The organism is Bradyrhizobium arachidis (assembly GCF_015291705.1).
Classification (GTDB): Bacteria; Pseudomonadota; Alphaproteobacteria; order Rhizobiales; family Xanthobacteraceae; genus Bradyrhizobium; species Bradyrhizobium arachidis.
In genome coordinates this window covers 9736607-9793136 of sequence record NZ_CP030050.1, presented here as the reverse complement: position 1 = coordinate 9793136, position 56530 = coordinate 9736607, and the positions used below count along the sequence as shown (strand labels likewise).

General features: G+C 65.1%; 53 protein-coding genes (2 of these 53 cut by a window edge). 30 read left to right on the top strand and 23 right to left on the bottom strand.

Annotated elements, in window-relative coordinates; all coding sequences use genetic code 11:
• On the bottom strand, positions 1-60 hold the beginning of the coding sequence (locus WN72_RS46155; protein WP_027563293.1) for an ABC transporter substrate-binding protein. It extends 1167 nt beyond the left edge of the window; 60 of the gene's 1227 nt are visible here — the first part of the coding sequence; its start codon is at positions 58-60; its stop codon lies off the left edge, out of view.
• Between the two features lie 150 nt (positions 61-210).
• Complete coding sequence (locus WN72_RS46150; RefSeq protein ID WP_181411744.1) at positions 211-567, bottom strand: DUF1304 domain-containing protein; 357 nt, start codon at positions 565-567, stop codon at positions 211-213.
• 98 nt (positions 568-665) lie between these two features.
• On the opposite strand from WN72_RS46150, the gene WN72_RS46145 reads away from it, so the two are divergent.
• The gene (locus WN72_RS46145; RefSeq protein ID WP_092211905.1) at positions 666-1196 is read left to right on the top strand and encodes a methylated-DNA--[protein]-cysteine S-methyltransferase; all 531 of its coding nucleotides are present in this window, start codon (positions 666-668) and stop codon (positions 1194-1196) included.
• Between the two features lie 82 nt (positions 1197-1278).
• Here the strand turns inward: WN72_RS46145 and WN72_RS46140 are convergent, their stop codons facing one another.
• On the bottom strand, positions 1279-1647 hold the full coding sequence (locus WN72_RS46140; protein ID WP_027563290.1) for a nuclear transport factor 2 family protein: 369 nt from the start codon (positions 1645-1647) through the stop codon (positions 1279-1281).
• A 165-nt stretch (positions 1648-1812) separates the two neighbouring features.
• On the opposite strand from WN72_RS46140, the gene WN72_RS46135 reads away from it, so the two are divergent.
• Positions 1813-2715 (top strand): LysR family transcriptional regulator, encoded by a 903-nt coding sequence (locus tag WN72_RS46135; protein WP_430640351.1) that lies wholly within the window; start codon positions 1813-1815, stop codon positions 2713-2715.
• Between the two features lie 48 nt (positions 2716-2763).
• Here the strand turns inward: WN72_RS46135 and WN72_RS46130 are convergent, their stop codons facing one another.
• Positions 2764-5553 carry a [protein-PII] uridylyltransferase gene (locus WN72_RS46130; RefSeq protein WP_092211909.1) on the bottom strand — a complete coding sequence of 930 codons (2790 nt, stop codon included), beginning with the start codon at positions 5551-5553 and terminating at the stop codon, positions 2764-2766.
• Between the two features lie 204 nt (positions 5554-5757).
• Between WN72_RS46130 and WN72_RS46125 the strand changes: the two genes are divergently transcribed.
• The 7 genes from WN72_RS46125 to WN72_RS46095 all read left to right on the top strand — a co-directional run bounded on the left by WN72_RS46125 (position 5758) and on the right by WN72_RS46095 (position 12213).
• Positions 5758-6729, top strand: a complete 972-nt coding sequence (locus WN72_RS46125; RefSeq protein WP_167380571.1) for an aliphatic sulfonate ABC transporter substrate-binding protein — start codon at positions 5758-5760, stop codon at positions 6727-6729.
• A gap of 228 nt (positions 6730-6957) precedes the next feature.
• Entirely contained in the window at positions 6958-7803 is an 846-nt protein-coding gene (locus WN72_RS46120) for an ABC transporter permease (RefSeq protein ID WP_027563286.1), read from the top strand.
• A 4-nt stretch (positions 7804-7807) separates the two neighbouring features.
• Complete coding sequence (locus WN72_RS46115; RefSeq protein WP_092211913.1) at positions 7808-8593, top strand: ABC transporter ATP-binding protein; 786 nt, start codon at positions 7808-7810, stop codon at positions 8591-8593.
• 54 nt (positions 8594-8647) lie between these two features.
• On the top strand, positions 8648-9157 hold the full coding sequence (locus WN72_RS46110; RefSeq protein WP_092211915.1) for an OsmC family protein: 510 nt from the start codon (positions 8648-8650) through the stop codon (positions 9155-9157).
• A gap of 185 nt (positions 9158-9342) precedes the next feature.
• Positions 9343-10152, top strand: a complete 810-nt coding sequence (locus WN72_RS46105) for a hypothetical protein (RefSeq protein ID WP_092211917.1) — start codon at positions 9343-9345, stop codon at positions 10150-10152.
• A 14-nt stretch (positions 10153-10166) separates the two neighbouring features.
• Positions 10167-10370, top strand: coding sequence for a hypothetical protein (locus WN72_RS46100; RefSeq protein WP_141263456.1), 204 nt, complete (start codon positions 10167-10169; stop codon positions 10368-10370).
• A gap of 166 nt (positions 10371-10536) precedes the next feature.
• Positions 10537-12213 (top strand): methyl-accepting chemotaxis protein, encoded by a 1677-nt coding sequence (locus WN72_RS46095; protein ID WP_027563282.1) that lies wholly within the window; start codon positions 10537-10539, stop codon positions 12211-12213.
• Between the two features lie 102 nt (positions 12214-12315).
• On the opposite strand, the gene mutS is transcribed toward WN72_RS46095, so the two are convergent.
• Positions 12316-15054 carry a DNA mismatch repair protein MutS gene (gene mutS / locus WN72_RS46090; RefSeq protein ID WP_092211919.1) on the bottom strand — a complete coding sequence of 913 codons (2739 nt, stop codon included), beginning with the start codon at positions 15052-15054 and terminating at the stop codon, positions 12316-12318.
• Between the two features lie 215 nt (positions 15055-15269).
• Here mutS and pcaF point away from each other — a divergent pair, with 215 nt between their 5' ends.
• The 6 genes from pcaF to WN72_RS46060 all read left to right on the top strand — a co-directional run bounded on the left by pcaF (position 15270) and on the right by WN72_RS46060 (position 22006).
• Complete coding sequence (pcaF, locus tag WN72_RS46085; protein WP_027563280.1) at positions 15270-16478, top strand: 3-oxoadipyl-CoA thiolase; 1209 nt, start codon at positions 15270-15272, stop codon at positions 16476-16478.
• A 154-nt stretch (positions 16479-16632) separates the two neighbouring features.
• Complete coding sequence (locus WN72_RS46080) at positions 16633-17526, top strand: dioxygenase family protein (RefSeq protein ID WP_092211921.1); 894 nt, start codon at positions 16633-16635, stop codon at positions 17524-17526.
• A 127-nt stretch (positions 17527-17653) separates the two neighbouring features.
• Positions 17654-18355: a protocatechuate 3,4-dioxygenase subunit beta gene (gene pcaH, locus WN72_RS46075; protein WP_092211923.1), complete on the top strand. Its 702-nt coding sequence runs from the start codon at positions 17654-17656 to the stop codon at positions 18353-18355.
• A 1-nt stretch (position 18356) separates the two neighbouring features.
• Positions 18357-18959: a protocatechuate 3,4-dioxygenase subunit alpha gene (pcaG, locus tag WN72_RS46070; protein WP_092211925.1), complete on the top strand. Its 603-nt coding sequence runs from the start codon at positions 18357-18359 to the stop codon at positions 18957-18959.
• Positions 18960-19188: 229 nt separating this feature from the next.
• Complete coding sequence (locus tag WN72_RS46065) at positions 19189-20877, top strand: methyl-accepting chemotaxis protein (RefSeq protein WP_092211928.1); 1689 nt, start codon at positions 19189-19191, stop codon at positions 20875-20877.
• Between the two features lie 40 nt (positions 20878-20917).
• Positions 20918-22006 (top strand): phosphotransferase, encoded by a 1089-nt coding sequence (locus WN72_RS46060; protein ID WP_092211930.1) that lies wholly within the window; start codon positions 20918-20920, stop codon positions 22004-22006.
• Positions 22007-22196: 190 nt separating this feature from the next.
• Here the strand turns inward: WN72_RS46060 and WN72_RS46055 are convergent, their stop codons facing one another.
• The 3 genes from WN72_RS46055 to WN72_RS46045 are packed head-to-tail and all read right to left on the bottom strand — an operon-like array spanning position 22197 to position 25408.
• On the bottom strand, positions 22197-23753 hold the full coding sequence (locus WN72_RS46055) for an MDR family MFS transporter (protein ID WP_027563274.1): 1557 nt from the start codon (positions 23751-23753) through the stop codon (positions 22197-22199).
• A gap of 4 nt (positions 23754-23757) precedes the next feature.
• Positions 23758-24933: an HlyD family secretion protein gene (locus WN72_RS46050; protein WP_027563273.1), complete on the bottom strand. Its 1176-nt coding sequence runs from the start codon at positions 24931-24933 to the stop codon at positions 23758-23760.
• Positions 24926-25408, bottom strand: a complete 483-nt coding sequence (locus tag WN72_RS46045) for a MarR family winged helix-turn-helix transcriptional regulator (protein WP_092211932.1) — start codon at positions 25406-25408, stop codon at positions 24926-24928. The genes WN72_RS46050 and WN72_RS46045 overlap by 8 nt, the downstream gene beginning before the upstream one ends.
• A 157-nt stretch (positions 25409-25565) precedes the next feature.
• On the opposite strand from WN72_RS46045, the gene WN72_RS46040 reads away from it, so the two are divergent.
• The 4 genes from WN72_RS46040 to WN72_RS46025 all read left to right on the top strand — a co-directional run bounded on the left by WN72_RS46040 (position 25566) and on the right by WN72_RS46025 (position 29484).
• Complete coding sequence (locus tag WN72_RS46040; protein WP_027563271.1) at positions 25566-26060, top strand: Fur family transcriptional regulator; 495 nt, start codon at positions 25566-25568, stop codon at positions 26058-26060.
• A 34-nt stretch (positions 26061-26094) separates the two neighbouring features.
• Positions 26095-27048 (top strand): DMT family transporter, encoded by a 954-nt coding sequence (locus WN72_RS46035; protein ID WP_027563270.1) that lies wholly within the window; start codon positions 26095-26097, stop codon positions 27046-27048.
• 12 nt (positions 27049-27060) lie between these two features.
• Complete coding sequence (gene ispG / locus WN72_RS46030) at positions 27061-28344, top strand: flavodoxin-dependent (E)-4-hydroxy-3-methylbut-2-enyl-diphosphate synthase (protein WP_027563269.1); 1284 nt, start codon at positions 27061-27063, stop codon at positions 28342-28344.
• A gap of 243 nt (positions 28345-28587) precedes the next feature.
• Positions 28588-29484 (top strand): TauD/TfdA dioxygenase family protein, encoded by an 897-nt coding sequence (locus WN72_RS46025; protein WP_027563268.1) that lies wholly within the window; start codon positions 28588-28590, stop codon positions 29482-29484.
• Positions 29485-29570: 86 nt separating this feature from the next.
• Here WN72_RS46025 and WN72_RS46020 read toward each other — a convergent pair whose 3' ends face one another.
• On the bottom strand, positions 29571-30410 hold the full coding sequence (locus WN72_RS46020; RefSeq protein ID WP_027563267.1) for an outer membrane protein: 840 nt from the start codon (positions 30408-30410) through the stop codon (positions 29571-29573).
• A 310-nt stretch (positions 30411-30720) separates the two neighbouring features.
• On the opposite strand from WN72_RS46020, the gene WN72_RS46015 reads away from it, so the two are divergent.
• Entirely contained in the window at positions 30721-31536 is an 816-nt protein-coding gene (locus WN72_RS46015) for an N-acetylmuramoyl-L-alanine amidase (protein ID WP_092211935.1), read from the top strand.
• Positions 31537-31561: 25 nt separating this feature from the next.
• On the opposite strand, the gene WN72_RS46010 is transcribed toward WN72_RS46015, so the two are convergent.
• The 3 genes from WN72_RS46010 to WN72_RS46000 form a co-directional block, all read right to left on the bottom strand.
• The gene (locus WN72_RS46010) at positions 31562-33172 is read right to left on the bottom strand and encodes a Na+/H+ antiporter (RefSeq protein ID WP_092211937.1); all 1611 of its coding nucleotides are present in this window, start codon (positions 33170-33172) and stop codon (positions 31562-31564) included.
• A 39-nt stretch (positions 33173-33211) separates the two neighbouring features.
• Positions 33212-34081, bottom strand: a complete 870-nt coding sequence (gene bla, locus WN72_RS46005; protein ID WP_092211939.1) for a class A beta-lactamase — start codon at positions 34079-34081, stop codon at positions 33212-33214.
• 220 nt (positions 34082-34301) lie between these two features.
• Positions 34302-34676 (bottom strand): nuclear transport factor 2 family protein, encoded by a 375-nt coding sequence (locus WN72_RS46000; RefSeq protein ID WP_027563263.1) that lies wholly within the window; start codon positions 34674-34676, stop codon positions 34302-34304.
• 94 nt (positions 34677-34770) lie between these two features.
• On the opposite strand from WN72_RS46000, the gene WN72_RS45995 reads away from it, so the two are divergent.
• Positions 34771-35199 carry a GFA family protein gene (locus WN72_RS45995; RefSeq protein WP_167380572.1) on the top strand — a complete coding sequence of 143 codons (429 nt, stop codon included), beginning with the start codon at positions 34771-34773 and terminating at the stop codon, positions 35197-35199.
• A 182-nt stretch (positions 35200-35381) separates the two neighbouring features.
• Positions 35382-37196 carry a caspase family protein gene (locus WN72_RS45990; protein ID WP_092211943.1) on the top strand — a complete coding sequence of 605 codons (1815 nt, stop codon included), beginning with the start codon at positions 35382-35384 and terminating at the stop codon, positions 37194-37196.
• A 40-nt stretch (positions 37197-37236) separates the two neighbouring features.
• Here WN72_RS45990 and WN72_RS45985 read toward each other — a convergent pair whose 3' ends face one another.
• Both WN72_RS45985 and WN72_RS45980 read right to left on the bottom strand, forming a co-directional pair.
• A complete protein-coding gene (locus tag WN72_RS45985) occupies positions 37237-37926 on the bottom strand; it encodes a DUF1345 domain-containing protein (RefSeq protein ID WP_027563260.1) in 690 nt (229 codons plus the stop codon).
• Between the two features lie 189 nt (positions 37927-38115).
• The gene (locus WN72_RS45980) at positions 38116-39039 is read right to left on the bottom strand and encodes a polyprenyl synthetase family protein (protein WP_027563259.1); all 924 of its coding nucleotides are present in this window, start codon (positions 39037-39039) and stop codon (positions 38116-38118) included.
• Positions 39040-39199: 160 nt separating this feature from the next.
• Here WN72_RS45980 and mtgA point away from each other — a divergent pair, with 160 nt between their 5' ends.
• From mtgA to WN72_RS45965, 3 genes are all read left to right on the top strand, one after another.
• Positions 39200-39874: a monofunctional biosynthetic peptidoglycan transglycosylase gene (mtgA, locus tag WN72_RS45975; RefSeq protein ID WP_027563258.1), complete on the top strand. Its 675-nt coding sequence runs from the start codon at positions 39200-39202 to the stop codon at positions 39872-39874.
• Between the two features lie 169 nt (positions 39875-40043).
• Entirely contained in the window at positions 40044-40226 is a 183-nt protein-coding gene (rpmF, locus tag WN72_RS45970; protein WP_007598106.1) for a 50S ribosomal protein L32, read from the top strand.
• A 144-nt stretch (positions 40227-40370) separates the two neighbouring features.
• Positions 40371-41030 (top strand): hypothetical protein, encoded by a 660-nt coding sequence (locus WN72_RS45965; protein ID WP_167380573.1) that lies wholly within the window; start codon positions 40371-40373, stop codon positions 41028-41030.
• 207 nt (positions 41031-41237) lie between these two features.
• On the opposite strand, the gene WN72_RS45960 is transcribed toward WN72_RS45965, so the two are convergent.
• Complete coding sequence (locus WN72_RS45960) at positions 41238-41498, bottom strand: hypothetical protein (RefSeq protein ID WP_167380574.1); 261 nt, start codon at positions 41496-41498, stop codon at positions 41238-41240.
• Between the two features lie 221 nt (positions 41499-41719).
• Here WN72_RS45960 and WN72_RS45955 point away from each other — a divergent pair, with 221 nt between their 5' ends.
• Positions 41720-43423 carry a bifunctional diguanylate cyclase/phosphodiesterase gene (locus WN72_RS45955; protein WP_092212395.1) on the top strand — a complete coding sequence of 568 codons (1704 nt, stop codon included), beginning with the start codon at positions 41720-41722 and terminating at the stop codon, positions 43421-43423.
• Between the two features lie 147 nt (positions 43424-43570).
• On the opposite strand, the gene WN72_RS45950 is transcribed toward WN72_RS45955, so the two are convergent.
• Positions 43571-43939: an antibiotic biosynthesis monooxygenase family protein gene (locus WN72_RS45950; protein WP_092211949.1), complete on the bottom strand. Its 369-nt coding sequence runs from the start codon at positions 43937-43939 to the stop codon at positions 43571-43573.
• A gap of 97 nt (positions 43940-44036) precedes the next feature.
• On the opposite strand from WN72_RS45950, the gene WN72_RS45945 reads away from it, so the two are divergent.
• A complete protein-coding gene (locus WN72_RS45945; protein WP_092211951.1) occupies positions 44037-44501 on the top strand; it encodes a MarR family winged helix-turn-helix transcriptional regulator in 465 nt (154 codons plus the stop codon).
• 116 nt (positions 44502-44617) lie between these two features.
• On the opposite strand, the gene WN72_RS45940 is transcribed toward WN72_RS45945, so the two are convergent.
• The 7 genes from WN72_RS45940 to WN72_RS45910 form a co-directional block, all read right to left on the bottom strand.
• Positions 44618-46126 carry a tripartite tricarboxylate transporter permease gene (locus tag WN72_RS45940; RefSeq protein ID WP_092211953.1) on the bottom strand — a complete coding sequence of 503 codons (1509 nt, stop codon included), beginning with the start codon at positions 46124-46126 and terminating at the stop codon, positions 44618-44620.
• Positions 46127-46130: 4 nt separating this feature from the next.
• Positions 46131-46616: a tripartite tricarboxylate transporter TctB family protein gene (locus WN72_RS45935; RefSeq protein ID WP_027563251.1), complete on the bottom strand. Its 486-nt coding sequence runs from the start codon at positions 46614-46616 to the stop codon at positions 46131-46133.
• 174 nt (positions 46617-46790) lie between these two features.
• Positions 46791-47765 (bottom strand): tripartite tricarboxylate transporter substrate binding protein, encoded by a 975-nt coding sequence (locus tag WN72_RS45930; protein WP_092211957.1) that lies wholly within the window; start codon positions 47763-47765, stop codon positions 46791-46793.
• Positions 47766-47969: 204 nt separating this feature from the next.
• Complete coding sequence (locus WN72_RS45925) at positions 47970-50837, bottom strand: PAS-domain containing protein (RefSeq protein ID WP_092211959.1); 2868 nt, start codon at positions 50835-50837, stop codon at positions 47970-47972.
• A gap of 356 nt (positions 50838-51193) precedes the next feature.
• A complete protein-coding gene (locus WN72_RS45920) occupies positions 51194-52069 on the bottom strand; it encodes a hypothetical protein (protein WP_027563248.1) in 876 nt (291 codons plus the stop codon).
• A 41-nt stretch (positions 52070-52110) separates the two neighbouring features.
• On the bottom strand, positions 52111-53091 hold the full coding sequence (locus WN72_RS45915) for an amino acid--[acyl-carrier-protein] ligase (RefSeq protein WP_027563247.1): 981 nt from the start codon (positions 53089-53091) through the stop codon (positions 52111-52113).
• A gap of 39 nt (positions 53092-53130) precedes the next feature.
• The gene (locus tag WN72_RS45910) at positions 53131-54348 is read right to left on the bottom strand and encodes an acyl-CoA dehydrogenase family protein (protein ID WP_027563246.1); all 1218 of its coding nucleotides are present in this window, start codon (positions 54346-54348) and stop codon (positions 53131-53133) included.
• Between the two features lie 357 nt (positions 54349-54705).
• On the opposite strand from WN72_RS45910, the gene WN72_RS45905 reads away from it, so the two are divergent.
• From WN72_RS45905 to mtnA, 3 genes are all read left to right on the top strand, one after another.
• Positions 54706-54978, top strand: a complete 273-nt coding sequence (locus WN72_RS45905) for a phosphopantetheine-binding protein (protein WP_092211961.1) — start codon at positions 54706-54708, stop codon at positions 54976-54978.
• 277 nt (positions 54979-55255) lie between these two features.
• Positions 55256-56131, top strand: coding sequence for an S-methyl-5'-thioadenosine phosphorylase (locus WN72_RS45900; protein ID WP_092211963.1), 876 nt, complete (start codon positions 55256-55258; stop codon positions 56129-56131).
• Positions 56132-56161: 30 nt separating this feature from the next.
• On the top strand, positions 56162-56530 hold the 5' portion of the coding sequence (gene mtnA, locus WN72_RS45895; protein ID WP_027563243.1) for an S-methyl-5-thioribose-1-phosphate isomerase. The gene runs 738 nt beyond the window's last position; 369 of the gene's 1107 nt are visible here — the first part of the coding sequence; the start codon lies at positions 56162-56164; the stop codon falls past the right edge of the window.

The following is a 56530-nucleotide window of genomic DNA, read 5'->3' as shown; positions in this document are numbered from 1 at the left end:
GGCGGAGAACGCGAAGGCGAGCGCCGCCGTGGCAGCTAGATAGGCTCTGCGAGTCTTCATGTTGGGATGTTCCTCCTGACGGAATTTTCCGGCCGACGGTCTTTTTCCCGTTGATTGCAACGGTCGCCATCGCTGCCGGAGAGTGTGGAGGAACGCGAGGTGCCGCGCAAGGATCGCGGCGCTGCGTTGTAGCGTCTCAGGTCAGGACTATTAAGCCAGGAACAATGCAGCCAGCGCGATCGCCGCCGGCAGCGCCTGCACGATCAGGATGCGCGTGCTGACGGTCGCCGCACCATAGGCGCCCGCCACGACCACGCAGAGCAGGAAGAACACCTTGATCTGGAACGCGAACGCGGGATTGCCGTGGACCAGACCCCAGATCAGGCCGGCGACGAGGAAACCGTTATAGAGCCCCTGGTTGGCAGCGAGCACCTTCGTGATCTCGGCCTTCTCAGGCGTATTGCGAAACACCTTCAGACCCGTCGGCTTGGTCCAGAGGAACATCTCCAGGACCAGGAAATAAGCGTGCAGTGCGGCGACCAGCGCCACCAGGACATTGGCGATCAGAATCAAGGTGAGCTCCCCCAAAGCGTCAGCTTTCGGGTGGACGTTAGCACGGCCGCCATGGCAAACGCGACGCTGTGTTTCGACGCCATGGTGCCGCAATGCCCGCTCGATCAACCAGACCGTCTGTAAGCTTCCGCCTCGATCGCCTGCCGACACCGATTGGGATCGCGCTACTCGTCACCGATGCCGAGGGCAATCTTCGTGCGCTCGATTGGGAGGATTACGAGCACCGCATGCGCGAGCTGTTGCGCCTGCATTACGGCGCGGTGGATCTGACCGATCAGCCTGCGCCCGCACCGATTCGGACAGCGCTGTCGCGCTATTTCGAAGGCGATCTCGGTCAGCTCTCGGGCATCGCGTGGCGGATCGCCGGGACGCCGTTCCAGCAGAAGGTCTGGACCGCGCTGGCAAAGATCCCGGCCGGCACGACGATGAGCTACGGCGCGATGGCCGCCAGGATCGAGATGCCGAAGGCCATTCGCGCCGTCGGCCACGCCAACGGCTCCAACCCGATCAGCGTGGTTCTGCCGTGCCACCGCCTAATCGGCGCGGATGGTTCACTGGTGAAATATGGCGGCGGGCTGGAGCGGAAGAGGTGGCTGCTGCGGCATGAAGGGGTGGAGGTCTGAGAGCCCGTTTCAGAATGTGTTGAGTGAACCGTGCCTACGACCGCACCGGCATCGTGGACACAGCCCGCCATACCCGAATCCGTCAGACTTTTGAGGTCATCACTTTCTGCACTATTTTCCAGGTCCCGTTCACCTTCAAGCATGACAACAGGTCCGTGAAGGAACGCGGCGGAATGCGCAATCTGATTTTCAAAAGCGCAAGCTCTCTTTCAACGTCTATTGATAGGATCTGATCTTCTCGCTCGAAGCCCAGTTGCTTCGGAGCCTTCGTGTTGCGGACCACTGCTAGCCATGACGCAATCGGCGTCACGCCCACGTTGCCGTCCTCGGCGACTTTTGTCACGGAACTCGAGGGGTGAAATATGGATGCAAATTTTTCAGCATCCATTTCATAGGCAGCATCGAAATAGGTCTGCGCAAGGGAGCGCAAGGCGGGAACGTCCGTATCCATTGTCATCCTCAAAGCTGTCGCATCGAACTCATTGGTGCGGCCCGGCGTCTACCTGCCTCGCAGAAAGCTGCGGCAGGTCGTCTCCGTGCTCGCGCAAAACCTACGGCAAGCTAACTTATGAGAATAGACGTCTTGAATGGCATGATCTCATGAGTGATATTCATGATGATGACAAACGAAATGAACGATCTCGCCACGTTTGCAATTGTGGCCCGTGAACGAAGCTTTACACGCGCTGCGATAAAACTGGGTGTGTCTCAGTCTGCTTTGAGCCATACGATCCGGAGGCTTGAGCAACGGCTTGAGCTGCGGCTGCTCGCTCGAACTACCAAGAGCGTTTCGCCCACCGCCGCGGGGGCAGCGCTCCTGGAAGACTTGTCTCCGGCGCTCGAGCAAATTCGTCATGCTCTCGACAAAGCCCGGAGCATTCGGCACCGACCCGAAGGTCGCCTTCGAATTGTAATGTCGCGATCAGCTGCGGTGATGGTCTTGTTGCCGCGGCTCAGAGTTTTCGCTGAGGCCTACCCTGGCATCATTCTGGACGTTGTCACGGTCACTGGCCCCGTGGACCTCGTTGCAGGCGAGTTCGATGCGGGTATCCAGCTCGGCGAGTACATTCAAAAGGACATGATCGCGGTTCGTGTCACGCCCGAACTGCGATTGGCGGTTGTGGGGTCGCCACGATATTTCGCTTCACGACGCCCCCCCGAAAAGCCAAAAGATCTCAACGATCATCGGTGCATTACCCTGCGTCTTGCCGGCGGTCCATATCGGTGGGAGTTTGAGCAAGGTCGAAAGTCGGTCACGATCAACGTCAACGGCCCACTGATAATTGACGATACTCATCTGGTGATTCAGGCAGCGCTCGCTGGAGTTGGTATCGGGCTCGCCTATGAAGAGCAGGTCGCCGGATATATTGCGAAGGGCCGCCTTGTTCGGGTGCTGGAGGATTGGACGCCGCCAATTCCCGGCTTCTTCATGTATTATTCCAGTCGCCAGCATCAACCAGCCGCGCTGTCAGCACTGGTGAAAGCGCTACGGCACTCCGAACAAAAGCCGGCACGATGATTGGTAAGCGGTCTGGGCCCCTTAGCCGCGAGCGCGCAATGACGAGAGTCACGCCGCCGGCTGAACCGCCTTGTCGCCGGCCATCACATGCGTCAGCGCGCTCTTGATCGCGGACTGCCGCGTCGGCGCGTTGATCTGTGCGCCGAGGAGGTCGGTGACGTAGAACACGTCGCGGGCGCGCTCGCCGAAGGTCGCGACATGGGCCGAGGCGATATTGAGATTGAGCTTCGAGATCGCGGTGGTGAGCTCGTAGAGCAGACCGGGCCGGTCGAGGCCTGAGACCTCGATCACGGTGTAGCGGTCGGACCATTGGTTGTTGATGGTCACTTCCGGCTCGATCACGAAGGGGCGCGCTTTGCTGCGCACGGTGCGCCGCGCCACCACTTCGGGCAGGCGCAGCTTGCCCTCCAGCACGTCCTCGATCATCTCGCCGATGCGCGTGGCGCGCCGACCCTCGTCCTCGTCGCGGTCGTATTCCCTGGAGATCGAGATCGTATCGAGCGCGCGGCCGTCGGTCGTGGTGTAGATCTGGGCGTCGACGATGTTGGCGCCGGCGGAGGCGCAGGCGCCGGCGATGATCGAGAGCAGCCAGGGGTGGTCGGCGGCGAAGATGGTCAGCTCGGTGACGCCGCGCACCTCGTCGAAGCCGACATTGATCGCGAGCTTGTGGCCGGCCTGCTCGCTGGAGCGGACGAAGCGGGCGTGGCGGATCTTGCGCGGCAGCTCGACCTTGAGCCAGTAGGCCGGATAGTGCCGGGCGATATAGGCATCGAGCTCGTCCGCCGGCCACTCGGCGAAGGCGTTGCGGAATTCGGCGTAGGCGGCTGTGAGGCGCTTGCCGCGATCGACTTCGGAGAAGCCGCCGGTCAGCACCGGCTCGGTCTCGTAATAGAGCGAGCGCAAGAGCTGCGCCTTCCAGCCGTTCCACACGCCCGGGCCGACGCCACGGATGTCGGCGGTGGTCAGGATGGTGAGCAGCTTCATCTGCTCGACCGACTGCACGACCGCGGCGAAATTCTCGATGGTCTTGCGATCCGACAGGTCGCGCGACTGTGCAACCGTGGACATGGTGAGGTGCTCCTCGATCAGCCAGGCCACCAGCTCGGTGTCGGCCGGGCTGAAGCCGAGCCGCGGGCACAGCCGGCGCGCGACCTTGGCGCCGGCGATCGAGTGGTCCTCGGGCCGACCCTTGGCGACGTCGTGCAGCAGTGTCGCGATGTAGATCACCGCGCGGTGCTCGGGGCGGGTCTTGCGCATCAGGTCGCTGGCGAGCGTGAACTCCTCGATGCCGCCGCGCTCGATGTCCTGGAGGAAGCCGATGCAGCGGATCAGGTGCTCGTCGACGGTGTAATGATGATACATGTTGAACTGCATCATCGAGACGATCTTGCCGAAGGCGCGAATGAAATGGCCGAGCACGCCGGTCTCGTTCATTCGCCGCAGCACGATCTCGGCGTTGTCCGAGGTCAGGATCTCCATGAACAGCCGGTTGGCCTCGGGATTCTCGCGCAGCTGCGCGTTGATCAGGCCGAGCGAGCGCGTCACATCGCGCATCGCGTCCGGATGGAAGGCGAGGTTGTTCTTCTGCGCGAGGCGGAAGATGCGGATCAGGTTGACCGGATCGTGCTTGAAGATATCAGGCGCGGCGACGTTGATGCGGTTGTTGTCGACGATGAAGTCGTCGCTGTCAGGCACGCGCCGCTTCGCCGGCGTCGGGCGCAGCCGCGCCATCATCCGGCTCAAGACCGGCGCGGGCTTGGCCTGCTGGTCCTCGAGCTTGGCGCAGAGGATGGCGGTGAGGTTGCCGACTTCCTTGGCGACCAGGAAGTAGTGCTTCATGAAGCGCTCGACATCCTGCATGCCGGGATGCGAGGTGTAGCCGAGCCGGATCGCGATCTCGCGCTGGAGGTCGAAGGAGAGACGCTCCTCGGCGCGGCCGCAATAGAAATGCAGATTGCAGCGCACCGACCAGAGGAAATCGGCGCAGCGGCGGAAGCTGCGGTATTCCTGCGCGTCGAACACGCCGCGCTCGACCAATTCGTCGGTGTCGCGCACGCGATAGACGTATTTGGCGATCCAGAACAGCGTGTGCAGGTCGCGCAGCGCGCCCTTGCCGTCCTTGACGTTGGGCTCGACCAGATAGCGCGACTGGCCGCCACGGCGATGCCGCTCCTCGCGCTCGGCGAGCTTTGCGGTGACGAATTCGGACGCGGTGCCCTGCACCACTTCCTTGTCGAAACGCGCGACCAGCTCGTCGTAGAGCGGCTGATCACCGGTGAGAAAGCGCGTCTCCAGGATCGCGGTGCGGATGGTCATGTCGCCGCGCGCCTGGCGGATCGATTCATCGACCGAGCGCGTGGCGTGGCCGACCTTCAGCCCCATGTCCCACAGGCAGTAGAGGATCGCTTCGGCGACCTGCTCGCCCCAGGCGGTCTGCTTGTAGGGCAGGATGAACAAGAGATCGATGTCGGACTCGGGCGCCATCAGGCCGCGGCCATAGCCGCCGGTCGCCACCACCGCCATGCGCTCGGCGCCGCTCGGGATCGGCGAGCGGTAGAGATGGCGCGTCGCCGCGGAGTACAGGATGCGGATGATCTCGTCCTGGACATGGCACAGTCGCTCGGCGCAGCGGCGGCCGTGGCGGTCCTTGAGCAGGATCGCCTGCGCCGCGGCGCGCGCCGCGATCAGCTCGGCCTTGAGCAACTGCGCGACGGCAGTGCGGAACGCGTCCTCGCGTCCCTCATGCTTTTCGGCAAGCGCATCGACCGCGGCTGTGATCCGCGCGGTATCGAAGCGATCGTCCACCTCAGGCTTCTGCTCAGTCGCGACGCTATCCATGTCTCACCGAATATGGGGTCTCATCGGATATAAGAGGTGACCCGCGCTGTCACCCGCCATTCTCAGGCAATAGTCGTTCCATGCTGGAAAAGGCCGGCCGGGAGCAAATTGTTCTCGCGCCGCAGGCTTTCAAGGGTCGGATTTTCTCGTTGACCTCTAGATATAACTCATTGAAAAACAATGAAGTTTTTGAGGAGGCTGGGCATGACCTGGATGACACGACGCATTCTGCTCGCGGGAGCCATTGCGCTCGCCGCGACCCCCGCGGCAAAGGCGGCGGACCCGCTCAAGGAGATCCGCATCGACTGGGCAACCTACAACCCGGTGTCGATGGTCCTGAAGCAGAAGGGGCTGCTGGAGAAGGAGTTCGCCAAGGACGGCATCACCATCACCTGGGTGCAGTCGGCGGGCTCCAACAAGGCGCTCGAATTCCTCAACGCCGGCTCGATCGATTTCGGCTCGACCGCCGGCTCGGCGGCGCTGGTCGCGCGCATCAACGGCAATCCGATCAAGTCGATCTATGTCTATTCGCGGCCCGAGTGGACCGCGCTGGTGACGGGCAAGGATTCCAAGATCGCAAGCGTTGCTGATCTGAAGGGCAAGCGCGTCGCGGTGACGCGCGGCACCGATCCGCACATCTTCCTGGTACGCGCACTTCTCGGTGCCGGTCTCACCGAGAAGGACATCACGCCGGTGCTGCTCCAGCACGCCGACGGCAAGACCGCGCTGATCCGCGGCGACGTTGATGCCTGGGCCGGTCTCGATCCCATGATGGCGCAGGCCGAGGTCGAGGAAGGTGCAAAGCTGTTCTATCGCAAGGCCGACGCCAACACCTGGGGCATCCTCAATGTGCGCGAGCAGTTCTTGAAGGACTATCCCGACGCCGCCCGTCGCGTGCTCGCGGTGTATGAGGAGGCGCGAAAATATTCGCTGGCGAATTACGACGAGCTGAAGAAGACCTTCATCGCGGTGACGAAGCTGCCCGAGGCGGTCGTCGACAAGCAGCTCAAGGAGCGCACCGAGCTGACCCACAGCCGCATCGGCGCGCCCCAGCGCGAGTCGATCCTCGCCGCCGGCCTCGCGCTCCAGCAAGCCGGCGTCGTCGACGCCAAGGTCGACGTGAAGGCGACGCTGGATGCGCTGATCGACGACCAGGTCCCGCTGCCGACGAATTAGTAAGCGGCACGCCGGCGCAGCACATTCCGTCGTCGTCCCGGGGCGCGAAGCGAACCCGGGACCCATAACCCCAGGGAGTGGTTGTGGTGCGAAGGCGTCACTCCGAGTCCCCGTAGCCACGTCGTCCTGTGGTTATGGGCCCCGGATCTGCGCTTCGCTTGCCCGGGGCGACAGCGGAGATTGCCGCGCACCCTTGCAATCTCACACAAGACGCGCTTCCTACCGGCCATGATCTCCGACGCGCCAGTCCTGCAACAAACTTCGGAACCCGCCGAACGTGCCGCCGCGCCTTCGCGGCTGTCGCGCTACGGGCGGCCGATGCTGGGACTGCTGCTGCCGCTGACACTCGCGCTCGGCTGGGAGCTGGTGGTCTGGTCCGGCTGGTCCAACGGGCGCCTGGTGCCGCCGCCCTCGCGCGTCTTTGCCACCATCAGCGAGCTCGCCCGCTCCGGCGAGCTGGTCCGCCATATCGCCGCGACGCTGTGGCGCGTCGGTCTCGGCTTTGCCTTCGGCGTGGTCGCGGGCACGCTGTTAGGTGCCATCTCCGGCTATTGGTCGCTGGCGCGGCGGCTTCTTGATCCCACGGTACAAGCCTTGCGCGCGATCCCCTCGCTCGCCTGGGTGCCGCTGTTCATCCTCTGGCTCGGCATCTTCGAGACCTCCAAGATCGCGCTGATCGCGGCCGGTGTGTTCTTCCCGGTCTATCTCGGCGTGATGGGCGCGATCCTCTCGGTCGATCGCAAGATCGTCGAGGTCGGCCGCACCTTCCGCCTCTCCGGCTTTGCCATGATCCGCCGCATCCTGCTGCCCGCGGTGCTGCCGGCCTATGTCGTGTCCCTGCGCGTCGGCCTTGGTCTCGGCTGGATGTTCGTCGTCGCGGCCGAGTTGATCGGCGCCTCCGAAGGCCTCGGCTATCTCCTGCTCGACGGCCAGCAGCTCGGCAAGCCCGCGCAGATCCTCGCCGCCATCGTGATCTTCGCCATCCTCGGCAAGCTCACCGACTGGCTGATCGAGGTCGCAGCCGCGCCGTTCCTGCGCTGGCAGGACGCCTTCTCCCGCGCGAAGGGAGCGTAACACGATGCTGGCGCTCGACCGGGTCAGCAAGATCTATCCCAACGGCGTCGAGGCGCTGGCGCGCTTCTCCGCCCAGATCAGGCAGGGCGAGATCATCGCCATCATCGGTGGCTCCGGTTGCGGCAAGTCCACGCTGCTCCGCGCCATCGCCGGTCTCGACCGCGCCAGCTCCGGCGCCGTGACGCTCGACAGCGAAGCGATCTCTTCGCCGCACGCCAAGATCGGCATCATCTTCCAGGAGCCGCGGCTGCTGCCCTGGCTCAGCGTTGCCGACAATATCGGTTTCGGCCTTGCGGATCTGCCCGCGGCCGAGCGGCGCGAGAAAGTGGCGCGCGCGCTCGATCGTGTTGGCCTCGCCGACAAGGCGCAGGCCTGGCCGCGCGAGCTCTCCGGCGGACAGGCGCAGCGCGTCGCGATTGCGCGGGCGCTGGTGCCGCAGCCCGAGGTGCTGCTGCTCGACGAGCCGTTCTCGGCGCTCGATGCCTTCACCCGCAGGGATCTGCAGGATCATCTGCTCGACCTCTGGGCCGACACGCGCCCGACCTTGATCCTCGTCACACATGACGTCGACGAGGCCGTGGTGCTGGCTGACCGCGTGCTGGTGATGCGGCCGCGGCCGGGCCGGCTGTTCGACCAGATCGAGATCAATCTCGGCCGGCCGCGCGACCGCAATTCGCCGCTGTTCGAGACCTTCAAGCGGAGTGTGCTGACGTCACTCGACCGCTCGCTCGACCGCAGCGTGCCCGACCGTGACGCAACCCAGGGTCCCGGTCAGGCCATGTGGTGGTGACATTCGCTCCTTAAGCCGGTACATCGGCAGGCGTATTTTCCGGGAGAGAACAACATGGACGCCGCCGAACTGCGCCAGATGCAGGCCCCGATCAAGGAACGCTACAAGACCGATCCCAAGGCCGCGATGATCACGCTGAAGGCCAAGGGCTCCACCGACAGCGAAGGCATCGCCTGCAAGGTCGAGACCGGCCGCGCCATCGCGATGGCCGGTTTGCACCCCGCCACCGGCGGCTCCGGCCTCGAACTCTGCTCCGGCGATATGCTGCTGGAAGCGTTGGTCGCCTGCGCCGGCGTCACGCTGAAATCGGTGGCGACCGCGATCGAGGTGCCGCTGAAAACCGGCAAAGTCTATGCCGAGGGCGATCTGGATTTCCGCGGCACGCTCGGCGTCGACAAGGAGACCCCGGTCGGCTTCGCGGAGATCCGCCTGCGCTTCGAGGTCGACACCGATGCGCCGCAGGACAAGCTCGACCTCCTGCTCAAGCTCACTGAGCGCTATTGCGTGGTCTACCAGACCATCAAGAACGGCCCGAAGGTTTCGGTGTCGATGCAGCGGATGTGACGCGAGGGCCTAACCCAACAATCGGCGTCGTCCCGGGGCGCGCCGCTTGGCGCGAGCCTGGGACCCCTAACCCCAGGCCGTAGTGACTTCAGACGGGTCGTAGCTCCAGCTCTTCAACCACCACGGCCTGTGGCTATGGATTCCGGGCTCGCGCTTCGCTTGTCCGCGACGACAAAAACAAAAAAATGTCCCTCGACCTCCACTTCATTCTCATTCTTCTCCTGCGCATGGCGATCGCGGCGGCGTTCGTCGTGTCGGCGTCGATCATCACCGAACGCTCCGGTCCGGTGATCGGCGCGCTGGTGGCGACGCTGCCGATCTCGGCCGGGCCGTCCTATGTCTTCCTCGCGATCGACCATGACGCAGCCTTCATCGCGCAAGGCGCGCTGGCGAGCCTTCCGGTCAACGCGGCGACGATCGTCCTCGGGCTCACCTATGTCGTGCTGGCGCAGCGGAACAATCTGCTGGTGAGTGTCGGAAGCGCGGTCGCGGTGTGGATCGTGCTGGCCTCCATCATTCGCCTGTTCGACTGGAGCTTGACGGCCGGCCTTGCCGTGAACCTGGTCGCCTTCGGCATCTGCATTCCTCTGCTCGCAAAATACCGCCACGCGAAGATGCCGCTGGTGACGCGCCGCTGGTACGACATCCCGTTCCGCGCCTCGCTGGTGGCGACGTTGGTTGCGATCGTGGTCTCGACCTCGGGCTGGGTCGGCCCGCGGGTGAGCGGCGTCATCGCGCTCTACCCGATCGTGTTCACCAGCATCATGGTGATCCTGCATCCGCGCATCGGCGGTCCGCCGACCGCCGCCGTGCTCGCCAATTCAGCCTGGGGGCTGCTCGGATTCGGCATGGCGATTGCTGTCATGCACGTCGCGGTCGTGTGGTTTGGCTCCGCCATCGGCCTGTGCCTTGCACTCGCAACCTGCATCGTCTGGAACCTGACGCTGTGGGCGATCGGGCGTCGCGCGAAGCATAGGATGCGGCACGCGCCGTGAGACGACGGGCGTTGGTGACATCACGCCGCGAATGCCCAATCGGCGTGTCGCCATCATTCGATGCGCGCCACGTCTTCAAGCTGTTGAATGACAAGCGTCATTTCAGATCGCGTCGCGACTTTTGCCGAATTTTCCCGGAAAATCGCGATGGTTTTGCAGTACTGCCGCTGCTGATTTCCGACAACTCCATTAGAACTTTATTCGACCTTTTCGCCTAGCATCGTGTTTGCGTACCCGCTTCCGCCGTCGCCGGCGTGAAACTTGTCCGATTTGTAGCCGATTGTGCGGACCTGCGGGATTTGTCGATTGAAGTTTGTAAGTCGCCGCACGGGCACATCCCGACTGGCGTATCCTCGCTGCTTATTTCGAGATGGAGATTCTTTGATGTTTGGTCGCAGGTCCCGCAGCGATGCGGACGCAGAGATTGCCGCCATCGGCCGCTCGCAGGCGGTGATCGAGTTCGCGATGGACGGCACGATCCTCAACGCCAATCAGAATTTCCTGACGGCGCTCGGCTACTCCCTCGGCGAGATCAAGGGGAAGAAGCACGCCATGTTCATGCCGGCCAATCAGCGCGAGGACGCCGCGTACCAGGCGTTCTGGGCGCAACTCAATCGCGGCGAGCCGCAGGTCTCCGAATTCAAGCGGATCGCCAAGGGCGGCCGCGAGGTCTGGATCGAGGCCTCCTACAATCCGGTGCTCGACGCCGCCGGCAAGCCCGTCAAGGTCGTGAAGATCGCGACCGACATCACCGCGAAGAAGATTCGCGGCATGACCGAGGCCTCCAAGATCGCCGCCATCGGCCGTGCCCAGGCCATGATCGAGTTCAAGCTCGACGGCACCATCGTCACCGCCAACGAGAATTTCTGCAAGACGCTCGGCTACTCGCTGGCCGAGATCGAGGGCCGGCATCACAGCCTGTTCGTCGCTCCTGCCGAGCGCGACGGCGTGGCCTATCGCGATCTCTGGACCAAGCTCAACCGCGGCGACTACCAGGCCGGCGAGTTCAAGCGGATCGGCAAGGGTGGTCGCGAGGTCTGGATTCTCGCCTCCTACAATCCGTTGCTCGACGAGCGCGGCAAGCCGTACGGCGTCGTCAAATTCGCAACCGACGTCACCGCGGAGAAGCTGAAGAACGCCGATCTCGCCGGTCAGATCGCGGCGATCGACAAGGCCCAGGCCGTGATCGAATTCAACATGGACGGCACCATCATCACGGCGAACGCCAACTTCCTCGCCACGCTCGGCTACTCCTTGGCCGAGATCAAGGGCCATCACCACAGCATGTTCGTCGAGCCCACGGAGCGCGACGGCGCGGCCTATCGCGAGTTCTGGGCCGCGCTCAATCGCGGCCAGTACCAGGCGGCCGAATACAAGCGCATCGGCAAGGGCGGCAAGGAGGTCTACATCCAGGCCTCGTACAACCCGATCCTCGATCTCAACGGCAAACCGTTCAAGGTGGTGAAATACGCCACCGACACCACGCGGCAGGTGCTGGTCCGCATGGGCAACGAGCGCGTCCGCGGCATGATGGAATCGGTTGCCGCCGGTTCAGAGGAACTCAACGCCTCGGTGCGCGAGATCTCCGAGGCGATGACCAAGTCGCGCGAGACCGCGATGAGCGCGGTGGATCAGGTCGCCGCCGCCGACGCGCAGGCGCAGCGCCTCACCGAGGCTGCGCAGGCGATGAGCGGCATCGTCGAGATGATCAACAGCATCACCGGGCAGATCAACCTGCTCGCGCTCAACGCCACGATCGAATCCGCCCGCGCCGGCGAGGCCGGCCGCGGCTTCGCGGTGGTGGCATCCGAAGTGAAGAGCCTCGCCAACCAGGCCAAGCAGGCGACCGACAAGATCGGCCAGGAGATCGGCAGCCTCAACGGCATCTCCGGCGACGTCGTCAGCGCGCTCGGTTCGATCAAGCAGGCGATCAACAACGTCAGCGAATACGTGACGTCAACCGCCGCCGCCGTCGAGGAGCAGAGCACGGTGACGAACGAGATGTCGACCAGCATGCAGCGCGCCGCCGCGGAAGCCGCGGCGATCGCGGCAAGGGCGTAGGCGGCAACCACACTGTCATTCCGGGGCGCCTCGAAGAGGCGAACCCGGAATCTCGAGATTCCGGGTTCGATGCTTCGCATCGCCCCGGAATGACGGCCGATTTCACTGCTTCGGCAGCTTGGCTCTCAACGCATACAGAGCATCGAGCGCCTCGCGCGGGGACATCTCGTCGGGGTGCAGCGCCTTCACGGCGTCCATCAGCAGGTCGGCCTCGCTCGGCGGGGCGGCTTCTGCGGCGGCGCGGGAGGGGACGGCGAACAGTGGCAGATCGTCCACCAAGGCGCGCGCGGTCTGGCCGCGGTCCTGCGCCTCCAGCTTGGAGAGCACGGATTTTGCGCGCGTGATCACGGCCGGCGGCAGGCCGGCGAGCTTGGCGACCTGGATGCCGTAGGAGCGGTCGGCCGAGCCCGGCAGCACCTCGTGCAGGAACACGACATTGCCCTGCCATTCCTTCACGCGCACGGTCGCGTTGAACATCCGCGGCAGCTTGGCCGAGAGTGCGGTCAGCTCGTGATAATGCGTGGCGAACAATGTGCGGCAGCGGTTGCTTTCGTGCAGGTGCTCGATCGCGGCCCAGGCGATGGAGAGGCCGTCAAAGGTCGCGGTGCCGCGGCCGATCTCGTCGAGGATCACGAGTGAGCGTTCGCCCGCTTGATTGAGGATCGCCGCGGTCTCGACCATCTCCACCATGAAGGTGGAGCGGCCGCGGGCGAGATCGTCGGCAGCGCCGACGCGCGAGAACAGGCGGTCGATGATACCGATCCGCGCGCGCGTCGCCGGCACGAAGCTGCCGATCTGCGCCAGCAGCGCAATCAGCGCGTTCTGGCGCAGGAAGGTCGATTTACCCGCCATGTTGGGACCGGTGAGCAGCCAGAGCTGGCCGGATTTTTGCGCGGGCGCAGGCGACAGATCGCAGGCATTGGCAATGAATGGCTCGCCATTGCGCTTGAGCGCCTGCTCGACCACGGGATGACGGCCGGCCTCGATCGCGAAGGCGAGCGACGAATCGACCTCCGGCCGCACATAGTTCTCGTCGATCGCCAGCTTTGCGAGCGAGGTCGCAACGTCGAGCAGTGCAAAGCCTTGCGCTGCGGCGCGCAGGTCGTCGCTGATCTCGAGCGCCTTGGCGCAGAGCTTTTCGAAGATTTCGAGCTCGAGGCCGAGCGCGCGATCGCCGGCATTGGCGATCTTGGCTTCGATCTCGCCGAGCTCCGACGTGGTGAAGCGGACCTGGCCCGCCAACGTCTGGCGGTGGATGAAGGTCGCGTTCAGCGGTGCCGACATCAGCTTGTCGCCGTGCTGCGCGGTCACCTCGACGAAATAGCCGAGCACGTTGTTGTGGCGGATCTTGAGGGCCTTGACGGAGGTCGCGTCGGCGTAGCGCGCCTGCATCGAGGCGACCACGAGGCGCGAGGCATCGCGCAGGTTTCGCGCTTCGTCGAGGGCAGGTTCGTAACCTTGGCGGACGAAGCCGCCGTCGCGCTTGATCAGCGGCAATTGCTCGTCGAGAGCGCTTGCGAAGCCGGCCGCGAGCTCGCGCGACGGTCGCTGCAAGGCCGCCATCACCGCCGCAATCTCCTGCGGCGGCTGGTCGAGCTCGGAAAGCCGCGTCAGCACCTGATCGGCGGCGATGATACCGTCGCGGAGGCCCGCAAGGTCGCGCGGGCCGCCACGACCGACCGAGAGGCGGGCCAGCGCGCGCGACATGTCGGGCGCGCCACGCAGGATGCTGCGGATGTCCTCGCGTGCGGCCGAGTCGGCAACGAAAGTGCTGACCGCGTCGAGCCGCCGTGCGATCGCCGGCGCATCCGTCAGCGGCGCCGCCAGACGCTGCGCCAGCAGACGCGAGCCGGCGGAGGTCACCGTGCAGTCGATGGCATCGAGCAGCGAGCCGCGGCGTTCGCCGGCGAGCGTCCGCGTCAGTTCGAGATTGGCGCGCGTCGCCGGATCGATCGCCATGGTCGCACCGGATGCTTCGCGCGCGGGCGGCGGCAGCGGCGGATGCTTGCCGACCTGGGTGCGGTCGACATAGGTGACAGCGGCGGCCGCAGCCGTTGCTTCCAGCCGCGTGAGCTGCGCCAGGCCGTCCATGGTCGCGACGGCAAAATAGTCGCAGAGGCGCTTCTCGGCGGTGGCGCCATCGAAGACGTCGCGGGTGAGCGGCGTCACCGCCGGCAATTCGCGCAGGGTCTGGCCGAGCTCGTTGTCGCTATAGAGCGCATCGGTGACGATCGCCTCGTTCGGGTTGATGCGCGCCAGCGTCGCGGCGAGCTCGCCGCCCGAAACCTCGGTGACCATGAATTCGGCGGTCGAGATGTCGATCCAGGCAAGGCCGAAGCGGTCGCCGCCGGCGGACGAACGCGCGCGCGCGATCGCCAGCAGGTAATTGTTGGTACGCGCGTCGAGCAGCGTGTCCTCGGTCAGCGTGCCCGGCGTGACCAGGCGCACCACGCCGCGGCGCACGACGCTCTTGTTGCCGCGCGCTTTCGCCGCCGCTGGGTCCTCGGTCTGCTCGCAGACCGCGACACGGTGGCCGGCCGAGATCAGGCGGTGCAGATAATCCTCGGAGCGCTCGACCGGCACGCCGCACATCGGGATGTCGTTGCCCTGATGCTTGCCGCGCTTGGTCAGCACGATGCCGAGCGTCTTCGAGGCGATCTCGGCATCCTCGAAGAACAGCTCGTAGAAATCGCCCATCCGGTAGAAGAGCAGCAGGCCCTGATGCGCAGCCTTGATCTCGAGGTACTGTTCCATCATCGGTGTGACGCGCGCGGCGGCTTCCGCCGGCGCTGCGGGTGCTTCGTCGGGCGGCGGTACGGGTATCGGCTGTTGCATCGTCATGGGCGGCGCAACCTACAAAATTTCGCCTCCTGCTCCTATCGGTTTGGCCGGGGAGGGGAGGTTTTCCACGTTGTCCGCACCACGGCATGCGCTGCCGGCGTGTGCGCCCCTCGAATCCCGCGCGAAACCGTCAATTGACCTGCCGCGGGCGCCCTCCTAAAACTCCGCCGACATTGAAGAATTTGGCCGGATCGCGGCATTCAGGGAGAACAACGATGCGTGATGTCTTTATCTGCGACGCCGTGCGGACCCCGATCGGCCGTTTCGGCGGCTCGCTCGCCAAGGTGCGCGCCGACGACCTCGCCGCCGCCCCGATCAAGGCGCTGATGGCCAAGCACCCCAATCTCGACTGGGCCCAGGTGGATGAAGTCTTCTTCGGCTGCGCCAACCAGGCCGGCGAGGACAACCGCAACGTCGCGCGCATGGCGCTGCTGCTGGCAGGCCTGCCGGATTCGGTTCCCGGCCAGACGCTCAACCGCCTCTGCGCTTCCGGCCTCGATGCGGTCGGTGCCGCGGGCCGCGCGATCCGTTCCGGCGAGGTCGAGCTTGCGATCGCGGGCGGCGTCGAATCCATGACCCGCGCGCCGTTCGTGATGGGCAAGGCGCAGGAAGCCTTCTCGCGCTCGGCCGAGATCTTCGACACCACGATCGGCTGGCGCTTCATCAATCCGCTCTTGAAGGCGCAGTACGGCGTCGATGCGATGCCGGAGACCGGCGAGAACGTCGCCGAGGAGTTCCAGGTCTCGCGCGCCGACCAGGACGCCTTCGCGATCCGCTCGCAGCAGCGCGCCGGCAAGGCGATCGCGGCCGGCTATTTCGCGGAAGAGATCACCCCGATCACCATTCCCGGCGGCAAGGCCGGCCCCATCACGGTCGACAAGGACGAGCATCCGCGCCCCGAGACCACGCTGGAAGGCTTGGCAAAACTGAAGCCGATCGTGCGCAATCCCGGCACGGTCACCGCCGGCAACGCGTCGGGCGTCAATGACGGCGCCGCCGCCATGATCCTCGCCTCGGAAGCCGCGGTGAAGAAGCATGGCCTGACGCCGCGCGCGCGCATCCTCGGCCTCGCTTCGGCCGGCGTGCCGCCGCGCATCATGGGCATCGGCCCGGTGCCGGCGACCCGCAAGCTGATGGAGCGGCTCGGCAAGAAGATCAGCGACTTTGACCTGATCGAGCTCAACGAAGCCTTCGCCTCGCAGGGCATTGCCTGCATGCGTCAGCTCGGCGTCGCCGACGACGCCGATTACGTCAATCCGCATGGCGGCGCCATCGCGCTCGGCCATCCGCTCGGCATGAGCGGCGCCCGCCTCGCGCTCACCGCCGTGCACGGCATGGAAAAGCGCGGCGGCAAGCTCGCGCTCGCCACCATGTGCGTCGGCGTCGGCCAGGGTGTGGCCGTCGCGATCGAGAAGCTGAATTGACGAAACGCGCAGCGTCCCGTCATCCCGGGGCCGTGTGCCACAGACTCGTCATGCCCGGGCTTGTCCCGGGCATCCACGTTCTTGGTGCCGCGAGAGGAAGGTCGTGGATGGCCGGGACAAGCCCGGCCATGACGCAAGGTGAAGGGACCGTCCCATGATCATCGAGCGCGAGCAGGACGTCACGGCCGCGGCACTGGCGGTGATGGAGCGGACGGCCGATCCGCGGCTGCGCCAGATCATGGTCTCCCTGGTCAAGCATCTGCACGCCTTCGTCCGCGACGTCCGCCTGAGCGAGCAGGAATTCCGCGACGCCACCGCGATCGTGGCCGAGCTCGGCAAGTTGACCACCGACACGCATAATGAAGTCGTGCTGCTGGCCGGCTCGCTCGGTGTCTCCCCGCTGGTGTGCCTGCTCAACAACGGCGACGACGGCAACACCGAAACCGATCAGTCGCTGCTCGGGCCCTTCTGGCGGCTGAACTCGCCGCGGGTCGAGAACGGCGGATCAATCGTGCGCTCGGAGACGCCGGGCGCGCCGCTGTTCGTCAGCGGCCGTGTCGTCGACAAGGACGGTCGTCCCGTCGCAGGCGCAGAGGTCGATGTCTGGCACGCTTCGCCGGTTGGTCTCTACGAGAACCAGGACCCCGATCAGGCCGACATGAACCTGCGCGGAAAGTTCACGACGGACCAGGATGGGCGCTTTGCCTTCAGCTTGGTGATGATGGTCGGCTATCCCATTCCGACCAACGGCGTGGTCGGCCGCCTGCTCGAGGCGCAGGGCCGGCATCCCTATCGACCGGCGCATCTGCACGCGCTGATCTTCAAGCCCGGATTCAAGACGCTGATCTCGCAGGTCTACGATCCCGCCGATCCCCATATCGACAGTGACGTGCAGTTCGGGGTGACGCAGGCGCTGATCGGCAAGTTCGAGCGCCACGATACGCCGCATGCGACCGCATCCGACGTCGTGGCGCCCTGGTACTCGCTCGACCACACCTATCGGCTTGAGGCCGGGGAAGCCGTGTTACCGCGGCCGCCGATCAAATAGACGCACATAGGCCCGCTGCCGGGCGCAGGAACGCAACTAAACCCGCTTCCCCCAATTAGTTATATCCTATAATGATTGGCGGAAGCGTTGACCGGCCGGACCAAAATGGCCGGGGAGGAGTTCGCCAATGACATTCATCTATCCCACCGACAGCAACAAGGCGCATCCGCTGCCGCTGTCGCCCGAGTACAAGAGCTCGATCAAGCGCGCGCCGAACAAGCCGTTGATCCCGATGCGACACACCCTGTCGGAGCTGACCGGTCCGGTCTATGGCCACGAGACCGTGCGCCAGGGCGACAACGACCTCACCACCCAGCATGCGGGCGAGCCGATCGGCGAGCGCATCATCGTGCACGGCCATGTCCGCGACGAGGACGGCCGCGGCGTGCCGAACTCGCTGGTCGAGATCTGGCAGGCCAATGCCTGCGGCCGCTATGTCCATGTCCGCGACCAGCACCCGGCACCGCTCGATCCGAATTTCACCGGCGCAGGCCGCACCGTGAGCGATGCCGACGGCTATTACCGCTTCGTCACCATCAAGCCCGGCGCCTATCCCTGGGGCAACCACCACAACGCCTGGCGTCCCGCGCATATCCATCTATCGGTGTTCGGCCGTTCCTTCGTCACGCGCCTCGTGACCCAGATGTATTTTCCTGCTGACCCGCTGTTCCCGTTCGACCCGATCTTCAATTCGGTGCCGGACGAGAAGGCGCGGGCGCGGATGGTGTCGTCGTTCGACCTCGAGAACACCCAGCCCGAATGGGCGCTGTGCTACCGCTTTGATATCGTGCTGCGCGGCAAGAACGCCACGCCCATGGAGAACCACTAAAGTGCAGGATTCTGTGAAGCCCAACGGGATCACCCCATCGCAGACCGTCGGTCCGTTCTTCAAATACGGCCTGACGCCGAACGGCGAGTACGCCTGGAACGACGCGTTCACCAGCTCGACGCTGACGCCCGACGTCTCCGGCGACCGCATCCGTATCGAGGGCCGGGTGTTCGACGGCGACGGCGTCGTCGTGCCCGACGTCATGCTGGAGATCTGGCAGGCGGATGCGCAGGGCCGCTTTGCCGACCCGCAGGACAAGCGCGCGCTGCCGAACGCCAGCTTCCGCGGCTTTGCCCGCTGCGGCACCGACAAGGACGGCAATTATTCCTTCGACACCATCAAGCCCGGCGTTGTGCCCGACCCCGACGGCAAGCCGCAGGCGCCGCACATCGTGCTTGCGGTGTTCGGACGCGGCATGCTGCGGCATCTCTACACCCGGATCTATTTCAGCGACGAGGCCGGCAATGCCGCCGACCCCGTGCTGGCGCTGGTGCCGGCCGATCGCCGCGCCACGCTGACCGCGGTGCGCGAGGCCGGCAAGCCGCTCTACCGGCTCGACCTGCACCTTCAGGGCGACAACGAGACGGTGTTCTTCGACGTCTAAGGCAATGCGGAGCGGCGATTCCCGGTCGCCGCTACGCGCTTCTCATTCAGCGCAATCGCAGCCAGTGCCGCGCGTTTGAGCATCAGTTCATTGACGCAAACCGATTGACCGACATCCCATTCCCGTAGTTATGCGGAGCTTTTCTTCGGCAACCTCTCCGCGAGGAAAGCCCGTATTTACCGCAGCGGTCTAGGGTCAGTGCAGATTTGATTCGCGCCCGGATTGCCTCATGAAAATTCGCCTGTCGTTGTCGTCCGCGATTATTGCGTTCGGGATCGTGCTTGCCATCGGCTTCACTGCGGTCGTCTCCACCAGCCTCTATGCGCTGCGCGAGCTCAAGGTCGGCGGTCCGCTCTATTCCGACATCAAGCTCGGCAATGACCTCATCGCCGACATCCTGCCGCCGCCGGAATATGTCATCGAGGCCTATCTCGAAGCCACCCTCGCCATGCGCGAGCCGGATCAACTGGCGGCCCATGGCGAGCGCCTGGTCCAGCTCCGCAAGGATTACGACGAGCGCAAGGCTTACTGGGTCGCCTCCAGCCTCTCGGCCGACCTGAAGACGGCTCTGGTATCGAAATCCGATGCCGAGGTGCAGAAATTCTGGAAGGCATCCGACCAACTGCTGCCGGCCCTCAAGGCCAAGGACACGGCTGCCGCCGAGCGCGCCTATGCGCAGCTCAAGGATGCCTACACCGCGCATCGCGCCGTCATCGACAGCATCGTCGAGAACGCCAACAAGCAGAACGCCGCCATGGAGAAGCTGGCCGCGGACCGCGACAGCTCGATGCTTTACATCCTTCTCGGCGTCTCCGCCGCCGTTCTCGCCTTCATTGCCGCGGGTCTGCTCGGCGTTGCCCTCGGCGTGGTGCGACCGATCGTGCGCATGACCGGGGCGATGCAGAAGCTCGCAACCGGCGATCTCGCCGCCGATATTCCTTTCGCGCACCGTCAGGACGAGGTCGGCTCTATGGCCGCAGCCCTGCAGGTGTTCAAGCAGGGGGCAATCGAGAATTCCCGCCTGCGCGAGGAGCAGCTGCGCCAGGAGCAGGAGGCCGCGCGCGCCAAGCGTGGCGCCCTGTACCAGATGGCCGAGACCGTGGAGCGCGAGACCGGCCGCTCGGTCGACACCGCGAGCGCGGCGAGCCAGGGCGTCGAGCGGGCCGCCTCCAGCCTGTCCGAGATCGCGAGGTCGCTGTCGGCGGAATCGCAGGCGGTGGCCGCGGCCTCCACCCAGGCGCTGGGCAGCTCGCAGACCGTTTCGGCCGCAGCCGAACAGCTGAGCGCCTCGATCCGGGAGATCGCGACCCAGGTGGCGCGGACCTCGACCGTCACCAAATCGGCGGTCGCCGGCCGCGAGCAGGCGCGTTCGACCATCCAGGCGCTGGCGGGCGCGGTGAAGAAGATCGCCGAAGTCTCGGATCTCATTGGCGGCATCGCCGGCCAGACCAATCTCCTGGCGCTCAACGCCACGATCGAGGCCGCGCGCGCCGGCGAGGCCGGTCGCGGCTTCGCGGTGGTCGCCGCCGAGGTGAAGTCGCTGTCGGACCAGACCGCCAAATCCACCGAGGAGATCACGCGGCTGATCGCCGAGATCCAGGCTTCGACCCAGGCCGCCGTCGATGCCGTCGAGAGCATGGGAGGCCACATCGTCGAGATCGACGGCGTCGCCACCTCGGTTGCCGCCGCGATGGAAGAGCAGGACGCCGCGACGCGGGAGATCGCCCGGTCGATTTCCGAATCGGCGTCCGCCGCCAAGGAGGTCTCTGCCAAGATCGACAATGTCAGCCGCGACGCCGCCTCCGTGGATGAACGCGCCGCGGAGGTCAGGCAGGCGATCGCCGGCATGGCGGCCAATCTCGAACAGCTGCGGTCGGTCGTGGTCCGGACCGTGCGGGACTCGACTGCCGCTGCATAAGCCGGGCATCAACTGGTGCCCGGGGATGTGATCGTGCAGAATGGCGCGGGACGGGGGCATCGTGGTCATGACACTTCCACAACTGCCGGCGGTCGTTGAGCCCGCCCAACTGACCGCCGCGCTGCGCAGGGGGCGTGTGCTGGATGCTGGCGCCGTCCGAGAGGTGAAGGTGCTGCACCAGCGCGACACCGTCCTGTCGCACATCATCCGCCTTGGCCTGCGCTATGTCGGAGAATCCGGCGGCGCGCCGCAATCGCTGATCCTGAAGACCGCGCATGCCGCCTTCGCAAAATCGCTCGCAGATGCCGGCCGGCACGAGGTGGCTTTCTACACGCAACTTGCGCCGAACATGCCGCGGGGACTCGCGCCGCGCTGCTTCGACGGAAGCTTCGACGAGGAGAGCCAGGCCTGGCATCTCCTGCTCGAGGATCTCACCGACAGCCATGTGATCGCGACCCAATGGCCTTTGCCCCCGTCGCGCGAGCAGGCGATGGCCATCGTTACGACCCTGGCGCGCTGGCATGCAGCATGGTGGGACCATCCCGGCCTTGGCGATACCGTCGGCAGCTGGGCAAGCGCCGAGGACCGCGCGCAGCACATGGAGACCTTTGCCGGCCATTACGATCGTTTTGCCGATATGCTCGGCGACCGCCTCAGCGAAGAGCGCCGCACCCTCTATCGCCGCCTGATCGAGCATTCGGGCCGGCTATCCCAGCGCTATCAGTCACGGCGTCACATCAGCATCGCCCATGGTGATGCCCATATCTGGAATTTCCTGCTGCCGCGTCCCGGCGTCGCAGACACCGTGCGCATCTTCGATTTCGACCAGTGGCGCATCAACGTGCCGACGACCGATCTCGCCTACATGATGGCGACCCAATGGTATCCGCAGCAACGGCAGGCGCTCGAGCGGCCGCTGCTCAATCATTATCACGAGACGCTGATGGCCAATGGTGTCACCGGCTACACGCGCGGCGCGCTCGATCAGGACTATCGCCTGTCGGTGCTCTGGCAGATCACCAAGCCGGTCTGGCAATGGAGCATCAACATTCCTCCGCTGATCTGGTGGAACAACCTTGAGCGGGTGATGATGGCGGTCGAGGATTTGGGGTGTGAGGAGTTGTTGTAGCCGGCGCTGCTTCAACATTCTCGCTGTCGTCCCCGCGAACGCGGGGACCCATAACCACAGGAAGCAGTTGCGGCGCGAGCCGGCAACTCCGAGTCTTCGCCAAACCACTCCCTGTGGTTATGGGTCCCGGATCGGCGCTGCGCTTGTCCGGGACGACGGGGGAGTATGAGGCAACGCCGCGATAACGCGTCTACTCCATCACCGCATGTTCCGGCCCGGCGGCCTGCTTGCGCAGCGTGGCCTTGGTCGAGCCGATCAGTAGGGCGAGCGGGATGGTGAAGAGGATGAAGAACATCACCAGCTGGTAGTCGTGCGCGAAGGCGATGATTTGCGCCTGCACGCTGACCATCCTGTCGGCCATCGCGCGGCCGGCATCGGTCGACAGATTGATCATGCCGCGCACGTCGGGCATCTGCAGCGCGTGGTTGAACGGGTTGATGTGCTCGGAGAGGATCGCATAGGTTCGCCGCGTTCCCTGCGTCAGCTCGGCGATGACGACGGAAATGCCGACCGAGCTCGCGACGTTACGCATCAGCGTCAGCATCGCGGTGCCGTCGGTGCGCAAATTGTTCGGCAGCGTCAGGAACGCCACCGTCGAAAGCGGCACGAACACGAGGCCGAACCCGAAGCCCTGGATCACGCTGACGGTCACGATCTCCGGCACCTGGGTCAGGTCGGTCCAGCCCGTCATCTGGAACAGCGAGCCCGCGGTCAGCGTGAGGCCGGTGATGATCAGCGTACGCGCCTCGAAATAGCGCATCATGCGGCCGACCAGCATCATGGCGAAGAAGGTGCCGAAGCCGCGGCTTGCCAGCAGCAGGCCGGCAGTGATGATGGGATAGCCGATCACGTTCTGCATGTAGGGCGAGGCCAGCGCCATGGTCGAGAACAGCACGAGGCCCATCACGACCATGAACATGCAGCCGGTGACGAAATTGCGATCCCGGAATAGCGCGAAGCGGATGAACGGCGTCGAGGTCGTGAAGGAGTGCGCGAGGAAGAAATAGAAGGCAACGGCCGAGACGATGAATTCCGCGATGATCTCGTTCGATTCGAGCCAGCCCAGTTGCTCGCCGCGGTCGAGCGCGAGCTGGAGGGCGCCGATCGCGATCGCCAGCGCGGCAAAGCCGAGCCAGTCGAATCTGAGGGTGAGGTCCTTCTTGGTCTCGTCCATGAAGACGATGAGCCCGATCACGGTGATCGCGCCGAACGGCAGATTGACGAAGAACACCCAGTGCCAGGAATAGGTCTCGGTCAGCCAGGCGCCGAGCGAGGGGCCCATGATCGGGCCCATCATCACACCCATGCCCCAGATCGACATCGCCTTGGCGCGTTCCTGGAGCGTGTAATAGTCGAGCATCACCGACTGCGACAGCGGCACCAGCGCGGCGCCGAACACGCCTTGCAACAGGCGGAACAGCACCATCTGGTTGATGTCCTGCGCGAGGCCGCACAGCACGGAGGCCATGGTGAAGCCGGCCGAGCAGATGATGAAGATGCGCTTGCGGCCGAAGCGGTTGGCGATCCAGCCCACCGGCGCCGTCATGATCGCCGCGGCGACGATGTAGGAGGTCAGCACCCAGTTGATCTGGTCCTGCGAGGCCGACAGCGTGCCCTGCATGTAGGGCAGGGCGACGTTGGCGATGGTGGTGTCCAGCGCCTGCATGATGGTCGCGGTCATGGCGCAGATCGTCACCATGTTCCGGCGCAGGCCGGGGACCATCAGGCTGGCATTGGGGCCGGACATCGGATCAGTCCTTGTCGTGGTCTTTGTCTTGGCTTGCGGTCGCCGGCAGGCCGAACAGTCCGGCGAGCGAGCGCTTGTGGCCGGTGTCGATGGTGGCATAGACGCTCATGCCGGCCTTCAGCTTCCTCACATATTTGTCGGTCTCGTCGAAATAGATGCGGATCGGCACGCGCTGCACCACCTTGACGAAGTTGCCGGTGGCGTTCTGCGGCGGCAGGATCGCGAATTGCGCGCCGGTGCCGGGCGAGAGCGAGCCGATCTTGCCCTTGAAGACGTGGTTCGGGAACGCGTCGACCTCGAGGGTCACGGGCTGTCCCTCGGTGACATAGGTGAGGTCGCTCTCCTTCGGATTGGCGTCGACCCAGGGATGGGCGACGTCGATGATGGAGAACACCGCCGTGCCGGCGCTGACGTAGCGGCCGAGCTGGATCTGCTCGACCTGCGTCGCCACGCCACTCATCGACGCGCGCACAACGGCGTGGTCGAGATTGCGCTCGGCATTGTCGAGCTTGGCCTTGGCCTGCGCGTAGGGCGGGAATTTCTCCAGCGGCAGGTCGGTGTCGCCGAGCAATTGCGTCTTGGCGGTCGAGATCTGTTGCTTGACATATTGCGCGATCGAGCCCGACGTGACCAGTGCGTTCGCGGCGTTGTCGAGGTCGAGCTGCGAGCCGTAACTGTTCTTCACCAGCGCCTGCTTGCGTTCGACATCGCGCTGCTTGAGGTCGACGCCCTGCTGGGCGAGGTTGAGCATGTCGCCGTAGATCTTGATGTTGGCGCGGAGGTTGTCGTAGGTGCTCTGCGCCTGCATCAGCTGCGCCTTGGCCTCGTCCACCGCGAGGCGGAACGGCACGGGGTCGATCTCGAACAGCACGTCGCCTTGGTGGACGAGCTGGCCTTCTTTGACCACGACCTTCTCGATCTTGCCGGAGATGTCGGGCGTCACCAGCACCTTCTGCGCGCCGACATAGGCATCGTCGGTGCCGACATAGCGGCCGCCATTGAGATAGAAGGTGAGGCCGCCGACGGCGACCACGATCGGCAGCACGACCATCAGCAGGAAGCGGCGATAGCGCCGCAGGCCCGCCACGAACCGGCGGCGCGGATCGGTGCCGGCCTTCTTGGTCGGCTTGCCGCTGTCGATCTTCTGCTCGGGCTGGAACTTGAGGACTTGATCAGCCATAGCGCTGCTCCTTACGCGCTTGTTCCGCTCCGCTATTCTGGATCGCGTTACGCACGTTTTCCTTGATTGTTTCGAGTTGGGTGAGGAGGCGGTGGGCGTCCGCCGGGTTGATGCCGTCCAGCGCATTGGCCGTGAGCTCGGACTTCAGCCCGCTCATCCGGCCGAGCAATTGCCGCCCGGCTTTCTTCAGATAGAGCCGCTTGACGCGGCGGTCCGAGGCATCGCTGCGGCGCTCGATCCAGTCGTTGTCGCACAGCTTGTCGATCAGCCGGGTCAGCGTGATCGGCTGCATCTCCAGCAACTCGGCGAGTTCCGACTGTTTCATGCCCTCGCTGCGCTCGACCTTGGCCAGCACGGCCCATTGCGCGCGGGTGATGCCGAAGCGCGAGGCCTCCTTGTCGGCGTAGACACGCAAGAGGCGGTAGAGCTCGGCGAGCGTGAACAGGAAGTTCTGGTCGACAGACCCGCGGGTCATAAGCTTGGTCTCCAATAAGCTTGGCATATAATAAGCAAGCTTATGATTATTTCATGGCGGATTGCCGGGATGCTGTCCCGCGGGGGGAGCATGGCTGGCAGCCGCGTTCGGTGTCGCGCTTTGGGTTCCCTCACCGAAATGCTAGAACGCTGCCGGCATGACCCTCGCAAAGCCGGCCTTTCCTGCGCCCGACCACGATCACGGCCGCTGCACTGCGGACGCGCTGGCGCATGCCGAGGCGGTCTGCGAGCAGCGCGCGCAGAAATTCACGCCGATCCGCCGTCAGGTGCTGGGCGCCTTGCTCTCCAGCCATCGCCCGCTCGGCGCCTATGAGGTGATCGACGAACTCGCCAAGTCGATGGCGCGGCCGGCGCCGATCACGGTCTACCGTGCGCTCGATTTCCTGATGGCCAACGGCCTCGTGCACCGCATCGAAAGCCGCAATGCCTATCTCGCCTGCGCCGCCCACGACCACGATTCGACCTCTGCGGTGGCGTTCCTGATCTGCGAGCGCTGCGGCCTCGTCGGCGAGATACCCTCGGCATCCTTCGCCGGGAATCTCAACGCCGCGGCGCGCAGCTCAGGTTTCGCCCCCAAATTGTCCGTGGTGGAGATCACGGGCGTCTGCACCCATTGTCAGAAAGCTGCATAAAGCAACAACGGCGCAAAGCCGGATCACAGGAAACATGCCCACACCTCAAGCCATCCCGTCCGCCGGTCGTCCCCTCAGTGCCGGCGCCATCGCCCTGATGCTCATGCTGTGCCTGACCTGGGGTTTCAACCAGATCGCGGTGAAGCTGGTGCTGCCGGATATCCCGCCGATGCTCCAGGCGATGATCCGCTCGATGGGCGCGCTGCCGGTGCTGTTCATCATCGGCACCTTGCGCGGCGTGAAATTCTTCGAACGGGACGGCACCTGGAAGCCCGGCCTGATCGCAGGACTGATGTTCGGCATCGAGTTCGTGCTGATCTTCCAGGGCCTGCGCCTCACCTCCGCCTCCCGCGCGGTGGTGTTCCTCTACACCGCGCCGTTCTTCGTGGCGCTCGGCTCGTATCAGGTGCTCGGCGAGCGGCTCGGCGCCTCGCAATGGCTCGGCCTTGCCATCAGCTTTGCCGGTGTCGCGCTCGCGATCGGCGTGCCGCAGCCCAATGTCGACGCGCATGTCCTGCTCGGCGATCTCCTGATCGTCGGCGGCGCCGCGCTATGGGCCGCGACCACGCTGGTGGCCAAGGGCACCCGGCTGCGCTTCGCAGCTCCCGAGAAGGCGCTCGGCTATCAGGTCGCAACCTCGATCCCGATCCTCGGGCTGGCGGCGTATCTGTTCGGGGAGACCATCACTCATACGCCGTCGCCGCTGTCGCTCGGCCTGATGGCCTTCCAGGCGATCTGGGTGGTCGGAACCACGTTCACGCTTTGGTTCGCACTGGTGAAGGCCTATTCAGCCAGCAAATTGTCGGCTTTTACCTTCATCACCCCTTTGTTTGGCGTGGTGGGTAGCTATTTCATCATGCACGACACTCTGAGCCTTGCTTTCGGGGCGGCCGCCGTCCTTGTAATTGCTGGGCTTTTTCTGGTTAACCGTCCGAGCCGAGAGGCTGCGGCGCCGCGCGATGCATTGCTGAATGCCACCAAAACCTGATATTTGGACCCCATGAACAAGCTCGAAAACTCCATCGATTCCGACCTCGCGGGCCCGGCGCCCCGGCACCAGACCACCCAGGTGAAGGTCGGCGACGTCACTGTGGGCGGCGGTGCACCGATCGTCGTGCAGTCGATGACCAACACCGACACCGCCGACATCGACGGCACCATCGCCCAGGTCGCAGCGCTGGCGCGCGCCGGCTCCGAAATGGTCCGCATCACCGTGGACCGTGAGGAGGCCGCAGCCGCCGTTCCGCACATTCGCGACGGCCTCGCCAAGCGCGGCATCACCACGCCGCTGATCGGTGACTTCCACTATATCGGCCACAAGCTGCTCGCCGAGCATCCGGCCTGCGCCGAGGCGCTCGCCAAATATCGCATCAATCCCGGCAATGTCGGCTTCAAGGACAAGCGCGACACCCAGTTCGCGGACATCATCGAGATCGCCAACAAGAACAACAAGCCGGTGCGCATCGGCGCCAATTGGGGCTCGCTCGACCAGGAGCTCCTGACCAAGCTGATGGACGAGAACGCCGCGTCGCCGTCACCGCGCGACGTGCGTGCGGTGACGCGTGAAGCGATGGTGCAGTCGGCGCTGCTCTCGGCCGCGCGGGCCCAGGAACTCGGCATGCCGAAGGACCGCATCATCCTCTCGGCCAAGGTTTCGGCCGTGCAGGATCTGATCGCGGTTTACCAGGACCTCGCGTCGCGCTCGGATTACGCCATTCATCTCGGCCTGACCGAGGCCGGCATGGGCTCGAAGGGCATCGTCGCTTCGTCGGCCGCGCTCGGCATCCTCTTGCAGCAGGGCATCGGCGACACCATCCGCATCTCTCTGACGCCGGAGCCCGGCGGCGACCGCACCCGCGAGGTGCAGGTCGGCCAGGAGCTCCTGCAGACCATGGGCTTCCGCACCTTCGTGCCGCTGGTCGCGGCGTGCCCCGGCTGCGGCCGCACCACCTCGACCACGTTCCAGGAGCTGGCGCGCTCGATCCAGGATTTCATCCGCGACGAGATGCCGACCTGGAAAACGAAATATCCTGGTGTCGAGGAGCTCAACGTCGCGGTGATGGGCTGCATCGTCAACGGCCCCGGCGAGTCCAAGCACGCCAATATCGGCATCTCGCTGCCCGGTACCGGCGAAGCGCCGGCCGCGCCCGTGTTCGTCGACGGCAAGAAGTTCCGCACGCTGCGCGGCCCCGGCATCGCCGCAGACTTCAAGGCGCTGGTGATCGACTACATCGACCAGCGCTATGGCCAGGGAGCCAAGGTGCCCGTGACCGCGGCGGAGTGATTCACTCCGCTAGCGCCTTACACTCCGCGGTCGTCCCTGCGAAAGCAGGGACCCATAACCACAAGGCGTTGTGGTTGCGGCAGGCTGCCACTCCGAGTCTTCGCCAAACCTGATCCTGTGGTTATGGGTCCCGGGCTCGCGCTACGCGCGCCCCGGGACGACAGCTGTGGTTGCAGCGGAGATTGCGTATCTGTCTCCGCACGCTACGATGGCCCCCAATCAACAATGATCGGGAGACACGCCATGAGCTCACTCGCCGGCAAGCAAGGTCCGCGCTATCGCCACACCGCGGACGACGGCGCTCCTTACGAGACCATCGCGGTCGAGAAGCTCACGCCCATCATCGGCGCGGAAATCTCCGGCGTCGATATCGGCCAGCTCGTCGAGGGCGACGCGCGCTCCAACCGGCAGATGGACGAGATCCATCGTGCGCTCGCCGAAAACCTCGTGATCTTCTTTCGCGACCAGCAAATCACGCCAAAGCAGCATCTCGCCTTCGGCCGCAAGTTCGGCGAACTGCATTTCCATCCCGCAGCTCCCCACGAGGACGAAGACCCGGCGCTGATGAAGATCTATGCCGACAAGAACTCGCCGCGCGCTAATGGCGAGGGCTGGCATTCAGACGTGTCCTGCGATCTCGAGCCGCCGATGGGCTCGATCCTCTACATCAAGCAGTGTCCGCCGCGCGGTGGCGACACGCTGTTCGCCAACATGTACGCCGCCTATGAGGCGCTGTCGGATCGCATGAAGGCTTATCTCGACGGCCTGACCGCGCTGCATGACGGCGAGCCGATCTATCGCGGGCTCTACGCGAACTATGGCGTCGCCGACCGTCCGTCATATCCGAACGCGGAGCACCCCGTGGTGCGCACGCATCCGGTCACGGGCAGAAAGGCACTCTACGTCAACCGCGGCTTCACCCGCCACATCAACGGCATCCCGCGCGACGAGAGCGACGCCATGCTCGCCTATCTCTACCAGCACGCCGAGAACCCGCTGTTCCAGTGCCGCTTCCGCTGGACCGAGAACGCCATCGCGTTCTGGGACAACCGCTGCACCCAGCACCGCGCCATGTGGGACTACTGGCCGCATACGCGCTCGGGCACGCGGGTGACGGTGAAGGGGGAAAGGCCGGTGTGAAGGGGCTGCGATGTGGGCAGCCCAGCATGAACAAAGAAAGCACCGGGCAACGCCGAGGCTTTTGAAGTCCTTTGGTCCGCAGGCCGTCAGTACTTCGCGACGATCGCACCGCCACTAAAGCGATAGTTGACACCCAGGCGTACCACGTCTTCACGGAAATTATTCGAGATCGACCAGGCCGCACCTGCGCCTGCTCCGGCAGCGGGAGCAGGAGGCGTCGGAGTGATTCCGGACGAGCTTCCGAAATCCATGTGCAAATATTCGACTTTGGCGGACCAATTGTTGTTGAACGCGTACTCCCAGCCGGCGCCCACGACCCACCCGAGCTTGGTGTCAGACGCGCTAGCTTGATACCGGAAGCCTACGAATCCCGGAAAATCGAGTGCCTTGAGCCAATTGAATTCGGCAAAGGCCGCGCCGCCGGTCACGTACAACAAACTGCGCTCGGCGACCACGACGCCGGCCCGCGCTCGCGCCGTTGCAAACCAATTGGAATGGAAACGCTCTTCCCAGGTGTAGGGAGAGATGGGCGCCGCGTTTGCAAAGGGGCCTCGAATTTGTTGTGCGCCAAGATCGCTGTAGTTGATATCGCCTTCGGCGCCGATGACGAAGATGCCCTTTTGGTAGTTACAACCAATTCCGAGACCTGCGGTGACGCCATCCGGCGTAACTTTTGCGGCGGATGCCGACGTCAATATCGCGGCGGTGCCAACCGGCGTCAGGCCCGCAAAGATGGCGTTGGGGGTGCCATCCGACCTGACCTCGGCGCGCGAGTAGCCTGCGTTGCCGCCGACATAGCAGCCGCTCCAGGAGAAAACCGGGACTGGTGCGGGGCGAGCCTTCACCGCCATGTCGGCCGCGGAAACGACGCCGGGCATCAACACGGAAACAGAAATAGCCGCGATCCTCAGCGCGCTCTTCACCATCTCTTTGGCCCCCAGCCAAATCAGATTTCAATATGCCGACAAGTTACGGCGTCCGCCGCGCCCAAGTCCGTCACCCATCTGCAACACCGGGGAAATTTCCCGAAAGCGTGGTCGCCATGATGAAAAAGGAGGGGCCAGCGCGCCGCAAGTCTACGCGTTGACGCCCCGCGTCGCCTGCGCCAATCTTCCCGAAAGGGAGTCGGGAGGATCAGCCATGCTCCGCGCCGAGGACAACAAATTCCTGATCGAGTCCGGCCTCGGAACGCGAATCGGCGCGCTGTTGCAGCGCTTCTGGGCAGCGGAGTAGGGTTTGTCGCACGCGCGGAGCATCGTCGCCGGGCTCGTCGCGTTCATCCTGCTATCGTCGCTTGCGCCTGTTGGCAGTGGCCAAGCCGCCGCCACGCGAAAGACAACGAAACTCAAGTCACAGTCGACGCAGCCGCCGTTCAAATGTGAGAAGCCAAAATTCCGCATCGTCGTCGATGTCGGGCATACCCCGGACGCCTACGGCGCGCTCAGTGCGCGCAATGATCCGGAGTTCGGCTTCAACTTCGTTCTCGCAAAGCTGATCACGGCCAAACTCAAGTCCGAAGGCTTTGCCGCAACCCGCCTGCTCGTCACGGACGGCAAGGCGCGGCCGAGCCTGTTCAAGCGCGTCAGTGCCGCCAATGACGGTCGGGCCGATCTCTTCCTGTCGATCCATCACGATTCGGTGCCGGATAAATTGCTCGAGACCTGGGAATTCGACGGCGCGAAGAGCTATTTCAGCGACCGCTTCTCGGGTCACTCGCTGTTCGTGTCGCAGCAGAATCCGCACTTCGCCACCAGCCTGCTGCTGGCGCGGATGATCGGCAGGCAGCTCAAGCAGCAGGGCCTTCACTACGCCAGCCAGTACACGCTGCCGGTGATGGGCCGCTACCGCCGCCAGCTGCTCGACAAGGATGTCGGCGTCTACCGCTATGACGGGCTCATCGTGCTGTCGCGGACACGGAGTGCTGCCGTGCTGCTCGAGGCCGGCTCGATCATCAACCGCGACGAGGAGATGGAGTTGAACTCATCCGAGCGGCAGGAGATGATTGCGGAGGCCGTCGCGGCGGGGGTCGGGGAGTTCTGCGACAGGCGGTAGCTGCTGCGCTCGCAATGACGGGCTGCTACAGCGGCACCCCCCGATACTCCCGGTTCGCCAGGCTCGCCTCCTCCAGGTCCAGATCGCGCTCGATCCGCCGTCTTGTCTCGTCGGTGATCTGGCCGTCGCGGAGGAGTTCGTGGATGAATTTGCGTTCGGCGGCGATCAGCTCGCGGGTCAGCGCGGTGCCGGCGGCGGAGACGTCGTGGTGCGCGGGATCGAGTGAGTCCGGAAGCTGGTTGACGCGGATCTCGTGGCGCGCGCGCAGGAGCCGCATCACCTCGTCGGAGACTTCCTTCTCCGCGGTGAGCTCGTCCAGCGATTTCAGCGCGGCGTCGAGCGCCTGGCGACGCGCCGCGATCTCGGCCTCGTGCTCGGCGACGTGCTCGTTGCGGCCAGCTTCGGCGACGCCGAGCCAGCGCACCACGGGCGGCAGCGTCAGGCCGACGCCGATCAGGGTGACGAAGATGACGCCGAAGGCGACGAACAGGATCAGGTCGCGATACGGGAAGGCATCGCCCTCGGGCAGCGTGAACGGCAGCGCCAGCGCGGCCGCGAGCGACACCGCGCCGCGCACGCCGGTGAAGGCGAGCACGAACGGCCATTGCCAAGGCGGCGAGGGATCGCGCTCGCGCAGCGACTTCGAGAGGATTCGCGGCAGATAGGTCGCCGGATAGAGCCAGGTGAAGCGCGCGATCACGATGATCATCAGCACCAGGGCAGTTGCGATCAGAATGTCGTCGAGCGGGAACGTCTTCGATTTCTCGTAGAGCGCGCGCATCTGGAAGCCGGTGAGCAGGAACAGCAGGCCCTCGATCAGGTAGATGATGAGGTCCCAGAAGAAGATGCCCTGCAGGCGCGTCGCCGACGAGATCAGCAGCGGGCCGTTCCAGCTGACATAGAGGCCGCAGGCGACCGTGGCGATCACGCCGGAGCCGCCGACATGCTCGGGCAGCCAGTAGGAGACGTAGGGCGTGATCAGCGACAGCGTCAGCTCGACCTGCGGATCCCCGGACCATTTGCGGAAACGCAGGGAGAGCCAGCCGACGCCGATGCCGAACGCGATCTCGCCGGCGACGATGAGGGCGAATTCACCGGCCGCCAGCGGCAGCGAGAAGTGACCGACCATGATGGCGGCGAGCGCGAAGCGGTAGAGGATCAGCGCGGTGGCATCGTTGGCGAGCCCTTCGCCTTCGAGGATGACCACGAGCCGGCGCGGCAGGTTCAGCCGGCGCGCGATCGCGAGCGGCGCCACCACGTCGGGCGGCGCGACGATCGCCCCGAGCAGGAAGCCGATGGTCCAGGGCAGGCCGATCAGATAGTGCGTGGCGGCGGCTACCATGGCCGCGGTGAAGATCACCGCGCCGACCGCGAGCAGCACGATTGGCCGCAGATTGTTCTTGAACTCGCGCCAGCTCATCGCAACGCTCGCCGAGTAGATCAGCGGCGGCAGCACCATCAGCAGCACCAGTTCCGGCGGCAGTTCCACCGGCGGCATGCCGGGTATGAAAGCGAGGCCGACGCCGGAGAGCATCAGCAAAATGGCGGGCGCGATGTTGAAGCGGCGGGCGACCAGCGCGGTGCCCGCCAGCACCGCGAGCAGGATGAGAAAGGTCTGGAACTTCGCTGCGATCATGGCCTGTCTTGGCCCGGAAGCAATCGCAAGGTCAACGCCTCACCTCAGCCGTTCGGCCACCATACGTCCGATGCGTGCAAACGCGGCTTCGATTTGGGCGGCGTTCGGCGTGCCGCCCTGGGTATAGGCCGTGATCAGGATCGGTGCATCAGGCTTGTTGTCAGGCTTGGGCCAGACGACCGCGATATCGCCGGATGCGTCCCTGCCGTTGTTGCCGGTCTTGTCGCCGATCTTCCAGCCCGCGGGCAGGCCGCCGCGCAGCCGGTTCGCGCCGGTCTTGCAGTTCACCATCCACTCGGTGAGCTGCGCGCGTGAGGCCGGCGACAGCGCCTCGCCCACTATCAGCCGCTTCAGATTGCCGGCCATCGCCGCCGGCGTCGTGGTGTCCCGGGGATCGCCGGGCGGCGAGCGATTGAGCTCGGGCTCATTGTGGTCGAGCCGCGAAGTGGCATCGCCGAGTGATCGCCAGAACGCGGTGAGTGCGGCTGGCCCGCCGACCCGCGCCAGCAGCAGATTGGCGCAGGTGTTGTCACTGAGTTCGACGATCGCCTTGCACATGTCAGTGACCGACATCTTGCCGGCGGCGAGATTTTGCTTGGCGACCGGCGCGTAGTCGAGCAGGTCGGCCTGGCCGTAAGGGATCATCGCCGCAAGCTGCTCGTCGCCACGATCGACACGCGCCAGCACGCAGGCCGCCAGCGAGGCCTTGAACGTCGAGCACATCACGAATCTCTCGTCGGCGCGCCAGGCGAGCCTGGCGCCGGTCGCGAGGTTCTCGGCGTAAAGCCCGATCCGCCCGCCGCTCTCGCGCTCGTAGGATTCGAGCTCAGACGGCGCCTCCGCGGCGAACGCAGGAGAGGCGGCGATCCAGCACAGCGAGGCGAGCAGGGAGCGGCGGTCGAGAGGCATGGGGGACTTTCAAATGGAAGTGCGAGCGGGGGTTATGCGAACGAACTCCGCATTCATCCATCGAAAAGACGAATGTGTGGCGCGAGGGCGTTTTCTTAGCCTCACCCCGCTTGCGGGGCGAGGGGCACTCTCCGCGAGCGCAACTGTCACTGCGTTCGCGGAAGCAGCCCTCACCCCAACCCTCTCCCCGTAAGAACGGGGAGAGGGGGCGCATCTAACCTCACTCTCTCAAATCATACCGATACGATTTCGACACGATCTGCCAGCCGTCGGCGAGCTTCATCGCCACCAGATAGTCCGTGAAGTAGCGCGGCGGCAGCTGGCAGCGGACCTTGATGAAGGCGGTTTTGTCGTCGGAGCGGTCGATGGTGACGATGAAATCCTCACGCGGCTTGCCTTCGGCCTTGCCGGAAGGGCGCTTGCGCACGCGGTCGAGCCAGTCCGGCACGGTCAGCACCTGCAATTCGCCCTTCTCGACCCAGCGCAAATCGGCGGAGGGATGGAAGATGGCGCCGAGCTTTTCGGCGTCACCCTCATAGAGCCCGTCGAAATAGGATTGCACGACGGCTTCGACGCTCGCACGGTTCTGGCTCATGGGTCATCCTTTTGCATGATGTCTTGCGAGGAACTTAGTCGTACACATCAGAATGCGCTATGGGTGTGTCAGCCATTTGCGCGAAGACATTGTCATGACCGGATCAGAAAATTCGAACGCTCGTATCCTCACCGGCGAATGCTATTGCCGCAGCGTGCGCTTAGAGGTGGCGGATGCGTTCTCCTATGCGATGAACTGCCACTGCTCGAATTGCCGCCGCACCACCGGTTCGGCCTTCAAGCCGTTCGCCGGGATCGAGCAGCACAAGCTCCGCCTTGTCCAAGGCGCGGACCAGCGCCTGATCTACGGCGATGACTTGACCCATGACGCCCACTGCGCGTGCTGCGGCTCGCTGCTTTATTCCCGGGTGCGCGAGGGGAAATGGGTTCATGTCGCCATGGGAACCCTGGTCGATGCTCCCTCGATCAGGCCGACCGCCCACATCTTCGTGGGGTCGAAGGCGCCCTGGCACGAGATTACGGACAATCTGCCGCAGTATCGGGGGCACGTCGGGGATACCTAGGGGAACCGGGCCGGCGGGCCTTTGTCGGCGAACCCCGACCGCGCTGGCGCGACAAACATAAAGGGTCTTTCGGCCCACTGCCGGCGCCGCCTTCGTGACCTCGATCACAAGCGGCCGCAGCGGGTCCTGCTAAAGCGGTCCCAAAGGGGCTCGAACTGCCTCTGAACTTCGGAAGTCGTGTCATGCGCAATCTGCTCAGACTTTGCCCGCTTCTGCTCGCCGCCGCGCTACTGTTCGGCGCCGGGCCCGCTTTTGCCGGAAAGCGCGTCGCGCTGGTGCTCGCCAACTCGGCCTATCAGCACGCGCCCTCGCTGGCGAACCCCGTCAGTGACGGTTCGGTGATGGCGAAGACGCTGAAGGAAGCCGGATTCGACGTTGTCGAGTCCAGGCACGATCTCTCGGCGCTCGACACGCGCCGCGTGCTGCGCGACTTTGCGGATGCGACCCGCGATGCCGACATCGCCGTGGTCTATTATGCCGGCCACGGCATCGAGGTCGAAGGCTCGAATTATCTGATCCCTGTCGACGCCAAGCTCGAGCGCGACACCGACGTGTACGACGAGGCGCTGTCGCTCGACCGTGTCCTGGTCGCGGTCGAGCCCGCCAAGCAGCTGCGCCTGGTGATCCTGGATGCCTGCCGCGACAATCCGTTCGGCAAGACCATGAAGCGCACGATCGCGACGCGCGGCATCGGCCGTGGCCTCGCCCAGGTCGAGCCGACCAGCCCCAACACGCTGATCGCCTATTCGGCCAAGGCCGGTTTCACCGCGCAGGACGGCGATGGCGCCAACAGCCCGTTCACGGTGGCGCTGTCGAAGCATCTGACGACGCCGGGCCTCGACGTCCGCCGCGCCTTCGGCTTCGTGCGCGACGACGTGCTCAAATCGACCGGCAACAAGCAGGAGCCGTTCGTGTACGGCTCGCTCGGCGGCGAGGACGTGCCGCTGGTGCCGGTCAAGGCGGTGGCCGCGGCGCCCACGGCGCCCGTGGCGAATCCGCAAGCCGATATCCGCCGCGACTATGAGCTCTCGCTCCAGGTCGGCAACAGGGCGGCATGGGAAGCGTTTCTCGCCCAACATCCCGATGGCTTCTATGCGAACCTTGCCAAGCTGCAGCTCGAGAAAATCGGCGCCGAGCAGGCGCATGCCGCGGCGACCGAGAAGGCGAAGCAGGCCGAGGCCGAGCGCGATCGTCTCGCCGCGCTTGGCGCGCAAAAGGAGGCGCAGGCCAAGGCCGCGGCTGACGCCAATGCCGCCGAGCAGGCGCAGTTCGCTGCGCAGAAGGCCAAGGAGCAGGCACAGCAACAGGCGGCTGCCGCCGAGCAGCAGCGCGTCAATCTCGCCGCCGCGGCACCCAACACTGCGCCGGCCAGCACGGCGAGCCCGACCGGCACCAATGTCGCCTCGCTGACGCCGGCGGCGACGCCAGCCGATCTCACCCGCTCGGTGCAGACCGAACTCGGCCGCGTCGGCTGCTTCTCCGGACAGGCCGATGGCAACTGGAATACGTCCTCGCAGCGGTCGCTGTCGCAGTTCAACCGTTACGCCGGCACCAAGCTCGACGTGAAGGTGGCGAGCACCGATGCGCTCGGTACCGTCAAGGCCAAGCAGTCGCGCGTCTGCCCGCTGGTTTGCGAGCACGGCTTCAAGGCCGACGGCGACAAATGCACCAAGATCGTCTGCCGCGAGGGCTATGCGGTCAACGACGACAACGAATGCGAGAAGCAGCGTGCCGCCAAGCCGGCCAAGCCTGCAACGGCCAAGCGCGACGACGGCGATGAGCGTCCAGCCCGGCAGCGTCGCCAGGCCGGCGGTGCGGCAGGCGGCTACGGTGCAGCTGCCGGCATCGCTGCCGCCGCCGGCGCCGGCCGTCGCTCGGGTGGCGGGCAGGTCTTCTGCAACAGCGGCGGATGCCGTCCGGTCAACCGCGGCTGCCACCTCGAATATCGCGGCGGCGGCGGCCCCGGCAACGATGCCAATGCCGAGGTGTGCTACTGACACTGCTCTGGGTCGTCCCGGCGAACGTCGGGATGACAGATCAGTTCGAGATCGCGCTCGCCGCGATGTTCACCGTCAGCGCCAGCAAGGCCGTGTTGTAGATGAATGACACGATGCCATGCGCGGTGGCGGTGCGGCGGATGGTCTTGTCGGTGATGCCGACGTCGGAGACCTGCGCGGTCATGCCGATGACGAAGGAAAAATAGACGAAGTCCCAATAGTCGGCGTGGACGTCCTTGTCGCCGCTCGGAAACTGCAGACCGCCCGGCTTGGCGTTCCGATAGTAATCATGGGCGTAATGCAGCGCGAAGGTCGTGTGCACGGCGGCCCATGACAGCGCGATGGTGCTGATCGCGACGGTCAGCTCGGCGGCGCCGCGCTGCGGCGTGCCGAGTTCTGAGACGATTGCGGCAATGCTGGCGAAGGCGCCGATCGCCGTCACGAGCAGGATCACGAAGCGACCGTCGTCCTGCATCGCAGCCGCGCGGCGGATGTGCAGGTGATCGTTGCAGAGCATCATCGTGTAAACCAGCACGAGATAGACCGCGATCAGGGCATCCCAGCCGAACAACAGCCGCGTCACCAGCCGGTGCGAACCCGGCAATAGCAGGCAGACGAGAATGCCGACGCCAAGCGAGATGAAGGTCCGCGGCCGCGCATAGATCAGCCGCACCGGCCGCGACATCTGGCGGAAGTGAACGAGGACGGGATCTTCCTTGTCAGTGGCCATTTCGACTTCGACCGTCTCGATCAACTCGCCTTGTCGCCGCATCGCCGGTGCGCTTCCTCTCCCGCTTGCGAGGGAGGGGTGGGGAGAGGGTGTCTCCACAAGCGAGACCCCCCAAGAGGAGAGTGCCCTCGCCCGGATCGCTGTCGCGATCCGACCTCTCCCGCAAGCGGGAGAGGTGAAAACCCAACCTTAGCTCTTCCGTTCGGCCACAAACCGCGCGGCGGCCTGCAGCACGGCGGCGCGATCGCCGAAGATCGACACCGCGCTGTCGGCGCGCGCGAGCAGGTCGCGCACGCGCTGCTTGGCGCCTTCGATGCCGAGCTGGGTGACGAAGGTGGTCTTGCCGAGCGCAGCATCGGCACCGGCCGGCTTGCCGAGCGCAGCCGCATCGCCTTCGACGTCGAGCAGGTCGTCGGCGATCTGGAAGGCTTCGCCGAGCGCGCGGCCGTAATCGTCGAGCGCCTGATATTCCTTCTGCGAGGCCTGGCCGAGGATCGCGCCGGCGATGCAGCCGTAACGCAGCAGCGCGCCGGTCTTCATCTGCTGAATGCGGGCGACATCGATCGGCTCGTTGCCGCCAAAGCGGCCTTCGCCGGCGAGATCGAGGATCTGGCCGCCGACCATGCCGCCGATGCCGGCGCAGCGCGCCAGCGCGCGCGTTAGCAGCAGGCGCACATTGGCGTCGCGATGGATCTCGTCGCGGGTGATGATGTCGAAGGCGAGCGTCAGGAGCCCGTCGCCAGCGAGGATCGCGGTGGCGTCATCGGTCTTCTTGTGCAGGGTGGGGCGGCCGCGGCGCAGGTCCGAATTGTCCATCGCCGGCAGGTCGTCATGGATCAGCGAATAGCAATGGATGCATTCGAGCGCGGCGCCGGCGAGCAGCGCCGCTTCGCGGGGCACGCCGAACACGGCCGCGCTCTCGACCACCAGGAACGGCCGCAGGCGCTTGCCGCCGTTGAGGCTCGAATAGCGCATTGCGTCCATCAGTCGCTTGGGCCGGGCGATCTCATCGTGCAGGATGTCGTCCGACAGCAGGCGCCCGAGCAGGGCCTCGGTATCATCAGCGGTCTTGTCCAGACGTTTGGCGAAATCGGACGGGGACGTGCCGGTCATCAAGAAGGGCTCCAGAACTAAAATTCGGCCGGACAATCCTTTATGCGCCAGCCCCAGTCAATCGTTTGGAAGGCGTAAAAAGTGCTGGAAAAGGCCCGAATTATCACAGACTTAATGCCGGGCTCGTGGCCGCGTTTCGTTTTCCGCCGGAAAGGTCGATTTGCGCATCGTTAAAATCCTGCTGGCGCTGCTCGCGATCGTGGTTCTCATGCCCTATGTGATCACGCCGTTCTACCGCATTGGCCATCCGGTTTCGACGCTGATGGCCTGGCGCAGCTTGCGCGGCGCGCCGATGCAGCGGGAGTGGATCGATCTGGCTGATATGTCGCCCTATCTGCCGCGCGCAGTGGTGGCGGCCGAGGACGCCCATTTCTGCAAGCATCACGGCATCGATTGGGGCGCGCTACGCGAGGCCATCGACGACGCCAGGGAGGACGGCACCGCTTTCCGGGGCGCCTCCACCATCACCCAGCAGGTGGCGAAGAACCTGTTCCTCTGGCAGGGCCGGGATTTCGTCCGCAAGGCGCTGGAATTCCCGCTGGCGCTGTGGATCGACCTCGTCCTGCCCAAGGCGCGGATCCTGGAAATTTACCTCAACATCGCCGAACTCGGCCCCCAGGGCCAGTTCGGGGTGGAGGCGGCCAGCGCCTATGCCTTCGGCAAATCGGCCGAGAACCTCTCCCCTCGGGAGGCCGCGCTTCTGGCCTCGATCCTGCCGAACCCGGTCAAACGCAGCGCCCGGACCCCCGGCCCGGGTGTCCGGCGGCTGGCGGCGACCTATATGGCGAGGGGGCAGGCGACCTCGCTTGTGACCTGCTGGCGGGAAAATCGCTGATTTCGGGCCCATTTGGGGCATATTTTCCGGCCCAAGAGCCTAGCTTTACGGCCAGCCTTCCTCTATAAGCGCGGCCTTGATCGGCATTCAGCTCGCCTCGTATTGCGGGTGCTGAGCCGTCCCCTCGCGGACGATGCCCTGATGACACCAATCCCTAGAGGATATTGAAATGGCCGTTCCGAGAAGAAAAACCTCGCCGTCGCGCCGTGGCATGCGCCGCTCGGCAGACGCCATCAAGAAGCCGACCTATGTGGAAGACAAGGACTCCGGCGAGCTCCGTCGTCCGCACCATCTCGACCTCAAGACCGGCATGTACAAGGGCCGTCAGGTCCTGAAGAAGAAAGAGTCCTGAGTTTCAGGACCTTTCTTGGGGCAGGACGATTTGACCTGCCTGATTTCGGCCAACCCATGAGATATGACAGTGACGGCGGCGGAGCCAATGCTTCGCCGCCGCATTGTCCTGTCTGGATATCTTGATCGAGAAGGCATTTCGCCGATGGTCGGTTTCCCGCTGCTCCTGATTCCGCTCGCGGTCTACAACATCATCGCCTTCCTGATGCCGAGCGTGTCCTTCACGGACGTGCTGTTCAAGGTGCCGATGATCACGGGCGAGACCTGGCCGGTGACGCTGGCCGATCTCCTGCTCGCACTCGGCGTGGTGCTGTTGCTGCTCGAGGTGGTCAAAGGCGCGCGGCCCGGCTCGAAATTCGTGATGGATCATCTGCTGTCGCTGATCGTGTTCGGCGCGGCCGCGGCCGAATTCGTGATGTGGCCCAAGTTCGGCAACTCCACTTTTTTCCTGCTGGTGCTGCTCGCGATGGCCGATTTCTTCGGCGGCATCGCCCAGCGCACGCGCCGCCGCGTCGCCTATGTCGCCGAGACGGTGCCGGCGCCGCGTAAGGCCAAGCGTCAGGCTGAAGCGCCGGCGGACGAACCCCCGTCCGAACCCAAATTGTCCGAGCCCAGGTTCGAGCCGGCGCCCGCGCCACAGGCAGCGCCTGTCGTGCCGCCCGCGCCCTCGGCGCAGTCGGTCGCCGAATCCGTGCTGATGGATCATCCCGCGCCGAAGCCGGTGAACCCGCCCTCGCCGGAAATCCCCTCGCCGCATCTCCAGCCGGGCAACGGCACGCCGTCGTCTCCCGACGCGCCGCGCTGATTTCTCTGGATTTGCTCGCATCGCACCGCGGCGGCAGTGTGCTCCCTCACCCCGTTCTTACGGGGAGAGGGTCGGGGTGAGGGGCCTCTCTCCAAGGATGAGATAGCCGTGGGACCTGTACCCCCCCTCACCCGGATCGCAAGAGCGATCCGACCTCTCCCCGCAAGCGGGGAGAGGTAAGAAGCGCCGTCTCACTTCAAATCAATCTCAAGCCACCTGCCGCGTGCGTGCGGCGACGCTTCCGAGCGGGCGCTTGCTGCCATAGGCCATCCGCGCGTCTTCAGAGGAGCCGCGGCGCAATCGTGTGGTCTGGGGCAGGTGCTCGGCATTGGCGATCAGCTGGGTGACGAAGCTCGGATCGGGGCGCGGCAGCGGCATCTTATGAACCCACGCAAGCGTGGGCACGACCGGCACCAGGGCCGTGCCCGTGCCGGCTTCCACCACGTTCGATCGATCAGTACCCAACATCGCAATCACCGTTGATCCGGCGAAGATGTCGCGTTTCGGGACGCTGGCGCCGGGTGCGAGTCAGTACTCGCAAGGCCTATGCCGCGCGGGCCGGTTTGGTTCCGCCGCGCGCAGAAACGTGGTTTCCAAATTGTTTATCAACTTTGCCTAGGGTCGGGGGCGAATCTGGCTCTATCCTGTGCCGGCTCCGGACTCCCCTGTTGTCCCGAAATGAGGCGATTTTGATCCCCGCATTGCCGCAAGCCTCCGACATCCTGGCCGCGCTTGGCCAAGCCGTATTCGCCTGGGACATCGCCAGTGACGCCATTGCCTGGGGCGACCAAGTCGGCGCGGTCTTCCCCGGTATCCCCACTGAGCGGCTCGCCACCGGCGCTGAATTCGCCAAGTTGATCGAGCCTTCGCAGTCGCTGCGGACCGCCTCGCTGACCCAGACCTCCGCGGTGCACGGCGCCGACGGCACGCCCTACCGGGTCGAGTATGGTGTGCGCATGAGCGCCGCCGATCCCGTGGTCTGGATCGAAGAGACCGGCCGCTGGTTCGCCGGCGCCGATGGCCGCCCCACGCGCGCGATCGGCTCCATCCGCATCAACAATGAGCGTCACGCCCGCGACGAGGAGCTGACGAGGCTCGCTCGGCTCGATCCGCTGACCGGCGAGTTGAACCGCTCGCATCTGATCGCGGCGCTGGCCGAGTCGATCGAGGAGACGACCCGCTTCCGCTCGACCGCCGCCTTCATGCTGGTGGGCATCGATCATCTCGCCCGCGTCAACGACGCCTTCGGCTTCGACGTCGCCGACGCTGTCATTCTCGACGTCGCCAAGCGCATCCGCGCGCGGCTGCGCGGCGGCGATGTGCTCGGGCGCTTCTCCGGCAACAAGTTCGGCCTGATCCTGAAGAACTGCACCGTCGACGACATGAACGTTGCCGCCGAACGCTTCCTCGCCGGCATCCGCGACGAGGTGGTGCCGACCAAATCCGGGCCGGTCTCGGTCACGGCCTCGATCGGCGCGGTCAGCGTGCCGCGCTACGCCCGCAGCACCGACGAGGCGGTCAATCGAGCCCATGAGACGCTGGATGCCGCCAAGCGGCGCCGCGCCGGCTCGTTCGCGGCCTGGCGTCCGGATGCCGCGCGCGACGCGCAGCGCCGCGTCAACATCCGCGTCACCGACGAGATCGTGACCGCGCTGAACGAGCGTCGGATCAGGCTCGCCTATGAGCCGGTGGTCGCGGCCGCCTCGCGCGAGCGCGCATTCCACGAATGCCTGGTGCGGATGGATCAGGGCGACGGCCAGGTGCTGCTCGCGCCCGACATCGTGCCGGTCGCCGAGCGCCTCGGCCTGATCCGCCTGGTCGATCACCGCGTGCTCGAGCTCGTGGTCGCCGAGCTTGCGGCGGCGCCCGGCATCTGCCTCAGCCTCAACATCTCGCCGGATACGACCATGGATCCGGACTGGTGGGCCGGAATCGAATCGCTGATGCAGGCCCATCCCGGCGTTGCCGAACGGCTGATCGTCGAGATCACCGAGACTGTCGCGATCCAGGACATCGACGATGTCCGCGCCTTCGTCGGGCGGCTCAAGCATTTCGGCAGCCGCATCGCCATCGATGATTTCGGCGCCGGCTACACCTCGTTCCGCAACCTGCGCAAGCTCGGCGTCGATATCGTCAAGATCGACGGCGCCTTCGTGCAGAACATCACCCATTCCGCCGACGACCGCGCCTTCGTGCAGACCCTGATCGACCTCGCCCGCCGTCTCGACATCAAGACCGTCGCCGAATGGGTGCAGGACGAGGAGGCCGCAAACATGCTGCGCGACTGGGGCTGCGACTACATCCAGGGCCGCCTGATCGGCCTCGCCTCAGCCGACCGCCCATGGGGCGCACCGCCGGACAGCGCGCTGCCTGCGGCGGTTGAGGTGCGGTAGTTGAGATGCCGTAGGGTGGGCAAAGCGAAGCGTGCCCACGACGTCTGTTGCATTCGGGGAGAGATGGTGGGCACGGCGCGAGCGCACCGTTGCCCACCCCTACGATCGTGTGCGTGGGGTAACTTTGCGCCCGCCATTGCGGCGCAGCTACGCCACGCAAATTCCTGGCACCGCGACCTTCTGGAACAGATGCGGGCTGGCGACTGCCGACGCCGGGTAGTCCGCGATCTTGGCGCGGAATTCCGGGTGGGTGAACGCCGCGCGGAAATGCGCGTTGGATTCCCACACTGCGTAATTGAGATAGGTCGGATTGTCGCCGACGGCACGGTGGAGCTGGGTCGAGATGAAACCCGGCTGTCGCTTCATGAAGGCGGCATCGTCCTGCCAGCTCGTCAGAAAACTCTGCTCATCCGCGGCATCGAGCGTGAACAGATTGACCAGCACCACGGGACCGGCATCGAGCGCGATCTGGCGGTCGATCGGGAAGGCGGGGTCGAGAGGGCGCATCTGGGGCATGGCATCACTCCGTCTAATTTGGTATCATCATGTCAATTCGACAAGATATGACATATGAGTTTGACATGATGATGTCAATACGGAGCAATCGTTACAAATGACCAGGACCAAGCGGACCCCGGTGGGCGATGCCCTGACCGGCCTGATCCTCGACCTGTTCCGGGCCAACGGCCTGCTCCTGACCGCAGGTGACCGGCTGGTCGCCTCGCTCGGCCTCACCAGCGCGCGCTGGCAGATCCTCGGGGCGATCGTCGATGCCGAGCGGCCGGAGCCCGTCGCCTGGCTGGCGCGCAATCTCGGCGCCAACCGCCAGAACGTGCAGCGCATCGTCAACGATCTGGAGCGGGACGGTCTCGTCGTATTCGAGACCAACCCGCATCATCGCCGGGCGCAGCTCGTGGTGCTCACCGACAAGGGCAGGCAGATCTACGATGTCGCCGGCCGCTTGCAGGTCCCGTGGGTCAATGGCCTGTCGGATGGATTGTCGGTGAAGGACATCGAGACGGCCCATCGCGTGATCGGCGCCCTGCGCGACCGGCTGGCGGGAAGCGGCGAGGGGTGATCGCGCCGTGCCGCGCTCCTTGCGCAGGTGCCGTAGGGTGGGCAAAGCGTAGCGTGCCCACCATAGAGAGATGGTGGGCACGGCGCGTGCGCGCCCTTGCCCACCCTACGAAACCTTTATACCCCTTCATCCAGCGCCACCAGCTCGCGCTTCTTGCGCAACGACGGTAGCAATGGCGCGATCAGCAGGATCAGTGCCAGCACGAGGCACGCCGCCGAGATCGGCCGCTGCACGAAGGTCCAGAGATCGCCCTGCGACAGGATCAGCGACTTGCGCAGATTGTTCTCCAGCATCGGCCCGAGCACGAAGGCGAGCACCAGCGGCGCCGGCTCGTAGCCGAGCTTGCGCATGAAATAGCCGATGATGCCGAACGCGATCATCACATAGACGTCGAACACGTTGTTGCTGGAGCAGTAGACGCCGAGGATCGTGAACAGGATGATCAGCGGGAACAGGATATTGTAGGGCAGCTTCAGGAGCTGCACCCACATGCCGATCATCGGCAGGTTCAGGATCAGCAGCATGACGTTGCCGATATACATGCTGGCGACGATGCCCCAGAACAGGCCGGGGTTTTGCGTGATCAGCAGCGGTCCCGGCTGCAGGCCGTGGATGACAAAGGCGCCCAGCAGCAGCGCCATCACCACGTTCGGCGGGATGCCGAGCGTCATCAACGGAATGAATGCGCCGCCGGCCGCCGCGTTATTGGCTGACTCCGGACCCGCGACGCCCTCGATCGCCCCGTGGCCGAACCGCTCGGGCGTTTTCGACAGCCGTTTCTCCAGCGCGTAGGAGGCAAACGAAGCCACCACTGCGCCGCCGCCCGGGAGAATGCCGAGCAGGAAGCCGAGCAGCGTGCCGCGCGCCACCGGGCCGGTGCTCGCCTGCCAATCGGCCCTGTTGGGCAACAGCTGCGTGATCTTCGCGTTGATGATGTCGCGCTTGATCGCCTGCTCGGTGTTGAGCAGCACCTCGGCGACGCCGAACAGGCCCATCACCACGGGCACGAGGCCGATGCCGTCGATCAACTCCATGCGGCCGAAGGTGAGGCGCGGCTGCGCCGTGATGCTGTCGAGCCCGATCAATCCGAGCACGACGCCGATGCACGCCATCAGCAGTGCCTTCGGCATCGAGCCTTGGGTGAGGAAGGTGAGCACCACGAGGCCGAGTACCATCAGGCTGAAATACTCGGCCGGGCCGAACGCGATGGCGATGCTCGCAAGCCGTGGCGCCACCAGCATCAGGGCGATCAGCGCAAAGGTGCCGGCGATGAAGGAGCCGAAGGCGGAGATGCCGAGCGCGGGACCGGCGCGGCCCTGCTTTGCCATCTGGTGGCCGTCGATGCAGGTGACGACGGAGGCGGCTTCGCCGGGGATGTTGACCAGGATCGAGGTGGTCGATCCCCCATACATCGAGCCGTAATAGATGCCGGCCATCATGATGATGCCGGATTCCGGTGTGCCTGACAGCGTCACCGGCAGCAGCAGCGACATCGCCGAGATCGGCCCGATGCCGGGCAGCACGCCGACCAGCGTACCGATGAAGACGCCGATGAAGCAGTAGAGCAGGTTGATCGGCAGCAGCGCGACGCCGAACCCATGTGCGACATTAGCAAGTGTGTCCATGCGATCAGCCGATCCCGAACAGGCCCGAGGGCAGCTGGATCAACAGCAGCCGCTTGAGCACCCACCACATGCCTGATGGCACCAGCACAGCGATCGGGATCGCCAGCGTCCAGCGCACGGGATCGATCAGTCGGAGTAGCAGCAGCATCAGCGGGATCGAAGATAGCAGAAATCCCAGCGGCTCCAGCGCGAAGGAGAACGCCGTGAGGCAGGCGATGACGAGCAGCGGCTTGCTCCAGCGCGCATTCTCCCAGCGCGAGGCCAGCGTCGGGCCACCCTCGGTGATCGCTGCGATGATGATGCTGCCCGCGAACACGCACATCAGGATGCCCGTGTAGAACAGCACATAGCCGGAGCCGGGATCGTTGATGGTGCCGAGCTTGAGCTTCAATCCCTGCCAGATCACGAAGCCGCCGAGCGCAAGCCCGATCAGCCCGCCCCAGAGCTCGGAGTTGTTGAGGCGGAGTTTGACGTTGGTTTGGTTGCTCATTCGAAGCACCTCTAGATCGCCGTCACCCCTGCGCAACGGCGAAGCCGTTGTCGCTGAGGTGGCCGCTTCTTCAACGGCCCTCGAAGGGCGACGGTGCCACGATCCATCCTTCGAGGCGAGCCGCAACCGCGGCTCGCACCTCAGGATGACGCCGGCATGTGTGGCAATTCAGTCCTACTTCTTCGCAAGCCCGAGGCTGTCGATCACCTTGCGCTCGGACTCCGTGACCTCGACGACGAATTTCTTGTAGTCCTCGGTGTTCTTGTAGTTCGGCACCATGTCGTATTTCGCGAGCGTCGCGATCACCGCGGGATCCTCGACCGCCTTCTTGAAGGCATCGTGCAGCTTGGCGACGATCTTGGGATCCATGCCCTTCGGTCCGGCAACGCCGAACGGGGAATCATAGACCATGGGATAGCCGAGCTCCTTCAGCGTCGGCACATCGGGATAGTTCGGCGACCGTGCGCCGGTCCACACCATCAGCAGCTTTAGCTTGCCGGCGTCGACCAACGGCCGCCAACCGGTGGAGTCGGCCTGCAGCATGGTGTGCTGGCCGAGCACGGCGGCGTTGGTCTCCGCGCCGCCCTTGAACGGCACCTGCGTGAGCTTGATGCCGGACATCGCCGCGATCTGCTCCATGCCGATATGCAGCGAGGTGCCGGTGCCGGGAGTCGCATAGGTCACCTTGCCCGGATTGGCCTTGGCGAAGTCGACGACATCCTTCCAGGACTTGAACTGCGATTCCGCGCTCGTGGTCACGCCGAAGGTGTAGCCGGTGAGGTGGATGATGTAGGTGAAGTCCTTGGCCGGATCCCACGACACCTCCTGCATCAGGGGCAGGCGGAACACGGTGATAGGAATCTGCGCAATGGTGTAGCCGTCGGGCTTGGCGGCCGCGGCCATGGTCGCCGGTCCCACCGTGCCGCCGCCGCCGGCCTTGTTGTCGATCACGATCGGCTGCCCCAGCACCTTCGAGGCGCTGTCGGCGATGGCGCGCATTGAGATGTCGGTGGAGCCGCCGGCCGGCCATGGCACGATCAGCGTGATGGGTTTACTGGGATAGTCCTGCGCACCGGCGGCAGTTGCAAGCAAGGCGCCGACAATATGCATGGCGGCAAAGGCGAACGTCTTCAGCCCGTATCGCGACATCGAAATTCCTCCCGCGCAGCGGCCTCGCTGGACCGCCGTCTCTCGTTCTTGTGAGGCGATTGTTCCTGAAATCACGCGAGAAGAAAAGCGCGTTGCGCGGACCGGGCAGGGCGGTCGAGGCTGCTATCCCGGCGGAAACGGGGCGTGCGACAATTCGTCGTTTGGAGGTGTGCCGAGAGGCGGAATTTGCGGGAGCCTGAGCCCTTACGCCATGCGGCGAACCGCGTTCAGCGTCTCGATGGTACGCCCGACCTCGGCTGCCGGGCACGGCTTGCCGAAATAATATCCCTGCACGGCGGTGCAGCCGCATCCGCGGACGAAGTCGAGCTGCTCGATGGTCTCGACGCCCTCCGCCGTGGTCTCGACGCCGAGCACGGAGCCGAGGCTGGCAATGGTGCGGACGATGGCAACGCTTTCCGGGCTTTCGCCGAGCGTGCCGACGAAGGAGCGATCGATCTTGATGCGGTCGAACGGAAACTTGCGCAGGTAGCTCAGCGAGGAATAGCCGACGCCGAAATCGTCGAGGCTGACGCGGACGCTCAGCGCGCGAAGCTGATGCAGGATCTCGATGGTCGCCTCGCTGTCGTCGAGCAGGGCGGTCTCGGTGACCTCGAGCTCGAGACGCTGCGGCGGCAGGCCGGCCTCCGCCAGCGCGCTCGTGACCATCGCGACCAGCCCGCGCGAGCGGAACTGCACGGGCGACAGATTGACCGCGACGGTGACATCAGGCCATGAGGCGGCCGTGGCGCAGGCGGTGCGCAGCACCCATTCGCCGATCGGGACGATCAGCCCATTCTCTTCCGCGATCGGAATGAACTCGGCGGGCGAGACGAAGCCGCGCGAGGGATGTTTCCAGCGCAGCAGCGCCTCGAAGCCGGTGAGCTCGGTGGTGTCGAGCCGCACCTGCGGCTGGAACACCAGATGGAATTCGCGCCGCTCCAGTGCGGTGCGCAGGTCGTGCTCCAGCGCGTGGCGGCTGCGCGCCTCTTCCTCCATCTCGGGCTCGAACAGCTGATAGGCGCCGCGGCCTCTGGCCTTGGCCTGGTACAGCGCGAGGTCGGCGCATTTCATCAGCTCGTCGGCATCCAGGCCGTGATCGGGCGCGATCGCGATGCCGACGGAGACGCCGACATGGATCGACTGGCTTTCCAGCGCCGGCGGATGGCCGATGATCTCGACCAAGTGGCGGGCGAGCTTCTCGGCCGATTCCGGCTGCGGCCCGCGCTGGAGCACGGCGAATTCGTCGCCGCCGAGGCGCGCGACTGTGTCGTTCTCGCCGACATTCTCCTTCAGCCGCGCTGCGACCCAGCGCAGCAACCGGTCGCCGGCAGCATGGCCAAGGCGGTCGTTGACGGTCTTGAAATTGTCGAGGTCGAAGCAGAGCACCGCCATCGCGCCGCCGGCGATCGCGACCTGGTTCAGCCCCTCGCCCATCTTCTCGCGGAACAGCGTGCGGTTGGGCAGGTCAGTCAGGGAATCGTGCCGCGCCATGTGCGCCACGCGCGCCTGCGCCTTGTGGCGCTCGGTGACGTCCTCATAGGTGACGACCCAGCCGCCATGCTCCATCCGCTTGTGGTTGAGCTTGATGATACGGCCATCGCTCAAATGACGGTGCAGCGTGTGCTCGCCTTCCCGCAGCCGCTCGACATAATCGGCATAGAGCGTGGCCCCGGTCGTATTCGGATGGATGCCGAGGTCGCAGCTGTGCTCCATGATCTCGCGCATCGAGACGCCGGGCTTCACCACGTCCGGGGAGAGGCCGTACATCTCGATGTAGCGGCGGTTGCACACGATGACGCGCAGGCTGGCATCGAGCATGCACAGGCCCTGGCTCATGTTGTTCAGCGCCGCATCGAAGCGGCGGTATTGCTCGCTCAGCTCCTCGACCGCGCGCTCGCGCTCGGTGATGTCCTCGTAGGTGGCGACGAAGCCGCCCTCGGCCAGCGCGCAATAGCGCACCGAGATCACGGTGTCGTTCGACATGCTCCGGCGCATCGGCGAGGAGTCGCGGCTGGCGATCCGGGCGCGGGCGGCTTCGAGGATCTGCTGCGGGCTGTATTCCGAGGAGAACGCGCCGTTCGTTATCGAGCGCTCGATCAGCTCGCCGAGATGCGTGCCGGGTCTGGTCTCCTCCGGCGACAGCCGGTAGATGGTGCGGTAGGTGGTGTTGCAGACGCGCAGACGCATGTCGCTGTCGTAGAAGGCGAGCCCGTGCGCCATGTTCTCAAGCGCGGCATCAAGGATGAAATTCTGCTGCCGCAGCGTCTCCTCGTATTGCAGCCGCTCGGTGACGTCCTCGTGCACGGTCACCCAGCCGCCGTCGGGCAGGAAGCGCGAGACCGCCTGCACCATCCGCCCGTCGTAGCGCATCACCAGCAGGGTTTTCGCTTTCCTTTCGCGCACGTCCTCCAGCCTGGTGCCAAGAAATTCGTCGGCCGACATGCCCGGCAAATTGCCGCGCGACAGCCAATGGTCGATCGCCGTGCAGTGCGTGACGCCCGGTTTCACGACCTCGGGGTCGAGATCGTAGAGGTTCAGGAAGCGTTCGTTGCAGACCACGACGCGGCTGTCGGCATCATACATGATGAGGCCGTGCGACATGTTGGCGAGCGCGTGCTGGCTGCGCTCGGTCTGCAAACGCAATTCCGCTTCGAGCCGGGCAAGGCGGCTGACGTCGTCGCAGATCGTCATCCAGCCGCCGCCGGGAAGCGGCTTCAGCTCGAGCGACATGACGAGGCCGGTCGCAAGCCGCTGCTCGGTCCGGAACGGCTTGCCCGCTGCGATCTGCGCGATCCGCGCCGAATACAGCGTGTCGAGCTCGTCCTCGGGAAAGTTGCCGCGCCTCGCGCTGTGCGCAAGCACCTCGCGGTAGCTCGCGCCCACCCGCACGATGTCGGCCGACATGTCGAACAGGCTGAGGTAGCGCTGATTGACCAGCACGATCCGGTTGTCGGCATCGTAGACGCAGACGCCCTGCTCCATGTGATCGAGCGCAAGCTGGCTCAGCCCGACCAGGGCCTCCGGGCCCTGCTCGCGGCGTGCACCAAGCTCATTGTCGCGGGTCGACGTCATGGGATCGGCGGGTCTCGGCGGGCAATAGACTTAACGCAACGTAATTCGGGCGCCGAGGGTAGCGAACAGGCGGGAAAATTCCCTTAAGCGCAGTAGTTTACGGAGGGTGACTGGCGATGGGGAAAGGTCTGTGCCGGCACGCGAATGCGGAAGTGCCTGCAAGCCAGAGTTGGCCCGAGAGCGCGCAGCAAACTCCGCTGTTCCGCTGTCGTCCCTGCGAACGCAGGGACCCATAACCACAGGAAGACGTTTGGCGAAGACTGGCCGTGAAGAGGCTTTGCCGCGTTACTGGGACCTTGCGTTTACCGATAGATTCCGCGGTATGGGTCCCTGCGTTCGCAGGGACGACAAGAGGCCTACGGTCCGTACAGCACGAGCTCGGTGTCGGTGAGGTCGCCGAGCTGCGGGCGGTGCGGGCCCTTGAAATATTTGCGGCCGCGCCGCTCGGTATAAATGCCGGCGAGGCCGGGGATCGGGCCGTTGGCATCGACCGCGACCGAGATCTTGCCGAGCCGCAGCAAGAGCCGGCCGATGCGGCCGGCGCAGGCGGCGTATTCGGCGGCGCTGCGGCAATAGATCAGCTTCATCGCGGGCGGCGCGATGAAGCCGCGGCGGATGCGCACTGGTTGCAGGATGAACGGGAACGTTCCCTTCGGCGTGCGGACGACCAGGCTGAGGCAATTGTAGCGCGCATGCCGCGTCAACAGCTCAGTCTCCTCGGCGGAAAGTCCCTCGATGGCCTTGGCGTGCTGCGGGATGACCTCGATCTTGCTCCAGCGCGGGGCGCGCGTCAGCGCCGGCACGGAGAAGAAGATGCCGCGGCAATAGGCGCGAAAACCCTGGGTCTCGATGATCGGCCAGGTCCACGGCGCCGGCGAGATGTTGAGATAGGTGACGTCCTTGTGCCGCTGCGCGATCTTGGTCAGCAGCGGCGCATAGTTGCGGTAGGCCGGATCGACATACCAGCTCGACAAATTGCACTGGATGGCGGTCTCCTCGCCGACCTTGCGCGTCGTGTAGATCAGCAGCAGCACGCCGACCGGCGTACCGTCATTGTCGAGCATGTAGCCGAAGCGCGGGTAGCCCTCCGGCACAGGCCGGAAGGCCTGCCGGCGCAGGCCCTGGATCCAGTAATTGTACGAGCGGCCGACAAAGCCGCGCGTCAACAGGTCTGCGACCTTCTCGACGTCGGCTTCGGTGATCTCGCGGCATCGGACCTTGGTGTGGATCACGCTCGTCTTGCCCGTGGAAATGGGAGGCCTCGTGAGTTGAGTTAGCGCCAGCCTTCGCCATGGGCTTCAGTCGCGATCTGCGACTGCATGCCCATGATCTCCCGCACCTTGGCGGGCCAGGCGGAAAGGTCGGTGCCGTGGGTGTGGAACATGGCGACGGCGAGGCGATCCATGCCGAAGGCGACGCAGCCGGTGTGAGCGGGCTCGCCATTGGCGTCCTGGATGCCCCAGGTCGTGCCGAAATGTTCGCGGTGATAGTTGAAGCTCATGCAGGCGGTCGGCTGCTCTTCCGAGCGCAGCGGGATCAAGAGCTCGAACTTGAGCTGCTGCTGCTTCTGACTCACCGCCTTCATCTGGCCGACGCGGCCGAAGAAGGGGTCGCTGGCATAGTCGACACGGAAGGTCAGGCCGAGGTCGGTCGCGATCTTCTGCGCGCGCACCATCCAGCGGTCGCGGAAATCGGCGACGTCATCGGGCGTGCCGATGCAGACATATTCGCGCATCCGGAACGATTGCAGCCGGTCGAGATGCTTCGACGGCTCGCGGCGGAAGCAGTCGGCGGCGACGTCGAAGCGCAGGCCGCCCTTTGGCAATTGGCCGCGGCTCGCCGCGATCGGATAGACCGGATAGCAGGCGGCGGGCGAGAGCACGAGGTCGGCCGGCGAGAGCGAGGTGGTCCAGTCGCCGCCGGCATCGAAGCGGCTCACCGCGGCGTTGATCTCGCGTTCGGTGCCGTGCAGGCCGCAGACGCAGCCGAGCAGGTTCGGAAAGCTCTTGAGATAGCCTGATTTCTCCAGCTGGGCCCGGCTCATCACCGGCGGGAAGCGCAGCGCTTCGGTGCCGGCCTCGCGATGCCGAGTGATCAGCGCGGCGAGCTTCTCGACGACGCCCTCATAGAGCGCGGTGCGCGCATAGACGCCGTCCGAGCCCATGCGGTGGAACAGCTTGTCGGCGAGATGATCGAGCGGATCGGCAATTTCAGGCGCGGTCTCGGGCGAGTTGGGGAGGACGGCAATGTTCATGGGATGGTGTCCTGCTATCTGAAAATTGTTCTTGTTGTTTCAGTCATGAAGGCTTGCCGGCACGCCGCTCATCAGCGTCGAGGTCGCGGCGTTGGCCAGAATGCGGTCGTTGTTGATCATGATCGGCGACGACAGCACGTCGCGCAGGTGACGGCCCATGGTGAATTCGCCGTCATTACGGTAGCCGGAGAGGCCGGCGGTGCGCATCGCGTGCATCACGGTCTCGACCGCGAGCTCGGAGGCCTGCACCTTGAGCAGCGTGATCGAGGATTGGAAGTCGAGCGAGCCGAGCGCGCGCTCGTCATGCTCGGCGCGGGCAAAGGCATCGATATTGGCCGCGATCAGCGCGCGCAGTTTTGCGAGCGACATCTTCGCAGCGGTGAAATGGGCGGCGGCTGGCGGCATCTGCCCGCCGGACGAACGGGCCGCCTTGCGGATGAAGGCCTGCGCGCGCGTGACGGCGGCGGCGGCAATGCCGGCCCAGGCCGACGACCAGCACAGATGGGCGAACGGCGTCATGGTCTGGGCGTGGATCTTGTCATAGGCCTCGGGGAAGACGCGGTCGGCGGGGCAATCGACCTTCAGCTCGAAACCGGTGGAGCAGGTGCCGCGCATGCCGAGCGTTTCCCAGCCCTGGGTCTGCTTCAGCGAATAGTCGTCCTTGGCGAGCGCCAGCAGCACCTGGTCGGAAGCGGCAGCATTGGTGGCGCGGCGGGCGATGGTGACGAGACCGTCGGCCTCGGCACCGTAGGAGATCACTGTGGCGTCGCGCACCAGCGAGATGGTGTCGTCGGCGTGATCCACCGCCGCCGCGCTGGAACGGACGTTGCCGCCGTTCTGGCCTTCCGTGGTGGAGGAGGCGAGCAGCCACTGGTCGCGCGCGACCCGGCGCATCATGGTTTCCATCCAGGGAATGCCGTGGCCGTGCCTGGTCACGCAAGCGACCTTTGTCGTGTGCATCGCGTAGATCATCGCGGTCGAGGCGCAGGCGCGCCCGAGCGTGTAGCAGATGTCGGTGACGTCGTGGATCGAGGCACCGAAGCCGCCGAACTCGACCGGGATCATGACGCCGAGCAGTTTTTGCTCCCGTGCGACGTCGAACGCTTTATGGGGAAAGCGGGCGTCGCGATCGACGCCGTCTGCGTCGGCAGCCGCCGCAGCGGCGGTCCGGGCAGCGCGCTCGATCAGGGAGGGACCCTGTTCGAGAAAACTCGTTTGTGTATCGTCGACAGTGAGGACCGCTTCACGCACGTTCATACTCGTCCGCCTCCGGTTTGCCGTTCAGGATCGCCGGCATCATTCGCGACGCCGTGTAGAGCGATCCCCCGACCATCTTTGCTTGTGAGACGAGGCTACGGATTTAATTCAAATTCGTCGATGAAATAGAGGGTAAACGAAGCCCAATTCCGAATGGACAGTTAAGGTCCGGTTGTTTGCATCGCCGGAAATTCGAAGCTCGCGTTAGGGTTCTGGAAGAAGGGCGAATTCCAGACAATCTGAGTCATCGTTTACTAAGAAACCCGAAGTAATGGTGACGCCCATTGCGAGATCGGCTGGCCGTGCCCATCGTAGCCGGCGACCGGTCCGACTTTGATGACAGATGGGAATTTACCGATGCAGGCCTTCGACACCGAATTGCGCAATCGCATCATCAAGCTGGTGAAGGGCATCCTCGCGCAGAACTCGCTCAGCGCTGATGTCACGCCACAGGCGAAGCTCGTCGACGTCGGCCTGACCTCGATGGACATGGTCAATCTGATGCTGGGTGTCGAAGCCGAGTTCGACTTCACCATCCCGCAAGCCGAGATCACGCCGGAGAATTTCCAGTCGGTCGAGACGCTGGAACGGATGGTTGCGACCCAGCTGAAGCTGGCGGCCGCGGCTTAATAGGTCGTAACTCTCTCCCGGTGTCGTCCCTGCGAACGCAGGGACCCATACCGCGGAATCTATCGATCGTTGAAGGTCGCGGTACCGAACTGCGAGTCTTCGCCAAACAACGGCCTGTGGTTATGGGTCCCCGCTTTCGCGGGGACGACATCGAGTGTGAGGACCGCGCCACCGCTCCTCACGTCAGCGGCATCCGACCCACCACCCCCGTTCCAAAACCCCAGCAAAACTGGCATAGCTTAACCATGTCGCATGTAGCGGACAGGGTGGAGCAGGCATGGCGCAGGCGGTATTGGGCATCATCGGTGGCTCCGGCATCTACGACCTGCCGGGCCTTGAGGGCGCGCACGAAGAGGTGATCAAGAGCCCCTGGGGCGAGCCATCGGCGCCGCTCCGCCGCGGCTCCATCGCGGGCCTGCCCATCGTATTCCTGCCGCGGCACGACAAGGGCCACCGGTTGTCGCCCTCCGACATCAACTATCGCGCCAACATCGACGTGCTGAAGCGCGCCGGCGTCACTGACCTGATCTCGCTGTCGGCCTGCGGTTCCTTCAGGGAGGAACTGCCGCCCGGCACGTTCGTTCTCGTCGATCAGTTCGTCGACCGCACCTACAAGCGCGAGAGCTCGTTCTTCGGCCGCGGCTGTGTCGCGCACGTGTCGATGGCGCATCCGGTCTCGCCGCGCTTGCGCATCCATCTTGCAGCGGCGGCCGAAGCCGAGGGCATCGCGATCGCGCGCGGCGGCACCTATGTCTGCATGGAGGGCCCGCAATTCTCCACCTATGCGGAGAGCATGACCTACAAGACGCACGGTTACTCCGTGATCGGCATGACCAACATGCCGGAAGCGAAACTCGCCCGTGAGGCGGAGATCTGCTATGCCACCGTCGCGATGGTGACGGATTTCGACTGCTGGCATCCCGATCACGACGCCGTCACCGTGCAGGACATCATCCGCGTGCTGAACTCGAACGCCGACAAGGCCAAGGCGCTGGTGGCGCGGCTCGCAAAGGATTTTCCGCGCGAGCACGAGCCGTGCCCGATCGGTTCGGACCGTGCGCTCGACACCGCGCTGATCACCGCACCCGAGGCGCGCGATCCCGAACTCCTGAAGAAGCTCGATGCGGTGGCCGGGCGCATCCTGCGCGGGTGAGACGCAAGAAGAACGAAAAGGCAGAATGCCATGAAGGTCGACGGCAAGCATTTCCGAAGCATCTGGCGCGAGCGCGATGGCTGGTCGGTCGGTGCGATCGATCAGCGCCGGTTGCCGCATGAGTTCGTCGTTGCGAAGCTGACCTCGTGCGAGGATGCGGCCGTCGCCATCCGCGACATGCTGGTGCGCGGTGCGCCGCTGATCGGCGCCACCGCGGCCTACGGCATGGCGCTCGCGATGCGCGAGAACGCCTCCGACGCCGGCCTGAAGCGCGCCTATGAGACGCTGGTCGTGGCGCGGCCGACCGCGATCAATCTGAAATGGGCGCTCGACGAGATGCGTGCGACGCTCGCGCCAATCGATCCGGCCGAGCGGGCGGAAGCCGCCTATGCGCGCGCC

Excerpts from the sequence above, each read along its gene's own strand:
- WN72_RS45940 (WP_092211953.1), bottom strand. The coding sequence starts at position 46,126 with ATGGACACACTTGCTAATGTCGCACATGGGTTCGGCGTCGCGCTGCTG.
- WN72_RS46050 (WP_027563273.1), bottom strand. The coding sequence starts at position 24,933 with ATGGCTGATCAAGTCCTCAAGTTCCAGCCCGAGCAGAAGATCGACAGC.
- mutS (WP_092211919.1), bottom strand. The coding sequence starts at position 15,054 with ATGACGATGCAACAGCCGATACCCGTACCGCCGCCCGACGAAGCACCC.
- WN72_RS45950 (WP_092211949.1), bottom strand. The coding sequence starts at position 43,939 with ATGCCCCAGATGCGCCCTCTCGACCCCGCCTTCCCGATCGACCGCCAG.
- WN72_RS45900 (WP_092211963.1), top strand. The coding sequence starts at position 55,256 with ATGGCGCAGGCGGTATTGGGCATCATCGGTGGCTCCGGCATCTACGAC.
- WN72_RS45905 (WP_092211961.1), top strand. The coding sequence starts at position 54,706 with ATGCAGGCCTTCGACACCGAATTGCGCAATCGCATCATCAAGCTGGTG.
- WN72_RS45925 (WP_092211959.1), bottom strand. The coding sequence starts at position 50,837 with ATGACGTCGACCCGCGACAATGAGCTTGGTGCACGCCGCGAGCAGGGC.
- WN72_RS46025 (WP_027563268.1), top strand. The coding sequence starts at position 28,588 with ATGAGCTCACTCGCCGGCAAGCAAGGTCCGCGCTATCGCCACACCGCG.
- WN72_RS45985 (WP_027563260.1), bottom strand. The coding sequence starts at position 37,926 with ATGGCCACTGACAAGGAAGATCCCGTCCTCGTTCACTTCCGCCAGATG.
- WN72_RS46045 (WP_092211932.1), bottom strand. The coding sequence starts at position 25,408 with ATGACCCGCGGGTCTGTCGACCAGAACTTCCTGTTCACGCTCGCCGAG.
- WN72_RS46130 (WP_092211909.1), bottom strand. The coding sequence starts at position 5,553 with ATGGATAGCGTCGCGACTGAGCAGAAGCCTGAGGTGGACGATCGCTTC.
- rpmF (WP_007598106.1), top strand. The coding sequence starts at position 40,044 with ATGGCCGTTCCGAGAAGAAAAACCTCGCCGTCGCGCCGTGGCATGCGC.
- WN72_RS45965 (WP_167380573.1), top strand. The coding sequence starts at position 40,371 with ATGGTCGGTTTCCCGCTGCTCCTGATTCCGCTCGCGGTCTACAACATC.
- WN72_RS46125 (WP_167380571.1), top strand. The coding sequence starts at position 5,758 with ATGACCTGGATGACACGACGCATTCTGCTCGCGGGAGCCATTGCGCTC.
- WN72_RS46065 (WP_092211928.1), top strand. The coding sequence starts at position 19,189 with ATGAAAATTCGCCTGTCGTTGTCGTCCGCGATTATTGCGTTCGGGATC.
- WN72_RS46000 (WP_027563263.1), bottom strand. The coding sequence starts at position 34,676 with ATGAGCCAGAACCGTGCGAGCGTCGAAGCCGTCGTGCAATCCTATTTC.
- WN72_RS46010 (WP_092211937.1), bottom strand. The coding sequence starts at position 33,172 with ATGATCGCAGCGAAGTTCCAGACCTTTCTCATCCTGCTCGCGGTGCTG.
- bla (WP_092211939.1), bottom strand. The coding sequence starts at position 34,081 with ATGCCTCTCGACCGCCGCTCCCTGCTCGCCTCGCTGTGCTGGATCGCC.
- WN72_RS46095 (WP_027563282.1), top strand. The coding sequence starts at position 10,537 with ATGTTTGGTCGCAGGTCCCGCAGCGATGCGGACGCAGAGATTGCCGCC.
- WN72_RS46020 (WP_027563267.1), bottom strand. The coding sequence starts at position 30,410 with ATGGTGAAGAGCGCGCTGAGGATCGCGGCTATTTCTGTTTCCGTGTTG.
- WN72_RS46115 (WP_092211913.1), top strand. The coding sequence starts at position 7,808 with ATGCTGGCGCTCGACCGGGTCAGCAAGATCTATCCCAACGGCGTCGAG.
- WN72_RS45910 (WP_027563246.1), bottom strand. The coding sequence starts at position 54,348 with ATGAACGTGCGTGAAGCGGTCCTCACTGTCGACGATACACAAACGAGT.
- WN72_RS46140 (WP_027563290.1), bottom strand. The coding sequence starts at position 1,647 with ATGGATACGGACGTTCCCGCCTTGCGCTCCCTTGCGCAGACCTATTTC.
- WN72_RS46110 (WP_092211915.1), top strand. The coding sequence starts at position 8,648 with ATGGACGCCGCCGAACTGCGCCAGATGCAGGCCCCGATCAAGGAACGC.
- WN72_RS46105 (WP_092211917.1), top strand. The coding sequence starts at position 9,343 with ATGTCCCTCGACCTCCACTTCATTCTCATTCTTCTCCTGCGCATGGCG.
- WN72_RS46040 (WP_027563271.1), top strand. The coding sequence starts at position 25,566 with ATGACCCTCGCAAAGCCGGCCTTTCCTGCGCCCGACCACGATCACGGC.
- WN72_RS45930 (WP_092211957.1), bottom strand. The coding sequence starts at position 47,765 with ATGTCGCGATACGGGCTGAAGACGTTCGCCTTTGCCGCCATGCATATT.
- WN72_RS45935 (WP_027563251.1), bottom strand. The coding sequence starts at position 46,616 with ATGAGCAACCAAACCAACGTCAAACTCCGCCTCAACAACTCCGAGCTC.
- WN72_RS45980 (WP_027563259.1), bottom strand. The coding sequence starts at position 39,039 with ATGACCGGCACGTCCCCGTCCGATTTCGCCAAACGTCTGGACAAGACC.
- pcaF (WP_027563280.1), top strand. The coding sequence starts at position 15,270 with ATGCGTGATGTCTTTATCTGCGACGCCGTGCGGACCCCGATCGGCCGT.
- WN72_RS46080 (WP_092211921.1), top strand. The coding sequence starts at position 16,633 with ATGATCATCGAGCGCGAGCAGGACGTCACGGCCGCGGCACTGGCGGTG.
- WN72_RS46035 (WP_027563270.1), top strand. The coding sequence starts at position 26,095 with ATGCCCACACCTCAAGCCATCCCGTCCGCCGGTCGTCCCCTCAGTGCC.
- WN72_RS46060 (WP_092211930.1), top strand. The coding sequence starts at position 20,918 with ATGGCGCGGGACGGGGGCATCGTGGTCATGACACTTCCACAACTGCCG.
- WN72_RS45990 (WP_092211943.1), top strand. The coding sequence starts at position 35,382 with ATGCGCAATCTGCTCAGACTTTGCCCGCTTCTGCTCGCCGCCGCGCTA.
- WN72_RS45915 (WP_027563247.1), bottom strand. The coding sequence starts at position 53,091 with ATGAACATTGCCGTCCTCCCCAACTCGCCCGAGACCGCGCCTGAAATT.
- WN72_RS46145 (WP_092211905.1), top strand. The coding sequence starts at position 666 with ATGCCCGCTCGATCAACCAGACCGTCTGTAAGCTTCCGCCTCGATCGC.
- WN72_RS46055 (WP_027563274.1), bottom strand. The coding sequence starts at position 23,753 with ATGTCCGGCCCCAATGCCAGCCTGATGGTCCCCGGCCTGCGCCGGAAC.
- ispG (WP_027563269.1), top strand. The coding sequence starts at position 27,061 with ATGAACAAGCTCGAAAACTCCATCGATTCCGACCTCGCGGGCCCGGCG.
- WN72_RS46120 (WP_027563286.1), top strand. The coding sequence starts at position 6,958 with ATGATCTCCGACGCGCCAGTCCTGCAACAAACTTCGGAACCCGCCGAA.
- pcaH (WP_092211923.1), top strand. The coding sequence starts at position 17,654 with ATGACATTCATCTATCCCACCGACAGCAACAAGGCGCATCCGCTGCCG.
- WN72_RS45995 (WP_167380572.1), top strand. The coding sequence starts at position 34,771 with ATGACCGGATCAGAAAATTCGAACGCTCGTATCCTCACCGGCGAATGC.
- WN72_RS45960 (WP_167380574.1), bottom strand. The coding sequence starts at position 41,498 with ATGTTGGGTACTGATCGATCGAACGTGGTGGAAGCCGGCACGGGCACG.
- WN72_RS45945 (WP_092211951.1), top strand. The coding sequence starts at position 44,037 with ATGACCAGGACCAAGCGGACCCCGGTGGGCGATGCCCTGACCGGCCTG.
- WN72_RS46135 (WP_430640351.1), top strand. The coding sequence starts at position 1,813 with ATGATGACAAACGAAATGAACGATCTCGCCACGTTTGCAATTGTGGCC.